The 57,671-nt window shown below is 44.3% G+C and carries 49 protein-coding genes and 1 pseudogene; 21 read left to right on the top strand and 29 right to left on the bottom strand.

The genetic code is table 11. The annotated features are described in order from the left end of the window. Positions 1-106: 106 nt before the first annotated feature. The 3 genes from A6D97_RS22050 (at position 107) to A6D97_RS13290 (ending at position 2,787) form a co-directional block, all read left to right on the top strand. Positions 107-259, top strand: a complete 153-nt coding sequence (locus A6D97_RS22050; RefSeq protein ID WP_017066574.1) for a hypothetical protein — start codon at positions 107-109, stop codon at positions 257-259. Positions 260-519: 260 nt separating this feature from the next. Then, on the top strand, positions 520-1,668 hold the full coding sequence (gene yiaY, locus A6D97_RS13295) for an L-threonine dehydrogenase (RefSeq protein ID WP_017069430.1): 1,149 nt from the start codon (positions 520-522) through the stop codon (positions 1,666-1,668). Positions 1,669-1,863: 195 nt separating this feature from the next. After that, entirely contained in the window at positions 1,864-2,787 is a 924-nt protein-coding gene (locus A6D97_RS13290; protein ID WP_029235256.1) for a hypothetical protein, read from the top strand. A gap of 104 nt (positions 2,788-2,891) precedes the next feature. Here A6D97_RS13290 and A6D97_RS13285 read toward each other — a convergent pair whose 3' ends face one another. Beyond that, positions 2,892-3,326: a YccF domain-containing protein gene (locus tag A6D97_RS13285; protein ID WP_004730224.1), complete on the bottom strand. Its 435-nt coding sequence runs from the start codon at positions 3,324-3,326 to the stop codon at positions 2,892-2,894. Between the two features lie 247 nt (positions 3,327-3,573). Here A6D97_RS13285 and A6D97_RS22315 point away from each other — a divergent pair, with 247 nt between their 5' ends. Continuing rightward, positions 3,574-3,699 (top strand): hypothetical protein, encoded by a 126-nt coding sequence (locus A6D97_RS22315; RefSeq protein ID WP_017060906.1) that lies wholly within the window; start codon positions 3,574-3,576, stop codon positions 3,697-3,699. Between the two features lie 102 nt (positions 3,700-3,801). Here the strand turns inward: A6D97_RS22315 and A6D97_RS13280 are convergent, their stop codons facing one another. Beyond that, positions 3,802-4,878 carry a beta-eliminating lyase-related protein gene (locus tag A6D97_RS13280; protein ID WP_065584584.1) on the bottom strand — a complete coding sequence of 359 codons (1,077 nt, stop codon included), beginning with the start codon at positions 4,876-4,878 and terminating at the stop codon, positions 3,802-3,804. Positions 4,879-5,184: 306 nt separating this feature from the next. On the opposite strand from A6D97_RS13280, the gene A6D97_RS13275 reads away from it, so the two are divergent. The 3 genes from A6D97_RS13275 (at position 5,185) to A6D97_RS13265 (ending at position 9,492) form a co-directional block, all read left to right on the top strand. Then, a complete protein-coding gene (locus tag A6D97_RS13275; RefSeq protein ID WP_010428887.1) occupies positions 5,185-5,802 on the top strand; it encodes an NAD(P)H-dependent oxidoreductase in 618 nt (205 codons plus the stop codon). After that, positions 5,802-7,724, top strand: a complete 1,923-nt coding sequence (locus tag A6D97_RS13270) for a monovalent cation:proton antiporter-2 (CPA2) family protein (protein ID WP_065584583.1) — start codon at positions 5,802-5,804, stop codon at positions 7,722-7,724. Before A6D97_RS13275 ends, A6D97_RS13270 begins: the two co-directional genes overlap by 1 nt. A 541-nt stretch (positions 7,725-8,265) precedes the next feature. Beyond that, a complete protein-coding gene (locus tag A6D97_RS13265) occupies positions 8,266-9,492 on the top strand; it encodes a DUF819 family protein (protein ID WP_017064792.1) in 1,227 nt (408 codons plus the stop codon). Positions 9,493-9,620: 128 nt separating this feature from the next. Here A6D97_RS13265 and tdh read toward each other — a convergent pair whose 3' ends face one another. Further along, positions 9,621-10,652: an L-threonine 3-dehydrogenase gene (gene tdh / locus A6D97_RS13260; RefSeq protein ID WP_017059546.1), complete on the bottom strand. Its 1,032-nt coding sequence runs from the start codon at positions 10,650-10,652 to the stop codon at positions 9,621-9,623. 110 nt (positions 10,653-10,762) lie between these two features. Then, positions 10,763-11,956, bottom strand: a complete 1,194-nt coding sequence (locus A6D97_RS13255; RefSeq protein ID WP_065584582.1) for a glycine C-acetyltransferase — start codon at positions 11,954-11,956, stop codon at positions 10,763-10,765. A 455-nt stretch (positions 11,957-12,411) separates the two neighbouring features. Here A6D97_RS13255 and A6D97_RS13250 point away from each other — a divergent pair, with 455 nt between their 5' ends. Both A6D97_RS13250 and A6D97_RS13245 read left to right on the top strand, forming a co-directional pair. After that, the gene (locus A6D97_RS13250) at positions 12,412-13,344 is read left to right on the top strand and encodes a LysR family transcriptional regulator (protein WP_065584581.1); all 933 of its coding nucleotides are present in this window, start codon (positions 12,412-12,414) and stop codon (positions 13,342-13,344) included. Next, positions 13,344-13,727: a VOC family protein gene (locus A6D97_RS13245; RefSeq protein ID WP_017069423.1), complete on the top strand. Its 384-nt coding sequence runs from the start codon at positions 13,344-13,346 to the stop codon at positions 13,725-13,727. The genes A6D97_RS13250 and A6D97_RS13245 overlap by 1 nt, the downstream gene beginning before the upstream one ends. A 111-nt stretch (positions 13,728-13,838) precedes the next feature. On the opposite strand, the pseudogene A6D97_RS13240 reads toward A6D97_RS13245, so the two are convergent. The 4 genes and pseudogenes from A6D97_RS13240 to A6D97_RS13225 all read right to left on the bottom strand — a co-directional run bounded on the left by A6D97_RS13240 (position 13,839) and on the right by A6D97_RS13225 (position 17,470). After that, positions 13,839-15,364 (bottom strand): annotated as a pseudogene (locus A6D97_RS13240) (PepSY domain-containing protein). 167 nt (positions 15,365-15,531) lie between these two features. After that, a complete protein-coding gene (locus tag A6D97_RS13235) occupies positions 15,532-15,882 on the bottom strand; it encodes a hypothetical protein (protein WP_017064798.1) in 351 nt (116 codons plus the stop codon). A 301-nt stretch (positions 15,883-16,183) separates the two neighbouring features. Next, positions 16,184-16,579: a cytochrome b562 gene (locus tag A6D97_RS13230; protein ID WP_017059534.1), complete on the bottom strand. Its 396-nt coding sequence runs from the start codon at positions 16,577-16,579 to the stop codon at positions 16,184-16,186. Between the two features lie 144 nt (positions 16,580-16,723). Further along, positions 16,724-17,470: a phosphatase gene (locus tag A6D97_RS13225; protein ID WP_065584580.1), complete on the bottom strand. Its 747-nt coding sequence runs from the start codon at positions 17,468-17,470 to the stop codon at positions 16,724-16,726. 321 nt (positions 17,471-17,791) lie between these two features. Here A6D97_RS13225 and A6D97_RS13220 point away from each other — a divergent pair, with 321 nt between their 5' ends. Then, on the top strand, positions 17,792-20,815 hold the full coding sequence (locus A6D97_RS13220) for an HD domain-containing phosphohydrolase (RefSeq protein ID WP_065584579.1): 3,024 nt from the start codon (positions 17,792-17,794) through the stop codon (positions 20,813-20,815). Positions 20,816-20,857: 42 nt separating this feature from the next. Here A6D97_RS13220 and A6D97_RS13215 read toward each other — a convergent pair whose 3' ends face one another. Then, positions 20,858-21,883: a DMT family transporter gene (locus tag A6D97_RS13215; protein ID WP_017059531.1), complete on the bottom strand. Its 1,026-nt coding sequence runs from the start codon at positions 21,881-21,883 to the stop codon at positions 20,858-20,860. 91 nt (positions 21,884-21,974) lie between these two features. Here A6D97_RS13215 and A6D97_RS13210 point away from each other — a divergent pair, with 91 nt between their 5' ends. Then, complete coding sequence (locus A6D97_RS13210) at positions 21,975-22,922, top strand: LysR substrate-binding domain-containing protein (RefSeq protein WP_065584578.1); 948 nt, start codon at positions 21,975-21,977, stop codon at positions 22,920-22,922. Between the two features lie 36 nt (positions 22,923-22,958). Then, a complete protein-coding gene (locus A6D97_RS13205) occupies positions 22,959-23,279 on the top strand; it encodes a heavy metal-binding domain-containing protein (protein ID WP_004730185.1) in 321 nt (106 codons plus the stop codon). 209 nt (positions 23,280-23,488) lie between these two features. Here A6D97_RS13205 and A6D97_RS13200 read toward each other — a convergent pair whose 3' ends face one another. Next, positions 23,489-24,754: a peptidoglycan DD-metalloendopeptidase family protein gene (locus A6D97_RS13200; RefSeq protein ID WP_065584577.1), complete on the bottom strand. Its 1,266-nt coding sequence runs from the start codon at positions 24,752-24,754 to the stop codon at positions 23,489-23,491. A 161-nt stretch (positions 24,755-24,915) separates the two neighbouring features. After that, positions 24,916-25,755, bottom strand: a complete 840-nt coding sequence (locus tag A6D97_RS13195) for an alkyl sulfatase dimerization domain-containing protein (RefSeq protein ID WP_017067625.1) — start codon at positions 25,753-25,755, stop codon at positions 24,916-24,918. Between the two features lie 276 nt (positions 25,756-26,031). Here A6D97_RS13195 and A6D97_RS13190 point away from each other — a divergent pair, with 276 nt between their 5' ends. Continuing rightward, positions 26,032-26,547, top strand: a complete 516-nt coding sequence (locus A6D97_RS13190) for a cytochrome b/b6 domain-containing protein (protein WP_082151303.1) — start codon at positions 26,032-26,034, stop codon at positions 26,545-26,547. Between the two features lie 80 nt (positions 26,548-26,627). Here the strand turns inward: A6D97_RS13190 and A6D97_RS13185 are convergent, their stop codons facing one another. The 5 genes from A6D97_RS13185 to A6D97_RS13165 form a co-directional block, all read right to left on the bottom strand. Beyond that, positions 26,628-27,062, bottom strand: a complete 435-nt coding sequence (locus A6D97_RS13185; RefSeq protein WP_017064806.1) for a hypothetical protein — start codon at positions 27,060-27,062, stop codon at positions 26,628-26,630. A 116-nt stretch (positions 27,063-27,178) separates the two neighbouring features. Beyond that, entirely contained in the window at positions 27,179-27,445 is a 267-nt protein-coding gene (locus A6D97_RS13180) for a hypothetical protein (protein ID WP_017067627.1), read from the bottom strand. Between the two features lie 235 nt (positions 27,446-27,680). After that, entirely contained in the window at positions 27,681-29,465 is a 1,785-nt protein-coding gene (locus A6D97_RS13175) for an ABC transporter ATP-binding protein (protein ID WP_065584576.1), read from the bottom strand. Beyond that, the gene (locus A6D97_RS13170; RefSeq protein ID WP_065584575.1) at positions 29,459-31,222 is read right to left on the bottom strand and encodes an ABC transporter ATP-binding protein; all 1,764 of its coding nucleotides are present in this window, start codon (positions 31,220-31,222) and stop codon (positions 29,459-29,461) included. The genes A6D97_RS13175 and A6D97_RS13170 overlap by 7 nt, the downstream gene beginning before the upstream one ends. Before the next feature lie 228 nt (positions 31,223-31,450). Continuing rightward, on the bottom strand, positions 31,451-31,969 hold the full coding sequence (locus A6D97_RS13165; RefSeq protein ID WP_017059522.1) for an NUDIX hydrolase: 519 nt from the start codon (positions 31,967-31,969) through the stop codon (positions 31,451-31,453). Positions 31,970-32,271: 302 nt separating this feature from the next. Here A6D97_RS13165 and A6D97_RS13160 point away from each other — a divergent pair, with 302 nt between their 5' ends. Next, positions 32,272-32,532: a DUF333 domain-containing protein gene (locus A6D97_RS13160; RefSeq protein ID WP_017059521.1), complete on the top strand. Its 261-nt coding sequence runs from the start codon at positions 32,272-32,274 to the stop codon at positions 32,530-32,532. 129 nt (positions 32,533-32,661) lie between these two features. Here A6D97_RS13160 and A6D97_RS13155 read toward each other — a convergent pair whose 3' ends face one another. Next, the gene (locus A6D97_RS13155; protein ID WP_065584574.1) at positions 32,662-33,540 is read right to left on the bottom strand and encodes a YdcF family protein; all 879 of its coding nucleotides are present in this window, start codon (positions 33,538-33,540) and stop codon (positions 32,662-32,664) included. A gap of 311 nt (positions 33,541-33,851) precedes the next feature. Here A6D97_RS13155 and A6D97_RS13150 point away from each other — a divergent pair, with 311 nt between their 5' ends. From A6D97_RS13150 to A6D97_RS13140, 3 genes are all read left to right on the top strand, one after another. After that, the gene (locus A6D97_RS13150) at positions 33,852-35,222 is read left to right on the top strand and encodes an L-serine ammonia-lyase (RefSeq protein ID WP_054542996.1); all 1,371 of its coding nucleotides are present in this window, start codon (positions 33,852-33,854) and stop codon (positions 35,220-35,222) included. A gap of 515 nt (positions 35,223-35,737) precedes the next feature. Continuing rightward, entirely contained in the window at positions 35,738-37,216 is a 1,479-nt protein-coding gene (locus A6D97_RS13145) for a peptide MFS transporter (protein ID WP_017079679.1), read from the top strand. A gap of 225 nt (positions 37,217-37,441) precedes the next feature. Further along, complete coding sequence (locus A6D97_RS13140) at positions 37,442-38,224, top strand: siderophore-interacting protein (RefSeq protein WP_065584573.1); 783 nt, start codon at positions 37,442-37,444, stop codon at positions 38,222-38,224. Positions 38,225-38,343: 119 nt separating this feature from the next. On the opposite strand, the gene gntR is transcribed toward A6D97_RS13140, so the two are convergent. From gntR to A6D97_RS13080, 12 genes are all read right to left on the bottom strand, one after another. Further along, on the bottom strand, positions 38,344-39,345 hold the full coding sequence (gntR, locus tag A6D97_RS13135) for a gluconate operon transcriptional repressor GntR (protein WP_017085451.1): 1,002 nt from the start codon (positions 39,343-39,345) through the stop codon (positions 38,344-38,346). 138 nt (positions 39,346-39,483) lie between these two features. After that, the gene (gene gndA / locus A6D97_RS13130; protein ID WP_065584572.1) at positions 39,484-40,992 is read right to left on the bottom strand and encodes an NADP-dependent phosphogluconate dehydrogenase; all 1,509 of its coding nucleotides are present in this window, start codon (positions 40,990-40,992) and stop codon (positions 39,484-39,486) included. A 3-nt stretch (positions 40,993-40,995) separates the two neighbouring features. After that, positions 40,996-41,493 (bottom strand): gluconokinase, encoded by a 498-nt coding sequence (locus A6D97_RS13125; protein ID WP_065584571.1) that lies wholly within the window; start codon positions 41,491-41,493, stop codon positions 40,996-40,998. Between the two features lie 118 nt (positions 41,494-41,611). Then, positions 41,612-42,934 (bottom strand): TRAP transporter large permease subunit, encoded by a 1,323-nt coding sequence (locus tag A6D97_RS13120; protein WP_065584570.1) that lies wholly within the window; start codon positions 42,932-42,934, stop codon positions 41,612-41,614. Beyond that, positions 42,927-43,484, bottom strand: a complete 558-nt coding sequence (locus tag A6D97_RS13115) for a TRAP transporter small permease subunit (protein WP_017079674.1) — start codon at positions 43,482-43,484, stop codon at positions 42,927-42,929. Before A6D97_RS13115 ends, A6D97_RS13120 begins: the two co-directional genes overlap by 8 nt. Before the next feature lie 65 nt (positions 43,485-43,549). Next, complete coding sequence (locus A6D97_RS13110; RefSeq protein WP_009845626.1) at positions 43,550-44,566, bottom strand: TRAP transporter substrate-binding protein; 1,017 nt, start codon at positions 44,564-44,566, stop codon at positions 43,550-43,552. 200 nt (positions 44,567-44,766) lie between these two features. Then, positions 44,767-45,669 (bottom strand): EamA family transporter, encoded by a 903-nt coding sequence (locus A6D97_RS13105; RefSeq protein WP_065584569.1) that lies wholly within the window; start codon positions 45,667-45,669, stop codon positions 44,767-44,769. 138 nt (positions 45,670-45,807) lie between these two features. Beyond that, entirely contained in the window at positions 45,808-46,512 is a 705-nt protein-coding gene (gene phnR, locus A6D97_RS13100) for a phosphonate utilization transcriptional regulator PhnR (RefSeq protein ID WP_061023284.1), read from the bottom strand. A gap of 68 nt (positions 46,513-46,580) precedes the next feature. Beyond that, on the bottom strand, positions 46,581-48,305 hold the full coding sequence (locus A6D97_RS13095; protein ID WP_065584568.1) for a putative 2-aminoethylphosphonate ABC transporter permease subunit: 1,725 nt from the start codon (positions 48,303-48,305) through the stop codon (positions 46,581-46,583). Between the two features lie 6 nt (positions 48,306-48,311). Further along, positions 48,312-49,421 carry a putative 2-aminoethylphosphonate ABC transporter ATP-binding protein gene (locus A6D97_RS13090; protein WP_065584567.1) on the bottom strand — a complete coding sequence of 370 codons (1,110 nt, stop codon included), beginning with the start codon at positions 49,419-49,421 and terminating at the stop codon, positions 48,312-48,314. A gap of 227 nt (positions 49,422-49,648) precedes the next feature. After that, on the bottom strand, positions 49,649-51,070 hold the full coding sequence (locus tag A6D97_RS13085; protein WP_065584566.1) for an FAD-dependent oxidoreductase: 1,422 nt from the start codon (positions 51,068-51,070) through the stop codon (positions 49,649-49,651). Between the two features lie 200 nt (positions 51,071-51,270). Then, complete coding sequence (locus A6D97_RS13080) at positions 51,271-52,281, bottom strand: putative 2-aminoethylphosphonate ABC transporter substrate-binding protein (protein ID WP_065584565.1); 1,011 nt, start codon at positions 52,279-52,281, stop codon at positions 51,271-51,273. A gap of 367 nt (positions 52,282-52,648) precedes the next feature. On the opposite strand from A6D97_RS13080, the gene phnW reads away from it, so the two are divergent. From phnW to A6D97_RS13060, 4 genes are all read left to right on the top strand, one after another. Then, positions 52,649-53,752 (top strand): 2-aminoethylphosphonate--pyruvate transaminase, encoded by a 1,104-nt coding sequence (gene phnW, locus A6D97_RS13075; protein ID WP_065584564.1) that lies wholly within the window; start codon positions 52,649-52,651, stop codon positions 53,750-53,752. Continuing rightward, on the top strand, positions 53,752-55,173 hold the full coding sequence (locus A6D97_RS13070) for an aspartate aminotransferase family protein (RefSeq protein ID WP_065584563.1): 1,422 nt from the start codon (positions 53,752-53,754) through the stop codon (positions 55,171-55,173). The genes phnW and A6D97_RS13070 overlap by 1 nt, the downstream gene beginning before the upstream one ends. Positions 55,174-55,287: 114 nt before the next feature. Further along, entirely contained in the window at positions 55,288-56,106 is an 819-nt protein-coding gene (gene phnX, locus A6D97_RS13065) for a phosphonoacetaldehyde hydrolase (protein ID WP_065584562.1), read from the top strand. Positions 56,107-56,546: 440 nt separating this feature from the next. Further along, positions 56,547-57,617, top strand: a complete 1,071-nt coding sequence (locus tag A6D97_RS13060; protein ID WP_065584561.1) for an OmpA family protein — start codon at positions 56,547-56,549, stop codon at positions 57,615-57,617. Positions 57,618-57,671 lie beyond the last annotated feature (54 nt).

The raw sequence follows: 57,671 nt of genomic DNA, 5'->3' as shown, positions 1-57,671 counted from the left end.
TCTAATAATTTATAGAAAACAAGCAGCAAGTCATGATGTATCGCAAATTTTGCCACATATTAAACCAATACCATACAAGAAATACATTTAAGTACCGAGAGGTATTATGAAGCACTTCTTACCGTCATCTGTCATGCTCACCCCATTTCTTGTCAAATACTATGACGAGGAGCCAGAAGACACCCTTGAGTCTGAAGAGTCGCAAGATCCTCAAATTGAGTGCAGTGATGACTCCGATAAAACGTCGACACCAGCCTAACTAGAAGAGTTTTCAATGAAAAACCTTATTTTTCATTGTTATAGAGCTCCATACTGTCTCTAATTTAGTCGATTTATCGCGATCTATTACTGACAATCAACACAGCCAAAAACCATGAAAACGATTGCTATATGAGCCCTATCACAACGACTAGCCACAAAGTGGTAGTTCGAATTCAAAGTTGTTCCAGATCAATGGTCGACCACTTGAATGCCGACAACATGTAGGAAATTAAAAATCATAATTAACGGAGTTTTCCAATGTCTACTGCATTTTACATCCCTACAATCAACTTCATGGGTACTGGCTGTCTGAAGGATGCTGCTGATAGTATTCAGTCTCAAGGCTTTAAAAAAGGTCTGATCGTAACTGATAAGATCTTGAATCAAATTGGTGTAGTTAAGCAGGTACAAGACCTTCTTAGCCAGCGAGGCGTAGACGCAGTTGTATTCGATGGCACTCAACCAAACCCAACCATCACGAACGTTAACGATGGTCTTGAATTGCTGACTGACAACGATTGTGATTTCGTTGTTTCTCTAGGTGGCGGTTCTCCACACGACTGTGCAAAAGGCATTGCTCTGGTTGCTTCTAACGGCGGCAAGATTGCAGACTACGAAGGCGTAGACCAATCTGAAAAGCCAATGATGCCTCTTATCGCTATCAACACTACGGCTGGTACAGCATCAGAAATGACACGCTTCTGCATCATCACTGATGAGGAACGTCACATTAAAATGGCGATCGTTGACAAGCACACAACACCGCTTATTTCAGTAAACGATCCTGAACTAATGCTTGCTAAGCCTGCATCACTGACTGCTGCAACAGGTATGGATGCGCTAACACACGCAATCGAAGCTTACGTTTCTATCGCAGCGACACCAATTACAGACGCTGTAGCGATTAAAGCCATTGAACTTGTACAAGCTCACCTAAGAACGGCAGTAGCGCACGGCGAAGACATTGAAGCACGTGAACAAATGGCTTACGCACAGTTCATGGCGGGTATGGCGTTCAACAACGCGTCACTAGGTTATGTTCATGCGATGGCGCATCAGCTAGGCGGCTTCTACGATCTTCCACACGGTGTGTGTAATGCTATCTTGCTACCACACGTTCAACGCTACAACGCGCAAGTTTGTCCTGAGCGTCTACGTGATGTTGCAAAAGCAATGGGCGTTAACGTTGAAGGTATGTCACCAGAGCAAGGTGCAGAAGCTGCGATCGAAGCAATTGTTCAACTAGCAAATGACGTGAACATCCCAACAGGTATCGCGCAACTTGGTGCGAAGCTAGAAGATATCCCTACTCTGTCTGACAACGCACTGAAAGACGCATGTGGTTTTACTAATCCTAAACAAGCGACCCACGAAGAAATCTCTGCGATTTTCGAAGCGGCAATGTAATCTGCCATTAAGTCACTTATAAACTTATCGACAAACGGGCTCACCTACTGAGCCCGTTTTCTTTACCTGCCATATGTTATTCAAGTCTCTGTTTTGAATAGCCACTGATTAAGATAAATCTCTTTAAAAGTCGCATTGTCATAACTGCTTAGTTATAGTCAAACTATTGATACATAGAATGACAAACAGGTTCCATTGAGTCGTTGGATAGTTAACTCCTCATTATTAGCATCGCTCGTTTCCCACTCTGCCTTCGCGGAGGAACAGGATGAGTGTCACAGCCAACCGTTAGAAGACACGCGCGTCGAAAAAGCTTACCACTACCTAAACAGCAAGTTTTGTCAGCCCGCAATATGGTTCGATAACTTCTTTGTGGATGACCGTATTACCGAGGACGCCAGAGCCGGAACCTCTGTACGTTGGTATAATGATTTCATCTATTCTGAGGGCGGTGACGTGGATTATTCCACCAAGCTCAACGCACGCCTGCATTTACCCTTTGTCAGCAAAAGGCTTAAGCTAATCTACGAGTCTGTTGGCGATGAAGAATTCTTAGACTTCTTCCCACAAGATTCTGAAGAGTTAGAAAATGCACTTGGCCTTCGTTATGACGCCTATGCCAAGGGTTACAGTAGTTTCAATATCAAAGCGACATTACGCCCAAGAATAGAGGCTCGCTATCGTTTTACCTACCCGCTCACCACAGATGCAGTATTCAGGCTGACCCAACGTGTATATCAAGAAAAACAAGAGACTGGTGAGATCACCGACATCGACTTTGATCTTTCTTTAAGTGATGATTTCTTGGCTCGATGGTCAAGCTTTGCAGGATATAACGACGACCTTAAAGGTTGGAACTATGGTACAGGGCTAACCTTGTATCACTACCTTGCCCAAGACCAAGCACTTCAATATAGCGCCACGATTAATGCAACGGATGAGCCTCATAATCATTACGAATACGCTCAGGTTTCGGTTACCTACCGACAAAACGTATGGAAAGAGTGGCTGTTCTACGAACTCATCCCTCGTTATCAATGGGAACGAGAACCTCATGAGAAACACACCGAAGAAGCCAACATCACCCTTAGGCTTGAAGTCTTGTTCAACAATGTCTAGTGAGTGTTTGTGAGATTGGGGCATCGTTAGATAGAAAACGAGGCACAAAAAAGCACATCATGTGATGTGCTTTTTCAGTTCTATATAAGGCTTAAACTGTAGTCTTAACCCTTGTAGTTTCTTACTCGTGCCGCTTCTGCTTCACGCTTGTCGACAACGGTTTTACCGATTGGCGCCAATGAGATAACCGCGAGCTTAAGGTGCTGAATCGCAAACGGAATACCTATAATAGTAATGAAACACGCTACTGCTGACATGATGTGACCAATCGCCAACCAGATCCCCGCAAATAAGAACCAAATAACGTTACCAATCACACCTAGCGGGCTCGTGCCGATGTCCATTTCATTGGTTAGCTCATCACGCGAAATCGCTTCCTGACCAAATGGGAAGAATGAGAAGTTACCCATAACAAAACATGCTCTACCCCATGGAATACCAACGATGGTTAGGAATGCGAGCAGTCCGAAGAACCACCAAGCTAGTCCCATAAATACGCCACCGAACAGAAACCAAATGATGTTTCCTATTGTTTTCATTCTGTATTCTCCAAATCTTTGAATGCTATTTATTTAATATGCCGAGTAAGGCAATGATTGTTGTAATAGGTTCATTATTGTTGAACCTTTATGAACCGTTTATGAATCACTTACATTTTATGTGATTGATATACACCACGGTTCTCTAAATCTACATAGGGCTAAACCCATTTATTTGATACCATACACTTAGATTTTTAGTACCAAAAAGCTAAACAGACTCAACAACGAATTTAAGGCCGAATTTATGAATAACACTGAGCAACCTAAAAAGAAAATGAAAAACTGGGTGCCAATCGTCTTCTTCGGACTTCTCAGCACTGTTCCAGTGTTCATGTTCTTAGTTGATGTGTACATCAACCAGTATATGTAACAGAGCCGGACATCCTAGCTATATAAATGGATATAAGAACCCTTTCCTGTATCCATTTCAGTTCCAATTAGATCAGTTCTTCTTCAGCCAGCTCTTCGTTAATCAAATCAGCTCTTCGCTAATAAAATCTAGAATGTCTATCAGCTCATGATCAGGCAAATTTAGTAGGTTATCCCCTACATACCATTCAATCTTACATTGGTTTGGCAACTCACTGATCGCTGGGTTTCCTATCCAAATCTTGTGTTTCTTCGCTATGTTATCTCTCACAATAATGCCGTCTTCATAGCTCACAGGTAAATATAGGTGAAGCATGTTGACCTGCGGTTGCTGCGGATTAACGGTGAACTGAGGGTAATCTTGTAATATTTGATAAACCTGTTTGGTGCGTTCATACAGAGCTGGCATCAGTTCTAATCGCTCATCAAACTGCATCGCAGCAGATACCACATAAGGCGTTCGGTGATACACGTTACCACCTTGGCGCTTCATCCACGCCGATGCCTTCGCTACAAAAGCTTTATCGCCTAACAGTAGCGAACCACCAAGGCCATTGAGACCTTTATACAGCGAGACATAGGCGCTATCGAACCCCTTAGCAATCTCGCTGTATGACTTTTGGTAATAGGCGCCACACTCCCACAAGCGGGCACCATCCATATGAAGGTGAATCGATTGCTCTTTGCAGTACTGTTTAATCGCCTCAAGCTCTTCCCATTCGGGTAACTGCCCACCAATTTCTCGCATCGGCAGTTCATATAATGCGGCTGCGATTTCATCAGGCCATGCCTTTAAGTCATCGACATTCCAAGTGCGGAATACGTTACCGACAGGAAGAACACTAAAACGATTTTGAAGCTGATACCCTTGGCGTTCATGGCGCATAATATGACTCGATTCATGCATCGCCACTACTGGGTTTCTTCTCTCTTGGCACGCAATTTCTAGTGCAGTCGGTTGATTCATGGTGCCCGTAATAACAAACACAGCCGCTTCATAACCGAGCAGATCTGCCACTTTCTTTTCAAAACTCTCAATAAACTCGCCATCACCGTAGCTATCGTGAGTAACATTATTTGTTTCACACCAGTGAGCCATCTGAGCGAATGTTTGTGCCGGAGTTGGTTCTAAGTGACCAGAAAGCAAAAAATCACATTGTTGACGCAGATCTGTACTCATACTCTTTCCTTTATTCGTTATCATTGTATGAAAAGTTGTCGAATGGTTTCGTTCTAACGTTAAGGTGACATAAAGTAAAAATGTTAGCTTTTATTATTAACGAATATTTAGTTTTACAAGCTCATATCCTTTCGAAGTATTGAATTGTATAAACAATACAGTGCCTTAAAACAAGGTAAACTATACGAAATGAGATAATGAAAAAACAATCACTATTAGCTAATTCGTTGTTCTTCAAGCATTCTTCTATTATTGTATATCTATAATCCCAATAGGTATTATTCGTTTATATACAAAGAGGGCTATATGTCGAAAAATCGAGTTTTAGTGCTATTCGCACACCCTTCTCAACATCGTTCTGAAGCAAACAAACCGTTATTTGAGCAAGCAAAACGCGTTGACGGTGTCACGTGCGTCGACCTCTATGCCGAATATCCAACGTTCAAGATCAGCATCGATCGTGAGCAAAAACGCCTATTGGACCATGACATCATCATTTTTCAGTTCCCCTTATATTGGTACTCCACACCGGCAATTCTCAAAGAGTGGCAAGATCTCGTTCTAGAGTATGGCTTCGCCTATGGAACCGATGGCAACGAGTTACAAGGTAAGAGCTTACTGTGTTGCATCACTGCTGGCGGTAAAAAGGATGCTTACCAAAGTGATGGCTACAACCACTTCACTATTCGAGAACTGCTTCACCCAATTGAACAAACCGCGTCTTTATGTGGGATGAACTATCTTGCGCCTTTTGCGCTTTTTGGATCTCGTACCGCTTTAGAAGAAAACCGTATTCAACAACATGTCGATAGCTACAGAACGCTTTTACAGGCCTTGGTTGCAGGTGATATCAACATCAAAAGAGCCAACAAGGCAGAAAAGTTGAACCATATTGTGGAAGAATTGATGGCAGAGGTTAAATAATGACGGGATACTTTCTACAAGCATTTATCTATTTAATTGCAGCCGTGATTGCGGTCCCTATTGCCAAAAGACTTGGACTTGGATCAGTTCTCGGCTACTTAATCGCTGGCGTTGTGATTGGTCCCATCATTGGATTGGTTGGCGAAGAGACAACAACCATCCAGCACTTTGCCGAGTTCGGTGTAGTGATGATGCTGTTCTTAGTCGGGCTTGAACTTGAACCTAAGATGCTATGGGCGATGAGAAACCGATTGATGGGGCTTGGTGGCCTTCAAGTTGGTGGTACGACCGCTATCGTGATGGGAATTGCACAGTTCTTTGGTCAACCTTGGACGATTGCTTTAACTATCGGTTTGATCTTTGCGCTTTCATCGACAGCCATTGTTCTACAAACGTTCAATGAGAAAGGCCTGTCTAAAACGGAAGGCGGTAAAAACGCTTTCTCGGTACTTTTGTTCCAAGATATTGCCGTTATCCCAATGCTGGCGTTCATCCCTTTGTTGGCTCTTCCTGAATTGGTTGCTTTGGCAGAAAGTGCCGCCCAAACCGCTGCACACCATGATGAACTCAGTTTAGTTGCAGGTTTGCCAAGTTGGGCATACGGACTTGTTATTACGGCTTCAATTGCGATTGTGGTCGTCGGTGGACATTATCTAAGTCGGCCACTGTTTCGTTTTGTTGCGAGCTCTGGCTTACGCGAGATCTTCACTGCAACTGCACTGATGTTGGTGATTGGTATTGCCGCGCTAATGAGCCTTGTTGGTTTGTCGCCTGCCCTAGGTACTTTCTTAGCAGGTGTGGTACTTGCCAACAGTGAGTTCAGGCACGAACTGGAATCTAACATCGACCCGTTTAAAGGGTTATTGCTTGGATTGTTCTTTATCACGGTAGGCGCAGGTATCAACTTTGGCGTTCTATTTAACGATTTCGCACTCATCATTGGCTTAACTCTTGGCGTGATGGCGCTGAAAGCCTTGGTGTTGTTTACACTGGCTTTAATCTTCAGAATCAAAAACAGCGACCGCTGGCTATTTACATTGAGCTTGGCTCAAGCGGGGGAATTTGGTTTTGTACTACTCAGCTTCTCAGCACAGAACCATGTATTACCTGCGGATATTGTTCAAACACTATCACTGGTTGTTGCCCTCTCTATGTTCTTAACTCCTGGTCTGTTCATTCTGTTTGATAAAGTCATTCTGCCCCGTTACGAGCAAAAATCGAACGATCGAGAAGAAGACAAAATAGAAGAGAAAGGTACCGTTATCATTGCAGGCATCGGCCGATTTGGTCAGATCGTAAACCGCTTGTTGGTGTCGAACGATGTCAATACGGTGGTTCTGGATCACCAAGCGAACCAAGTAGACTTGCTGCGCTCTATCAATATCAAATCTTACTTTGGTGATGCGACTCGTCACGACTTATTGCATACCGCCGGAATCGAAGAAGCCGCGATGCTAGTAGTGGCAATCGACAACCAAGACTCAAGCGTTGAATTAGTGAAATACGTTAAACACACCTACCCTAAAGTGAAAATCTTAGCCCGCGCATTCGACCGAGGTCATAGTTATCGCCTAAGAGAAGCGGGGGCAGACTTTGTTGAATCAGAGACCTACCATTCTGCTCTTGAAATGGGCGCTGAAGCCTTGCGTTCTTTGGGTCATCACCCATTCTTCGTCGAGCAGCAAAAATCGACTTATCAACGCGTTGAGAGCCGTAAGTCTGAAAAGCTTTACCAAGCTTGGTCTGAAGCGGAAGAGAACCCACGCTACGACAACAACTACCGACAAATCTTCATTCACCTTGAAGAAGCAATGAAAGAAGATATGAAAAAAGACCGTTCAGACAAACACTCTCGTTCTGAACGTGGTTGGACACCTCCACCGAAAGGTTATGCAGATGGCTTTGAGGAAGAAGAGTCTTAAGCAGAATCTAGACTACAGCTCTAGATAACCATGCTATTCAAGCATCAAAAGCGGCTATTTAAGCCGCTTTTTCTTTCATTTACCCCCCTACAAAGCGTCAAATGAGCATGAGTAGCGGGTGCTAGAACTCGTAATCCGAAAGATTTATGTGATCTAGCTAAAATTTTTAATTTCTGACCACATGGCAAAAGTGAATTCACTTTTTACATTATTGAAACATTCCAACCTCGCATAAACCACACCATAGACATGGCTATATATGCACTCATTTAAGTCATTCAATCATCGCCCCAATTCATAGCGACCACCCTCTAAGGCTTGAGTTACAATGCATATATCTAAATACGCCGCACAAGCCTCAGCCCAACCATTCACTGTGCAAATAAGTGGCGCACTGCATTCACAAATTCAAACCATCAAAATTAACACAAACATTTCAAAGTATGTCTAGCGTTACAATTTGTAACGAATGGCGGTTGTCGGTATAGTCCTGCAATTCAAAAAGTGAGACCTCTGCGCTCACCTTAAAGGAGATATAATAATGATTACTAATGATGCTGTAATAATGGGCATGTTAGCTGTTATTCTTGGCGGTGTTTTTATCACGGAAAGTAGCCAAAATAGCGCACTGAAAAAATTCTACTCGTTCGTTCCGGGTCTATTGCTTTGTTACTTTGTTCCCTCTTTATTAAACAGCTTCGGCATAATCGATGCTTCGAATTCTAAACTGTACTTTGTTGCAAGCCGTTACTTACTTCCGAGTGCACTCGTTCTACTGATCATCTCTGCAGATCTGCGCAAGATCTTTGGACTAGGTTCAAAAGCCGTCATCATGTTCCTAACCGGTACTGTCGGTATTATCATTGGCGGCCCATTGGCTATCTTGATCATCGACCAAATAAATCCTGGCCTTGTATCGGGTGATGTATGGCGTGGTCTAACAACGGTGGCAGGTTCTTGGATTGGCGGTGGTGCAAACCAAGCTGCAATGAAAGAAGTATTTGAAGTTGACGATCAGTTGTTCTCTGCGATGATTACTGTGGACGTAATCTGTGCCAATATTTGGATGGCAATATTGCTTATCATGGCAGGTCGTCAGAAGAAGATTGATGCATGGTTAAAAGCCGATACTTCATCTATCGAAGACCTAAAAGAAACCGTATCTAAGTACCAAGAAGAAAACGCGCGTCCGACGACGACAACGGATCTAATGAAGATCACTGCGATTGCGTTTGGCCTTACGGGCTTAGCACACTTCTTTAGCGACATTATCGCACCATGGATCTCAACTAATGCTCCTGAACTGGCGCAATACAGCCTGACTTCTGGATTCTTCTGGTTAATCGTAATGGTGACTACGTTTGCACTCATTGCTTCATGCTTCAAATCAACACGCAGCCTTGAGCACAGTGGCGCATCTAAAGTGGGCTCTGCATTCATCTACATCCTAGTTGCCACTATTGGTATGCAGATGGATATCACAGCTATCTTGGATAACCCAGGCTACTTCTTCATCGGTATCACTTGGTTAACCATCCACGCGATTATCATGATTGTGATGGCAAAGCTAATCCGTGCACCACTGTTCTTCATGGCAGTAGGTAGCCAAGCTAACGTCGGCGGTGCTGCATCGGCTCCTATCGTAGCGGCAGCGTTCCACCCAGCATTAGCTCCAGTAGGTATTCTAATGGCTGTACTTGGTTACGCACTCGGTACATACGGCGCTTACATCTGTGGCCTAATCATGCAGGCTGCTGCATTGGGTTAACAACTCATTGCTGTAAAAAATGGGCAACTGAACCTTGATCATATCGCCCATTTTCTTGAGTTCCGAGATGTAAAAAAGGCGACAGTAAAAACTGTCGCCTTTCTAATATCTTGTTACTCAGCTAAAGCTTATTCCCAATCAAGAATTACTTTACCTGACATACCAGAGCGCATCATGTCGAAGCCTTTCTGGAAATCGTCCACTTTGTAGTGGTGAGTAATGATTGGTGTTAGATCTAGGCCAGATTGGATCAATGAAGCCATCTTGTACCAAGTTTCGAACATCTCACGACCGTAGATACCTTTGATAACCAAGCCTTTAAAGATTACTTGGTTCCAGTCTACCGCCATGTCTGATGGTGGAATACCTAGTAGAGAGATCTTACCGCCGTGGTTCATGTTAGTTAGCATGCTATTGAACGCAGATGGGTTACCAGACATTTCTAGGCCTACATCGAAGCCTTCTGTCATGCCAAGATCAGACATTACGTCTTCAAGCTTCTCTTCCATCACGTTTACTGCGCGAGTCACACCCATTTTCTTAGCAAGATCTAGGCGGTATTCGTTTACGTCAGTGATTACAACGTGACGAGCACCAACGTGCTTAGCAACAGCTGCAGCCATGATACCGATTGGACCAGCACCAGTAATTAGCACGTCTTCGCCAACTAGGTCGAAAGAAAGTGCTGTGTGTACTGCGTTACCAAACGGGTCAAAGATTGAAGCTAGATCGTCAGAGATTTCTGCAGGGATCTTAAATGCGTTGAACGCAGGGATCACAAGGAACTCAGAGAACGCACCAGTGCGGTTAACACCAACACCTGTTGTGTTACGACAAAGGTGAGTACGGCCGCCACGACAGTTACGACAGTGACCACATGTGATGTGACCTTCGCCAGATACACGGTCGCCGATTTCAAAACCACGAACTTCTTGGCCAATGCCAACAACTTCACCCACGTATTCGTGACCTACTACCATAGGTACTGGGATTGTGTTTTGTGACCACTCATCCCAGTTGTAGATATGTACGTCAGTACCACAAATTGCGGTTTTCTTAATACGAATAAGAAGATCATTATGACCCATTTCAGGTTTTTCAACCTCGGTCATCCAAATGCCTTCTTCAGGCTTTAGCTTAGAAAGTGCTTTAATTTTCATAATGTTACCTAGTTCATCTCGCCTAACTGTAAGGCGAGAATCAAAAATCTATATGTTCTACTGGGTGTTGTTCTATCTAATTAAAGGATGCTCGTGGCACCCCTTTAAAATTAGATGATACCCATGTCTTTACCAACTTGGATGAACGCATCGATTGCGCGGTCTAGTTGCTCACGAGAGTGTGCAGCAGACATTTGCGTACGGATACGAGCTTGACCTTTTGGTACTACAGGGAAAGAGAAACCTACAACGTAGATGCCTTTCTCTAGTGCGCGCTCAGCGAACTCAGCCGCTACTTTTGCATCACCAAGCATGATTGGGATGATTGCGTGGTCTGCACCGCCCATAGTGAAGCCAGCTTCTTCCATGCGAGTACGGAAGTGAGCAGAGTTTTCCCATAGTTGAGTACGTAGGTCGCCAGATTCCGCAAGAAGATCTAGAACGCGGATAGACGCAGATACGATTGCAGGAGCAACAGAGTTAGAGAATAGGTATGGACGAGAACGCTGACGTAGCCAGTCGATCACTTCTTTCTTACCAGAAGTGTAACCGCCTGAAGCGCCACCCATTGCTTTACCAAGAGTACCAGTGATGATATCGATACGGTCTACAACGTTGTGGAACTCGTGAGTACCCGCTCCGTTTTCGCCCATGAAGCCCACTGCGTGAGAGTCATCAACCATTACTAGTGCATCGTACTTGTCTGCAAGGTCACAGATAGCAGGAAGGTTAGCCACTACGCCGTCCATTGAGAACACACCGTCAGTTACGATTAGTGTGTGACGAGCGCCAGCTTCTTTAGCAGCGATAAGTTGCTGCTCTAGCTCTTCCATGTTGTTGTTCGAGTAACGGAAACGCATTGCTTTACACAGACGAACGCCATCGATGATAGATGCGTGGTTTAGTGCGTCAGAGATGATTGCGTCTTCTTTACCTAGAATTGTTTCGAACAAACCAGCGTTTGCATCAAAACAAGATGTGTAAAGGATAGTGTCTTCTTTACCTAGGAACGTAGAAAGCTTTTGCTCTAGTTCTTTGTGAGAATCTTGAGTACCACAAATGAAACGTACTGAAGCCATACCAAAACCGTGCTGATCCATACCATCTTTAGCTGCTTCGATAAGAGCTGGGTGGTTAGCAAGACCTAAGTAGTTGTTTGCACAGAAGTTTAGTACTTCTTTACCAGTCGAGATAGAAACCGCTGCTTTTTGTGCAGAAGTAATAATGCGCTCAGACTTGTAAAGACCTTCTTCTTTAACTTCTTCGATTTGAGTTTGAATCTGTTGGTAAAATGCAGAAGACATTGTCTCATTCCTTCCTAGTTATAATTTAGCAGCATCGCGCGCCGCTTTATGTAGGGATGTAAACGATCTCAACACGATCATTTACACTGTAAAACTTATGCCTATATTCTAGTTGAACATCCCCGTTCCGATTATCCCTTTAGTTGGAAAAACATTAATGAATCACAGGCACTAATAATAGTTCATCCCAGTGACATAGGGCACATTAACGCCCTTCACCTGCTTTTTTAAACGCCAAATTAGCTATAATTTCCGTCTAATTTCGCTTTCATATCAAATCTCAATTTTTCATCTCAGAATGCGCAGCAGCAACGCCGCTATACAGATGAGCTTCAAACACAACAACCTATCAGAGCAATCACGTCAATCAATTAATGAAATTGATTCACAAATCAAAGTAAATCGCTCACAATGACCATTAAGTTCATCGTTGAAACTAGCTTAACTGGATACTTATGATTAACCCAAAACTCATCGCCCTGCTTCCGGATCTCGCCTCGTTCATTTTGGTGGTTAACGAAGGTAGTTTTACGGCTGCAGCAAAACAGTTAGGCGTGACACCATCAGCCTTGAGTAAGCTCATCACCCGCTTGGAAAAAGCGCTATCGGTGAAACTGTTTGAGCGTACCACTCGTACCCTTATCATTACGCAAGCGGGTCAATTGGTTTATGATCAGAGTGTGGTGATGATCAACGCAGCGCAACAAGCCGTTGAACTGTCTACCTCCGACCATACCGAACCTGCAGGCTCGATAACGGTAGCGGCGCCTGAAGCCTTCTTGAATTCGGTATTGCAGCCTTTCGTTGTTCCATTCTTAAATCAGTATCCAGAAATCCAACTTAAATTGAGAGCGGCTGACGGCGACATCGATATTTTACGTCAAGGCATCGACATTGCTTTCCGCCTGACTGATAAGCCCGACGAAAGCTTAGTATTGAAAGAGTTAGGAAAAACAAACCTCGTGTTGTGTGCAAGCCCTGACTATTTAGATGCCAAGGGGATTCCTCACCACCCTACCGAGCTGTCTGAACACGACTGTTTGTATCTTGCAGAGACAGACAAAGATCACATTTGGGATTTTCTTAAAGATGATGAATTTCACACAGTACCCGTCAGTGGACGTTACGCAGTTAACCACTCGCAGATGCGACTGAAAGGTGTGAAAGAAGGTCTAGGCGTCGGTATTTTCCATGACTTCGTGATTCAAGATGCGTTGGCTGAAGGCTCCGTGGTACAAGTGTTGGAAGATTGGACCATCAAGAGTAACTACCATGGTGCTATCGCGATGCAATTTGCTCAAACCAAGTATATGCCCGCACGACTGCGTGTATTCATTGATTACGCCATGAAGCACTTAGGTGACAAGTTGGCAGGAGAAATAAACTGATGCTGAAAGGAATACACCACGCGGCCATAATCTGTTCAAACTACGACGCGTCGAAACACTTTTACACTGAGATTTTGAAACTTGAGATAATTGCCGAAAACTATCGTGAGGCTCGCCAGTCGTACAAACTTGATTTAGCGCTACCTAATGGTGCTCAAATAGAACTATTCAGCTTCCCTAACGCGCCAGAAAGGCCTAGCTTTCCTGAAGCTCAAGGGCTAAGACACTTAGCTTTTTGTGTTGATGACGTTCAACAAATCAAAAGCTATTTGGAAGAACAAAGAATCGAAGTCGAACAGATCCGAATTGATGAATTTACAGGTAAAGCATTTACTTTTTTTGCCGATCCTGACGGGCTTCCGTTAGAGCTTTATGAAATCTAGAGCTTTATCAAATATAGAGCTGTACAAGTCTAACGTCTTCTTAATAAACAGAGCATGTCATCTGAATAATGAAACTGACCTCCTCAAAAAGGAGGTCAGTTTGTATATCAATTAACTCAATGCCGTCTTGAATTTCTCAACGCGTGAAAATAGTAACCAATCCAGCAGCATTGCTGTCACGATCGTCGCTCCCGCCAGTGGAAACAGTACTGAAATAACTATCACGATCACTAAACCTGTCTTCCAAAGCCCTGCATCGCCAAACTTCGGTGGCGTGCCAAGCTTTCTTTGACCTGAAGGTCTACGTATCCACCACATCACACCGCCAGTCACGGACACAACAATGAACGCCAAACAAAACAAAGCATTTAGAAGCTTGTTAATGATGCTGATGTCACCTTGATGCAATGAAATACCTACCGCTAACGTTTTGGCAATGAAGTTATAATCTTGCCATGTCACCTCACCCAGAATACGACCTGAGTATTGGTCGAGGTGCGTAGTACGATCCTGCGTTGGATCGATGATGTCACCGCCCATAGTGTTGGCTGTGACCGTGTAAACACCTGTTTCTGAACGCGGGAAATTCACCTTGTATTGAGTGAAACCAAGTGAGTGCGCTTTTTGGATAACATCATCAATCCCGAAACTGCTTGCTGACATCACATGTTGAGAGTGGTCTTCGCCCATCTTAGAGTGATCATGAGGTTCAGATGCCTCTTCCACGTGATGTACATGTTCTGCAGGCTTATCTTGAGACAACGGCAGCGGTGTTTGTTCTAGATTCCATGGAAGTTCTTCCTCTGAGCCATGGTTAAGCGATGTGTGCGTCTTATCAGACAGCGGAATATCGTCCCACATTTGAGCAGGGAAAGTGCTCCATGCTTGAACTAATTTACCGCCCCAGAAGCCTGTCCAAGCCAATCCAGACAGAATAAACAACAACAGAACGAGCGATAACACACCTCCAATGTTCGCATGCAGATCACGCATTAAAATACGCGTTCCTGAACCAAATCGAAGCTTAAGAAAACCAGCGCGGCTCGCGTTATCTCTAGGTAACCATAAGTAAATACCACTGATGAGCAACAGAATAGACAAGCTTATTGCGACTTCAATTAGATAATCACCCCAATCAACAAAGTGCCGTGAATGTCATTCGCGAGTTGGTACAGGCTGTCGCTACGCGGAATCTCTCCGACCACTTCGCCCGTATATTGATTTACCGTGGCGAAGACCGATGTGCCGTCTACAAGTGCTACCGAAAAGCGGTTAGCCAGATCAGGAGCTTTGCTCGGAACAAACTGGGTAACCGAACCTTGTGGGTATTGAAGTTGTACTGCAGCTAACTGTTGTGACACTTTAATCGGCTCGCCCGATGCAACAATCTCTAGGGCTTCGTGGTGGAAAGTCAATTCGATTTCATCATCAAACAGCATCACCAAACCTGTAATGCTCAGCATTAACATAAACGGGATAACAAATAGCCCAGCATAGAAGTGCCAGCGCCATGTGAGGAAATAGAGGGTTTTATTGCGGTCTTTGCTTTTTATATTGGTTTCCGAACCGGTTGTTGCACTGCTTTTAGACTGCGAAGTTGCTTGTGCTTTCGCAGGGGTTAAATGTGTACAAGAGATTGGATTGACCTGATCAGTTAATTTTCCGGATTGGTATGAGATTCATTTCTCAACATTATAATTTCCTTTGACACACGCAAACATACCTTCTGAAAAATCAGAAAGTAATCTGAGCATGTTTAACTTTACTTAATACTTTATTTTTTAATTATTTTAATGGGTTAGGTTTAAGCAATAACAAAGGGAGGGCCGCGCGGGGCTTGCCTCGTGTAGCGTTCGCTTAGAGCCAAAAAAGCGTAGCTGTCGGAGACAATAGAACTCAGTCGAGTTGTCAGTAGTGTAGTGGGAAGTTCATCTTGGTGAAACGTGGAAAAATGGCTAAACGGACACGGCTTTCCTTTATGAGTATTAGGTTCGCCTTCTTCGATTTGAACCAATTCAAAGCCATTGACCGTACATAACGACGCCCATACTCCCGCACTATTACCATGAGCATTGATAACAGGCATTAATGTCACTAGCGCCCAGCTTAATGCTGTTGCAAGTAACATGAAGAAGTTGAACGAGGTTCGGCGCATTATTCCAAGTCTTTATAAATTTCCCTTATTATGAGGGACTTGGAATATAGGTAAACGTAAAGATTAACAGCAAGTTAAAAAATTGAAGCTAACGCACACTCTTTTTCGTTAAATACTGGTTACAACACTAAAACTAAGAAAGTAATACTCATCTCTTTGCAGCAGGCTTTCGATAAAAGAGACAATAAAAACGCCGCCTTACACCTTCCTCGAAAGAGGGTAATGTAAGGCGGCGTTTTAGAAATCGAATCTTGAGGTTTGCTCTTTGTTACCTATCTAGCAAACGTTCATGATTAACGAATTAACCGAAGATCTTGCTCCAGATGCTTGGGTTACGCTTCTCATGGTACTCTTCACGAAGGCCATCAATAGTACGAAGTTCTTGCTGTGCCGACGCTAAGTCACCTTGGTCTAGCTTCTGCTCAATGCTATCCAGTGATGCACTGATCTTTTTGAAGCCTTCCATGAAGTTGTCTTCTTTCTCGACTGGGTAAACACCCGTTTTCAGCTCTGCCACTAGCGTATCTAAACGAACGATAGGCTTTTGCATCTCTTCAATGCTTTGAGCTTCTGCCGCTTGTTTGAACGCAAGCTTCATTTCTTGCATGTTTTTCTTAAGGTCTACATTAGCAAATGCGTTGCCAGACAATACTGAAGCAGCGATTAAGCCAGATAAAAGGATTGAGCGAGTTTTCATTGTTTCTCCAAGTGAAGCGGTGTCTTTGAAGTTAGAGCCGTCATTACTGTGGCACTTCGACTTTATTATTTTCGGCTAGTGTATACAAAAATCTTTCAGGCACAAAAATTGATTGTGTCGAAATGCAAACCCGCCGACATTCTCTTAAACAAGATCTGAATATTCTGGGATTTCATTACGACCGCGCAAGGCCAAAAAGGCTAGGAACTGCTTTGGCGAATGGGTAATCACTTTACTCGAATCTACGCCCACTTCATCTAACAATGCTGCGACTAAGTCTAAGCCACCGACATCTAAACAGAAATGCGCATCGCTGCCTGTTGTAATAAATGCACCCTTCGCTTTCGCTATTCTTGCAATCTCATAGCAGCGGTCAACACTGCCAACTCGGCTATTGCCTTTGAGTGTGGTGTTGTTGATCTCAATCGCCACGTTGTTCTCAACCGCACATTGAATAACGGCTTCGAAATCGAAATCAAAATTAGGATTGCCTAAGTGACCAAGCGCATCAATTCGACCGCCCTTAATCACATTCAACAATGCTTCTGTATGGGTAGCGACATCCGATGGGCGAAATACTGGCTCATGAAAACTCGCGATCACCCAATCCAAGTTCTTATCCACACTCGGATGAATGTCGATTTCACCCTGTGTGTTCATGATGTTTGACTCAACACCTCGAATAATTGCGATATCTTCAATAAAACGAGGGAGCACACGCTGATTGCTGAAGAACCAATAGTGTGGCGCGCCCGGCATTGATTCTGAATGATCAGTAGTACAAAACATGGCTAAACCATTTTGCTTTGCCGACTTGGCGTTTTCGATCAATGTGCTGTAAGCATGACCACTTGCGTATGTGTGGGTGTGAGTATCTACTTTGAGTTCCATGAATCAATGCCCTCTTCGCTCGGTCAAAATACGTTTTTCAGAAAGTAACTCTGAATCTCTTTCAGGAAAAGAATACTTCAGAAAATGAATGCCTAATGGCAACAATTCGGCCAGTTTATCAGCTGAAAGTGACAATTAGCACCCAAACATAAAGGTTTATTACTGGTTCATTTACACGACACGGGAATACGTGGCTAACCAGAGCCAGCCAGCGCTTGGTCTTATCTAAGTCGAACCGCACACACTCGGTAATTGCGCCAATTTTTTGCAACCTACCCAAGTTCGTCAATACTTAAACCAGCCTACAAACTGGAGTGTTAGATGAGAAGAAGACGATATCCGCTGAGTATCCACATCACTAGCCTTTTCCTAATTTTGACAACACTTGTCGGTGCGGTATTGATTTCGATTAGTTATCGGCACTCCCAAGAGCTGCTGCTAGGCACAGTGCGCGAGATCAGTAATGAGCACCGCGACAAACTGGAATCAGTATTTAAACAAGCCATTGCCCCTGTTATCACAACCTTAAATGTGATGGCGGTGAGCCCGTTTGTTGCTCATCAAGCTTCCGCTGTCGAAAAAGACTCTTGGCTTGCTTCGGTCGATATCATATTCAAGCAAAACACCAATTTGGTCGCTCTATTTTATGGTTCTGAAGATGGTGACTTCAGAATCTTTCGTCCATTAAGCACCAATAAACAGAGAGCCGAAAACAGCGCGCCCGCTAAAGCGACCATGATGGTCAGCAGCACCAATCTAGACGGTGAAAACTTTATTACCTATCTTGATGGCGCACATCAAGTGATCAGTACTCGACAAGCAGAGAGTAAGTTCAACCCCACCACTCGTCCTTGGTTTCGTAACGCAAAGCCTGATGGCTCAATACAACTCTCTGAGCCCTATCTATTCTATTTCCTGCAAACCAATGGCATTACACTCTCTAGGCGTTCTGCCGATGGCAAGCATGTGGTTGGTGCCGACTTTACGTTGAGTTCCCTCTCTTCTCAGATCAGTGAATTAGCTTATTCTCCGCAAACCCGACTCGCCTTGTTCGATCAACATTTTAATCTTCTCGGTCAGCATCAACTTGAGCTATCAGTACCCAAGCCTGACTCCCAATCTGATGACACAAGTAAAACTGAGCAAACGAACAACCAAACGACGGGGAATCTCTCTGGCAGTGAGCAAGACCAAAGCTTCTTTAATGTGCCCAAACGTGAACAGATGGAAGCATTGAAAGCGTCCGTTATTGCGCCGCTTATCTCTGATGAAGAGAAGTTTAACCTCAATCTAAAAAACGTTGAGTACAACTTAAACACTTGGGCACTAACGCTAACGCCGGTTCAACTGACTCAAAATGTCACCTTATACTTGGCAGAAGCGACGCCACACAATGAGCTGCTCGCTGATCTTATCTCGATGCGAGACAAGCAAGTTGCGGTCGCGATTGGGATGTTGTTCATCTGCTTCGCTATCGTATGGTTTGTTGCTAATCGACTGTCTCAGCCGCTCAATACGCTGATGCAACTCACCGACAACATCGCTCGGTTCGACTTCAGGCGTACTCATTATCCCAAAAGCATGATTCAAGAAGTGGCTAACCTCGCCCACTCGATTGAGCTAATGGAACACACGCTTCATGATCTGATTACCCTACTTCGAGACACCGCCGGGAATCAGGAGTTTTCGATCTTAGCCAAGAACATTGCTCATCAAAGCTATTTAATTACCAAAGCAGAAACCATTGTCCTTTTCACTCAATCCAAAGAGAAAGACGTGTTTGATACGGCAGCCAACCTTGCCATTCTTCCTTTTAAGGCCGACATCAATGACTTCATCAAACACACGCCTTGGTTGCTGTGTCAGCTTAAATCTGGTGAGACGATCCATTTGAACAGAGAAGACAATGTTCTCAACTATTACCAAGATTCGATCTTCAATTCAGACCTGTACCTATTTCCACTATTAAACCGAGAGAAACTGTTGGTAGGGATTGTGGCAATTGGCTATGAGAGACCAATTACCAAGATGCAGGCAGACAAGCACGCCTTTTTAAGAGAGTTGCTCAGCTTTGCGGAAATAGCGAAAGACAACATCGACCAAATGCAGCAACAAAAAGACATGCTTAATGCCTTTATTGAGCTGATTGCATCGGCGATTGATACCAAGTCACCTTATACGGGCGGGCATTGCCAACGAGTGCCTGAGCTCACCAAATGGCTAACTCAAGCAACCATAGATGATGACCGCTATTACCCGCAATTCTCATTGGACAGTAAACAGTGGGAAGAGTTGATGCTCGCCGCTTGGCTTCATGACTGCGGCAAGGTGACCACGCCTGAATATGTGGTAGATAAGGCAACAAAACTGGAAACCATTTACGACCGAATCCACGAAGTGCGAATGCGTTTTGAGTTGTTGAAACAGCAAGCGGAAACCGATTACTGGAAAGCGATGGCGAACGGTGCACTACAAGAAGAACAACTCAAAATACTCGAACAAAGCCTGTCTGAACTGGATGAGGAGTTTGCCTTCGTTGCTGAGTGTAATCTTGGCGGCGAATATATGACGGAAGAGCAGCTAGAACGCTTAGATCAAATAGCTAAACGCCAATGGAAACGTACACTGGATGATCAATTGGGTTTGTCTTGGTCTGAAAAAGAGAGATTTAACACCCAAAAAGAGTCGGTTGAGAAAGAGAGAACTGAGCCAACAAGTCAGGAAAAGGGTTTGCCTGTCATGGAGCCTCTGCTTGCAGACAAACCGGAGCATAAAATACCTTGGGACAATGGCTTTAACCCTGCCGATGTATGGCAAGAAGCGTTTGTACTTAAGCCCGGAGAAGTTAAATACAACCAAGGTGAACTGCACAATTTGAAAGTACGCCGTGGTACGCTAAACGATGAAGAACGTTTCATGATCAACGATCATATTATCCAAACCTTCACCATGCTCAACAAGTTGCCTTACCCGCCTTACCTTCAAAACATTCCGGATATCGCCAGCGGACACCACGAACGTATCGACGGTAAGGGATACCCAAGAGGCTTAAACGAAGACCAGTTACCTCTGCCGTCCAGAGCAATGGCAATTGCTGATGTCTTTGAAGCGCTCACCTCTAGTGATCGCCCTTATAAGAAAGGTAAACTCTTAAGCGAATCACTCAACATCATGACCGACATGGCCACCAGCGGTCATATCGATCCCAAGTTGTATTTACTGTTTTTGGAAAACAAAATCTACGATAAATACGCTGAGCGATTCCTAGAAATGAACCAACGCTGCGAGATTGACCCGCACGAACACATCGACCGAGTAAAAGAATACATACGCTCATTGTTCTAAGTTTTAAATTAACCATTCAGAGGATAAGCCATAACTCAATGGTTAGCTTTTAGCTGCCGAGTCCAATACCGCAACGTCCACTACAGTCGCTACAGCCACTGTGGTGTGCGGTTTTTGTTTGGCTTTCGCCTTGCTGTGTCTTTTTGCCAGCAATGTATTGGTGATGCTCGCCACGACAATCAGGTTAATGCCAATCATCTGCTGTGTAGAAAACACATCATCAAAGAACAAGCCCTGCCAAAGCGCGCTAAACAGCATGTTAGTAAAAATCAGAGGTGCCAACTGGGAGCCACTGTCTGCAAGCTTATACGCCTTGGAACGGAAGATTTGGGTATTGATGGTAAACAGTGCAAGACCAAGTGATCCGAGAACAATCCAGCGTAAATCGTCAAAAGACAGCAACGCCGACAAGGTTCCTTTCTCTGCACTTTCAAGTACATCAGGCACCGCAGAAACAGAAGTAAACACCACCATTGGTATCACAATAATTGCCGCAACTAAAAAGGTCCACGCGTTAAGCTCTGCCGGAGTCAGGCTGGTTTTAGACGCTCGGTACAAACTCACTTGCGAGCCAGAATTAAATACCCCCGCGAGAAGCCCAAGCAGAAGCGCAGGTCTAAAGAACTCCGAACCCAACTCAAACTGCGACCAATCCCCCGCCATCATCACTACGCCAACAAAGGTGACAGCTAAACACACTATCGTCGTTGTATGAATCTTGGTTCTAAATATTAACTTTTCTAACAATGGAATAAACAGAGGACCCGTACTGAATAACACAACCCCTTCAACCAGCGTTAAGGTTTGCAGTGAAGTAAGGAAACACCACTGACACGCCACCATAAAGATCGCTCGCATCACCAAAGGTTTCCACATTTCTCGTGTCGGCTTGCTGATTTTGTAAAAAGTCAGGAAAAGAAATAAAAACAGACTGGGTAACAAAAAACGCACAAAACTGAGTAACGAAGTGGGCATCACTTCAGATAGATACTTGGCCATCAAGCCACTTAAAGACAAACTGAACGTCGACAACAACATGAAAGTCGTCGCCTTGGTAATATCAGACATAATTATCACCTCCTATGACATCTATTTTAGAGGCGTGACGTAATGAAAAATAGCGAGTAATATTAACGATAACTGTAAGGAAAACTTACCAATGAAAAAACTCGTTCCGCTTAAATCCGTTTACGCTTTCATTGCTGTCGCTGAGACTGGCAGCATGACCGACGCCGCTCGGGTGCTGTACGTCAGTCACTCTGCGGTAAGCCAAGCGATAAAGTCGTTAGAACAACTGGTCAACAAGCCTTTGTTTCAACGAGTCGGTCGTCGTGTTGTTCTTAATGCCGCAGGTAAGCGATATTACCGCAAAGTCGCGCCCGCACTTGAGCAAGTGATAGAGGCGACCGAAGAGCTTGCCAGAACGCCTAACGACCACCGCATTACCCTCAACATGGTCAATTCGCTCGCGATGCACTGGTGGATCCCACGAGTTCCCGACTTCCAAGCTTTCGCTCCCTCACTTGATATCCGTATTTCGACGCTAACTGGCCCTTTCGATATTGAACAGGAAGGGGTCGATGTTGCGCTCGTACATGGCAAGCCCAATGAGTGGGAGCAATATTACAGCGAGAAACTGGGCGACGATGATCTGGTCTTGGTGTGCAGCCCTACTCTATTAAAAAACCAGACCGGATTGAGCGTCGAGCAACTCGTCAAACAAAACCCGACCATTGGCGTTTTTAACCTCAGGCGGCAACACGACTGGCAAGTGTGGTGCGACAATTACCAAATTCCACTGCCCACATTCCATAGCAATCTGACGTTCGATGTCTCCATTCAAGCGGTGCAAGCTTCAATTCGTTCGTTAGGCGTACTAGTAACGCATCGCTTGTTTGTGAAAGATGATATCAGCCATGGGATGCTTGTCGAATTGGGTAAACCGGTTGCTAACCCGCACCAAGATTTTTACTTTGTTTGCCCAAAAAACAAATTAAAACAAGAAAGTGTGCTAAAACTGAGAACATGGTTAAGACATGAATTCACACGCTCAGAGACAGCACTGAACGATGACATTCAAGAGCAAGACCAAACTATCAATCAATAAGCGAGTGACAGCTCAGCAAGCTTACAAGAGGCCATTATGATTATTACCACCACACAATCAGTCGAAGGCAAGCGCATTGTCGATTACAAAGGGGTTATTGCCGGAGAAGCCATTCTAGGGGTGAACGTTTTCAAAGATATGTTTTCAGGAATTCGTGACTTTGTGGGTGGACGTTCTGGCACCTACGAGAAAGAACTGGAAAAAGCACGTAACTACGCGTTCAAAGAGTTAGAACAGAAAGCGATTGAAGCGGGTGCCAACGCGGTGGTAGGCGTAGATATTGATTACGAAGTCTTGGGAACAGGTAATGGCATGTTGATGGTCTCTGCTAGTGGCACGGCAGTGGTCGTCGCTTAATCGCCTAGTCGCTCAATCGCTTGGTCACTTAGTCACTTAGTCACTTAGTCACTTAGTCACTTAAGATCTCAACACATGAGCACTTGGGCATATAAGATGTTGAGCACTTAATCTATTAAGCTATTGAGCAATCAGGCAGCCTAATGAAAACTCGTTCCAACCCTTTGATGACTAGCCACCAAAGGGTTAGAACAGTTATAAGCTGATACTTAGCTTGATGTTACTCGTGCAACCTTTTGCCCGGAGAGCATGTCATCAAACGAGGCAACTCTCGCCAAGAATGCACCTTTATTTTCAGGTAAGATAGAACTTGCTAAAGGTAAGTTCGCTTTCATCGAATCCACCGCTCTTCCACGCACCAGCACTTCAAAATGCAAATGCGGCCCGGTTACGCGACCAGTCGTGCCAGACAACGCAATTTTCTGCCCACGCTTAACCTGTTGCCCCTTCTTAACCAAGAATCGGCTCAAGTGCAGATAGCGAGTTTTGTAAACGCTGTTATGCTCAATCACTATGTATTTCCCCGCATACGGGTGGTTACGAATAGCAATAACTCGACCATCACCGGTTGAATAAACTGGCGACCCTACGGGTGTTGCGAAGTCAGTACCATTATGCGGAGATATACGTCCGGTCACTGGGTGCTTACGGTATGGGTTAAATGGCGAAGTAATTCTTCGGAATTGTTTGTCTATTGGGTAGCGATTGAACGCTTGCTCAAGGCTGTTACCCTCTCTGTCGTAGAAGCGTCCATCTGAAGCAAGAAACGCGGCCACTTCCTTACCTCGTAACCTAATCGATATGCCCTGGATCTCTGTTTTTCCTGTTAGATGGTCGCCTGTGTATTGCTCATTGACCAACACATTAAACTCATCGCCCGCTCTTAACTGCTTTGAGAAGTTAATCTTGTCTCTTAACGTTCGAGTAATATTGGCGATCTGGGCGGTTGTTAATCCCGCTTTGTATGCTGACGTTGAAAAACTGCCATGAACGGTGCCCGTATAGAGCTTTTCTTTCCATTCGCCAGGCATTTCATGGAATTGGTAATTAAAGCTTCCATCATCATTTCGAGTAAAGGCTGCTTGCTCAACCAAACTCTCGTGATAAATCAGCTCCACAAGCTGTTTTGAGTCACTATCCAAAAGCAACTCTAGATGGTCACCAGGTTTTATTGTGTCGAGTTTCAAAGACTCCAGATCCGCTTCCATCACCTTTTGAACGGTTCCATATGGCAGTTGCCATGACGAAAAGATGTTGCTTAGCGTATCGCCAACTTTCACAAAATAATGGACCTTAACCAAAGAGTTGGGAGTCGCTTGCGAGTCGATGACTTCCTTATCATTAGGTTGAGAACCTTGGTAAGGTGTTATTTTGATAGAGATTTCTGGTGCTGGTTTGGAGTGAAAAGAGAGCAAAGCAGCAAGGGAAAATGCGCTGATCGCAGTAACGATCAGACCAATACGGAGGAACTTCATAAAATACTTAGCGGTTATAACGAGGAACTTAGAAAGTGTTATAACATAACAATTAAATCAAAAAAATAAATGAAATGTAAGAAACCATAGCGCGATAGGTGTGAAAGTATGGTGAGCATGCAAAGCCCACCACCTTAGTTAACACGGATCTTTACCTCATATTACTCTTCACGAAGTACTTCGAAGCGTTCTAAGCCTCGCAGCATCTCAAAGTCCGGCTCTTCAGTTAGCAGCTCTCTCATGGACCCACTGGCTTCAATAGCGCGCTCTAAGTCATCGATAGCTTGACCTTCTGCCCCTAATCGAGCATAGGCGCAAGCACGTTGATACAAGGCATGAGCATTTTGGTCATCGACTTCTAATACACGGTTACAAAGACTCATTGCCCAGTGGTATTCCTGTATATCCATAGCAGCGTCAGCTTTGGCAGTAAGTGCTTCTAAATCTCCAGGACGAACCTTCAGTATTTCATCGTAGATTTCAATTTTTTGCTCTGCCGTTTGTGCGTTCTGTGCTCTCAACCATAGGTTATGAATCTCATTGATAATTTCAATTTCGCGGTTGTTGTCGGAAATGATTCTGGTCTTGCGCTTAAGATCCCGTTCAAGAACATTAAACTTCTTCTCATAGTCTTGAGCGATAGAATTAAGTCGCTTATCAGCCATGTCTTGAGTTGTGTGTTTAAGCTCTTTGATGGATTGCCAACCCACCAGCGCGATAAGAGAGGCCACACCAGCAATAATGTAGAAGAAGTAGGTTACGGTTACATTGGCGTAATTCAGAGACTTGTCTGCCACAGTCAGTTCCCGGTCAGTCATCTGAATGGTCAAGCGTCTTTCAAGATCCTGCTGTTCCATTCGAAGCTGCTTCAACTCATCCAAGATATAGCGTTCCATCAGCGGTCTATCCAAATACTCTTGTTCCGAGTACTTAACATCTTCGCTTGCAAAACTCATCGTGCTGAACACCGAGATAACTGCAACCAATAAGATTCGAAGCATTATACATTCCTTATATGTTTATATTTAGACTAACTGTATCTCGTAATAGGCATACAAGCTAGGAAGTCGACAAGTTTGCTATGTCCATATTGGAATTAACACTCTAAAACATCATTGATAATTATAAAACACCTGAAGCAACATCATTAATTTCTAAATTATAAAAATACCGCGTAATACTGTTCTATATGATTAATTCGCGATGCGAATATACCGAAAAATGGTTTATTGCATCGAGATGAATCTTATATTAATAACGATCAGAACGAGGTTAATTTGAATAATCCACGATACGATTTAGTAAGCCGTGTACTGCACTGGGTAATGGCTTCTGTAATCATCTATGCAACGATCGCAGGGTATGTGATGCACTATGTCACCAGTCATCCAGAGCTGTTTTCTTTTCTGTCAGTGCTCAACATGTCATTGGCGACCGTTGCGACGCCACTGCTTGTGGTTCGTTATATCTGGAGCCACTTTCGCTCGTCGCCAAGCATGCCAACCTCTGTGCCTGAAGGGCAAAAATGCGTTGCCAAGCTTGCACACTCTTTGATGTATCTTGTGATGTTTATGGTTTTCAGCACCGGCTACTTAATGCTAAAAGAACCGTACTCTTTATTTTGGTTAGTGAGCGTAAATAATCTAATTACCGACTCTGCAATCAACGGCTTCTTTTTCTATTTACATCGTGCCAGTTGTATTGCCCTAGCCTGTTTAATTGTGCTGCATATCAGTGCCGCACTTAAACATCACTTTGTCTCTAGGAACTATGTATTGAAGATGATGCTCTAGATTCAAAGAATTCAAGACAATTTGCACAAACAACAAAAAAGCCATAGCATGTTCGCTATGGCTTTCTTATTTCAATTTGATTACTTGGTTTGAGTATCAATCATCACTTGCCAGTATTCACATTTAGCCAAGAACTCTTTTAAATAAAGCTCTGGGTTAGCAAGTTTCTCACCGCCTTTAACATCAGCACCAGTCACACGCCAAAAGCCACGAGTGACCAAGTTTCGATGATAAATAAAATCGTTGAGTTCATTAGCCTTCAAAGGAAGTTGTTCACCAAACGTATTTTCGTAGCGGCTCAGAGTCGAGGCTTGTTCACTTGGCTTCTCCCTTAAAAAGGTATCCAAATCCAAACCTAATGACTGTTGCTGCTCTTTTGATAGGGCTTTAGCTAATTTAGAGATCACACTGAACAGAGCCAACTCAACTTTTTGAGACGCTAATAACGATGCGCCTAAAAGCGCATGTTCGTTGGAAATATGTTGTTCTGTTGATGAAACGGTTGCTGTTGTCACTGTGTTAACCTCAAATAATCATAACGGGTGTTACTGAACTGGATAGAGTCTTTTCACTAAGCTGAATCTTATTCTTGTCATTAAGAAGAATCTTGCAGCTAAGCAGAGCCTTTCAACTAAGCAGAATCTTTTAGCAGAACGCGGTCAGCATCAATAATGGTGAAGCCCGATGCATCTTCATTCTTTTCGACTTGCACTAAACCTTTAAAACCAATCTGCGACAGCTTCTTCGCAAGTTGATCTGGTGCTGTTTCAAAAACAACATTCATAAAAGGTAAAGACTCAGTATCAACAAAACCATGCTCGTTAAACAGTTCCATTGCTTGAGATAAATGGTCTGAGTCGGTTAATTCGATAATTTCTACAACTTCTTCCAACAACATTTTCGATTCCATATTCGCCAGAAAGTGACTGACACAAGCCGGTTCTTTTTGCTTGCATACATCCCGATGCCCTAAGACACCCCTTTAGTAGTAGGGAGATCATAACATATTAATAATCGTAAAATATGTTTTATTTTCCCTAAGCTACTGGGAATACTAGAAAAGAATAGAAATTGGTGAAACATAAGCAACACCAATTCATAGTATCGATAACGGTAAACCTGATTTGAAGTGATCAGGCAACCGTTACTTGAGAATCGCCCGTTTCTACAATCGATTCTTGTAACAAGCCAGCATAAATACCATTGTGTGCCACCAGCTGTTGATGATTACCTTGCTCAACAATTTCACCCTTTTCCAACACCAAAATCGTATCTGAGTGACGAACGGTACTCAAACGGTGTGCAATCGCAATCACAGTTTTTTCCTTGAAAAGGCGCTGCATTGCTTTTTGAATCAGGTCTTCGGTGATTGAATCTACCGAACTGGTCGCCTCGTCAAGCATCATCAATTGACCACCCTGTGCAACCGCTCTAGCGAACGAGATAAGCTGCGTTTGCCCTACAGACAAGTTAGAGCCGTTCTTTTCCAAGTGGAAGTCATAACCTTGTGGCAATTGTTCAATAAACTTATCGGCATAAACATAGCGCGCCGCCTGTTCAACCTCAGTTCTAGATAGATGCGTTTTGCCCAGCGCGATATTGAATTGGATGGTCTCTTCAAATAAGTGCACGTCTTGCATCATCATTGAGAACAAATGAGCAGAGTCTTCACTTGAGATCTGTGACAGCTCTATTCCATTCAACAAAATGCTGCCTTCATAGTCTTGGTAGGCTTTAGAGATCAGACGCAGAATCGTCGACTTGCCCGAGCCCGTCGAACCCACAAGCGCGATTTGATGCCCTTTCTCCAATACAAACGAGACATTCTTTAGAACGTAGGGAGAGTCGTCTTTGTAGCGGAAGCTTACGTTCTTTAACTCTAGGCTCACAAACTGTTCAAGCTGCTTCTCAACCTTGTTAGATGACAACAGGTTGCGCCCTTCTTCTTCAGTCGGCTCAACAAACAGCTCTTCAATATGGTCAAACGCTGCAAATGAACTCTGAATCGAAGCGATCTGCGAAGTAAAGTCACGAATCGGAACAAACACTTTCTCTAAGGTGTTGATGAACGCAATCAGCACACCCAAGGTGAGCGCCCCTTCTAACACTTGCTCAGAGCCATACCAGATCATAATCGCGATAGTGATGGAGGTGATGCCAGAGATAAACGAGAACAAAATCGCATCGTATTTATTGATCTTCTTCTGCGCTCTTAAAAACTCATCGGTATAGCCTTGGTAGCGTTGCTCGACTTGCTCTTCCGCTCGGTACATCTGAACGGTTTTCATGCCAAATAAGACTTCTTGTAAAAAGCCAATACCGCGAGCCAACGAAGAACGAGTCACCTTATAGAGTGCACGAAGTCGGTTTCGTACATAAACCGTCAAATACATCACTGGTGGCATAATGATCAATACAATCATCGTTAACTGCCAATCAATAAAGAACATCATCACTAACAGAGCAATGGTATTGATGCTGTCTTTAACTAGCCCGACAACCGACTGAACAAACGTCTCGCCGATGGTTTCCAAATCACTGGTTAATCGTGAAAGCGTTACGCCAATCGGTGTGTTATCAAAATAGCTGCGTGGCAGTTTGAGCACGCGAGCAAACAACACTGAGCGCATGTCAGTTATCGTGTATTGCCCGGTTTTACGTAGGTTGTACGAATAGGTGGTATCCACCACATAGCTCGCCACCAGCACGGCAACGAGATAGAAGACGTACTCGAGCAGTCCATCCATATCCCCGTGACTCAGGTGAACATCGATCACTTGAATGATCAGCCAAGGGAACAACAAGCTCGTGATGACAGAAAGAGGAAGCATAGCGATGCCCAGAATCGCAGAGCCTTTGTATTTCTTAGCAAACTTAAAAAAGTGCTTGAGGTACTTGAGATCAACACGTTTTAACATGCTGCTGCCTCCGTTTCATTCTGCTGTAGTTGCCATGTATCGTAATAGTAATCACAGATTTTCAATAACGTGGCGTGGTCGCCCTTCGCGATCACTTTACCTTCGTTCAACACGATGACTTCATCCATATATTCAAGGGCATTAACGCGGTGTGAAACCACAAGAACCGATTGATTTTCCAAACGTTTAAACAAACCTTCCAAGATCTTACGTTCTGTTTCATAGTCGACAGCCGATAGAACGTTATCCATGATGATCAGGTCGGTGGGTTGCAATAAAGCACGCGCAATACTTAAGCGCTGCTTCTGACCACCTGACAACATGATCCCTTTCTCACCGACTAAGGTTTGATCGCCGTGTTCAAAACGTGTCACATCACTAGCCAACTGGCTGAGCTCTAGCACTTCATCAACCTGACTCTTTGCCAAATCGGTATCTAGGCTACCAAAGCGGATATTGTCTTCGACGGTTGCTGAAAACAGGTAAGGGTCTTGAGTCACGGTTTTCACGTAACGGCGTAAGTCACTGCGTGAGAAGCTAGTGACATCTCTTTCACCAAGGAAAACAGAACCTTGTGGTACATCCAAGTGGTGGTTTAAGCAGTCCACTAATGTCGTTTTACCCGCTCCGATCCCGCCTAACACACCCACTTTCTTACCTGTTGGAATATCAAAGCTGATGTCATCGAGAATCACGCGTTCTTCACCTGAATAGCTGAAGCTGAGATTGCGAACGGAAAACGTTTTTCCCTTCAGCGATTCAACATCTAATTCAGTAAGCTTATCTTCATCTAGCTCTGGGACTTTGGCATTAAGAATGGTTTGTGCACTTTGGATACCGACCATGCCTCGCTGATAAATGGTCGCGATTCTGCCAAGTTGCATCAATGGCATAGCGAGCAAAACTGAGTAAGTCAGAAAGGCGGTAATCTCACCAAGTGTGAGTTCCTGTCTCATTAACATGTAGCCACCAAGCCCAAGAATGATGATTTTCATCAGGTCATTGGCGTAGTCGAGTACCGGCATAAAGAAGACTTGAATGCGTGTAATTTTAAGGCGGCATTCAAGCAATAACTGGTTCAGTTTTTCAGTTTCAGCTTTCACCCAAGGTGACATCTGCTGGCTCTTAATGAGATCAATCCCAGACAGGTAACTCATTAGCTGAGCAGACAGATTTTGTAGGCGCTTCATGTGCTCTAAATGCAGCGCTTTCATACGCTTGAAGCCCACACGGAAAATCACAAAAGCGATTGAGATAGGAATGATCGAATACAGTGTGAGTTCTGGCGATATGCGCCACATGTAAAGAGGCGTCAACGACAACGCAAGCAAGGCATTGAAGAACTGCAAGAAGCCGACACCAAACAGCAGTCGAATGCCACTAAGGTCATTGTTGATAATCGAGATCAGTCGACCCGAAGCAAAGCGTTCGTGAAAGCTGCTCGGTAAGCGATTCAACTTTTGTAGAAGTGTACTTTTAAGTGCGGCCTCTGTAATTCGCCCCGGATTAAGCGCATAGATACGAGACAGAATTCTCACCACCACCATGGCAACCGACATCCCGACCACAATCCAAACATAGGTTTGAAGCTGTTGGTGGCCAGTTGAAGAGGCATCATCAATCAAATCTATCGCCAATTGGATATAGCGAGGGATCTCTACTTGTAACCAGTTGACGAGAAAGATGAACACAATCGCCAATAAGTACGAGGTGCGATTCATGCGCAGATAATGGGCAATAAACTGTCTTTTATTCATAGTATTCTTTGTTTAGGGCAGGCTCACAGCGAGATTTAACGATATAACCGGGCAGTTAAGCTAGATAGGTTCATCGCTGAGGTAAAGATACATCAAAAACACTTAGTTGACAATATCAACCATATTCAATAATTAGTTTCGGGTATTAAGTTTTAGCATTGCTAGAAACAACTTTGCCGCCAAAAGTGGCGGCAAATAAATAGCTTAGCAGGCTAGTATTGATAACGGCTAAAGCATCTCTTTGGCAATCAAATGCAGCAAAAAGGTTTCACGTTCAATACTCATGCCCTTCTTAGGGCTCTCTGCCATGGTCTTTTCGTTATGAGCGATCGCTTCATGGATATTCATCCACACCGGTTTCATCCCGTTTTTCACTTCATAATCTTCGTAAGCCGTTTCACCAAGCTCACGATCGATCTTGCATGAGTAGCAGTAAGAAATCATGTGCATCATGTCTGCATCATCTTTGTACCAAGGACGAAACTCTTCAAAAATGCCGAACGGCTTGATGCTATGGATATTCTTCGCGCCAGTCTCTTCTTCGAGTTCACGAACCATACCTGCGATCACATCTTCCCCTTCATCCAAACCACCACCAGGAATGGTGTAGTCGTGATAACGCTCTGTATACAGCATCAGAATGTCTTCACCATCTAACACAATGGCACGGGCAGCGTTGCGCTTATAGACCGTTTTATTGTCTAGATGGTCGATATCAGGATGGATGGTTGTTTTTAGGTGTCTCATGATTCTGACTGCTCTACTGAATTTGGCGGCATCATATCATAATCATCAATAGATTCGAGGTTCACAACCGCTAACCAGAACGGATCGGACGGGGATATTCCTACGGTAACTTGAATCCACTTAGCTTGATCTAACACTCAAAAAGTCGTTAAACATGAAGAAATATCAACCTATTTCAATATCTTGACCAAATTAGGACAACCTTTTCTGAAATCTAAAATATACTAATTTCATAGAGCTTCTCATTTGGTTCTGTAGAACTTAACGCATTCGATTATAGAGTTATCACGTAGGAGATAGACATGAAGAAAATTGGTTTGATGGCTGTATGTGCCGTTGTATTAGGCGGTTGTGCAAACGACTATGCAGAATATAGCGAGGGCCAACGTGTTTCAGTCGCTAACCCAGCAGCGGTTTATTGTGTTCAACAAGACGGTGAATTAGACACGGTTACTGAAAACAATCAGCGTACAACTTACTGTGTATTCGATGACGGCGAGCGCATTGAACAGTGGGAGTACTACCGCAATAACCATGAGCAAGATTCAGAAAACCAAAGTTAATCACTGTAAAAAACACATGAGCCTTCTGGCACAATGTTATGGGCGATGATTACGTTCGAGCGGTTAAAAACATCGCTGAAGAAGGCACTGAACTTCTAGCTTTTGGCATCACGAGAAAGAAATAATCACCTATCGCCACCAGCGATGTGTGTGATCCGATTCCGGATCTAAATAACGATTCAATAAAGTCAGGTTAGTATCTAGTAGAGCTAGGTATTCCCTGACTTTTTTTACATCGGTACCCACTGAAGTCTGCTGGATACAGCGCTCCAATGCTGGGAGTAAACTCTCCACAATGTCAAAGTCAGATGAACGTCCAACGAGCTCTTTGGCAGTGATCAATGCTTCCAAAGACAGTCTTTCTGGCTCTCGTCTAACCAACTCTAAATCTCGCTTAAATGCGCCCGCACAAACACCTTCAAGATAAACTCGGTAGGTCGTCAGTACGTCCATCAACAGAAACAATTGCCCCTGAGCACTTTGATGTGGGTATGGCACCGCAACATGAGCCTCCAACCTGCGATCTATTTGCTGCTCTACCCCAAGTGCGGAACACTTCTCGATGAGAACTTTAAGCAAACCTTGCTCGCCCATGAGCGATTGAATCTCGAAAATACGTTGTAAATGGTAGTCATTCGAAACGAACGTCACCTTCACACTCTGCCCGCGGGTAAACAGTCCACTTTCAATCATCTCTGAAGCTAAGTTCTGAATGTTCTCAACCGTATTTGTCGAATTCTGCTCAAGCAAAATCGCCCCCAAGGAAAACGGATATTCTCGCTGGCTTTCCAGACTTCGAAAATACTGGTGCATTGCATCCGCTTCAGAGGTGGTTTGACCTTTTGTCACCCCACCACAAAATGCAACACCCGTTTTCTGAATAGACTCTTCTGCCAAAGGCCCCGCCAGATACTCCACCAAAGCATCAACTCGACTGATGCCTTCATCAGTCAATTTATTCCCATTAAGTCGCTTACCTAGCACAATAAGGAGGTGATTAATGCTCATTTTATGTTCAAGTCTCGTTTTAGTGATTAGATGGAGTGAATTATGTATACAATAGTTCTTAACAAAAGTATTTTTAAATTCCTAAATGTAGCTCGCAATAATGCTCACTATTGATAGCAACATCTTAAGGTACACAAGAATCAACGTGCAGCTATATAAAGCAAAAATAGCACGGTCTTGTATTTCATCGAACTACACGCTTGTTAACATTAATCTCATTGAAAGAATACGCTCACTCAAAGAAGTGAGGTTAACAAAAGATATACTTTAACCAGAGTTCGTTCATCGAACCGTCTTCACAGGAAGTTACTATGCTGTCTATTTTTGATATCTACAAAATTGGGGTTGGCCCGTCCAGCTCCCACACAAATGGACCAATGATCGCTGGGTTTAACTTTACCCAAAAAATTGATGCTCAGCTTAAGCAAGTGAAGCGTATTCAAATCGACTTATATGGCTCGTTATCATTGACGGGTATTGGTCACCACACAGACAGAGCAACTTTGTTAGGTTTGCTCGGTAATCGCCCCGACACTATTAAGATTACCAGTGCTAACCAAGCAATGCGTAAAGCGATTGAAGATAAATCTCTACTGGTTAGCGGTAACCATGAAATTCATTTCGATGTAGAAAGCGACCTACTTTTCCACAAGACTAACCTTCCGTTGCATGAAAATGGCATGACTATCTCTGCCTTTGACGCAAGCGGTAGTCTTCTAGATATGGAAACGTACTACTCGATTGGTGGTGGCTTTATCGCAACCGCTGATGAGCTACAAAACGGCAAGCAAGAAGCAGAAACACAAGTTGAGTTCCCTTTTTCTTCTGCCGACCAATTACTTGAATTGTCAGAGCAGCAAGGGCTTAGCCTTGGTGGCTTAATCCTGCGCAATGAAGTGTCTTTTCAAGGCATGGACGTGATTGACCAAAAAGCTGACCAAATTTGGAAGGTGATGTCTCTGTGTATGCAGCGTGGCTTTGATACTGAAGGTATTCTTGATGGCGGACTAGAAGTCACCCGTCGAGCGCCAGCTCTTTTAAAAAAGCTTGAGGCGAATGCTTCGATTGAAAACGATCCAATGGAGATCATGGATTGGATTAACCTATTTGCCTTTGCTGTAAGTGAAGAAAACGCAGCGGGTGGCCAAGTGGTAACATCTCCAACCAATGGTGCGGCTGGCGTTATTCCTGCGGTATTAATGTACTACCATCGTTTCATTAAAGAGCTAGACACCAAGCAGTTGAAAGACTTCTTGGCAGTCTCTGGCGCTATCGGCATCCTATACAAAACCAATGCTTCAATTTCTGGAGCAGAGGTAGGTTGTCAGGGCGAAGTTGGCGTATCTTCATCAATGGCTGCAGCAGGCCTAACTGCCCTGCGTGGCGGTAGCAACGAGCAAATCTGTATTGCGGCTGAAATCGCGATGGAACACTCACTGGGCATGACATGCGATCCGATCGGCGGGCTTGTTCAAGTACCATGTATCGAACGTAACGCAATGGGTGCAATGAAAGCCATCAACGCATCACGTATGGCTCTAAAACGCACCAGCAAGTGTCTTATCTCGTTAGACAAGGTTATCGCAACCATGTACCAAACAGGTAAAGACATGAACAAGAAGTACCGTGAAACGTCTTTAGGTGGTTTAGCGGTGATCCACATGGCGCCACCGTGTGAATAGCTAGTTGCGGTGACCAATTAGATACGGTTACCAGTTAGATGCGGTGACTAGCTAGATGCGATGAATAGTCGAGATACAGAGAATAGTTGAAACGCAATACATCGTTGGCACGCACTATGAGAAATCGCCTCACTCAGAACCGTTATTGTAAACTTAGTTTTCGATATCCAAACAAAAGCCAGCCACCAAGCTGGCTTTTTTATTGGCTAAAATCCAACAGCCAATTGAAAGTGATACTCACTTGAACATTTTACAAGACGACCAATGTTAACTTTTCCTTTATCCGTTCATTACTTAGCCACAAATGAAGGTAGTTAAATTTCTCACAGTTATGCATCCATTATCAAAATCTAACATTGCAAATTTCATTCATGAGAAATATCAATGCACTCATAAGAAAAGGTATATCGAGTAAAGTTCTGTTTGGGATGCATGTTTCATTTTATGTATTGCTAGTGATGGTATTATAATTAGGTTATTACACTACATCTTAATACTAATGTGAGAATAAAATAATGTGGAATAGATTAAACAAATCAATGATGTTCTGCCAAATGATGTTTGGACTTTCGTTCTATGGCGTCATGGTGATCTTGACTCGTTTCTTCCTTGAAGATCTTAACTACAATGAAGCCGACACAATGATGGTTGTTGGTGCTTTCTCTGCAATCGGACCGCTATTTGCTATTGCAGGTGGCTTCATCGCCGACAAATTCTTAGGCGCATACCGATCGTTGACCATTGCCTTTCTAGGATTCGCAAGTGGTTATGCTCTACTGGTACTCGGTGCCGCGGCGACCAATGTTCCAATGGCATTATGTGGTATTGCTTTAGCGAGTTATGCGCGTGGTTTGATGTCCCCTTCTTACCCAAGTCTTTACAAACGCACGTTCAAAACTCAGGAAGATTTCGAAAACTGCTACCCTATCAACTACTCAGTCAACAATATTGGTGCGCTTTTAGGCCAGTACTTGTTCCCGATGCTAGTGCTTGTTGTTGGTTTCCACGGTGGCTTCCTTCTTTCAGCTGCTCTAGCAGGTGCCGCACTTCTGATGATGCTCTTTGTTCGCAAAGGCCTTGTTGAAGCAAGTGCTGAAATCGACCAAAAACCAGTAAGCACTAAACACTGGGCTGCATTCCTTGGCCTTTCTGCTGCAATGATTGGTTTGGTATTCTTCATGTTTTCTAACATGGATATCGGCCAGAACATCGTGTACGCAATTGGTGGTGCAGCGATCATCTACTTTGTCTCTTTGATGATGAAATCGAAGAAGTCAGACATGCTGAAGATGGGTACGATCTTAATCATCACATTCCTGACGACATGTTTCTTCGTGTACTACGGTCAAATGATGACATCGATGACAATGGTTGCAATCAACACAATGCGTGGCGATCTATTCGGTTTCATCCCTGTAGCCCCTGAAGCGTCGATGGCAATGAACCCACTTTGGTGTATGGTTGCAGGTCCTATCATTACGGGCATCTTCTCTAAACTAGAAAAGAAAAACATTCATTTCTCTACCGCAACCAAAGTAGGTTTCTCTTTCATTCTGACGGCGATCGCTTTCGGTATCTTAACGATGGCAGTAACGACCGTTGGTGAAGATATTCTGATTCGCCCAGAAGTGTTCCTAGCAATCCACTTCTTCCTAGCATTTGGTGAGGTTATTGTTGGTTCTATGGTTGTAGCATTCATTCTGTCTGTTGCACCTAAGCACATCGAGAACTTCTCAGTAAGCTTATTCTCTGTCGCAATCGCACTATCAGGCATTGTTGGTGCTGTATTCTCAACGTCTATTGCACTTGAGAAAGGCCAAGAGATCACACAAGAGATCGTTCAAACGGTTTACGGTGATTACTTCCAACTATTAACTATCCTAGCGGTAGTAATGGTTGGTATCGCAATGGCAGCATCGTTCATTATTCGTAAGATGCTAGACGCTGCGAAAGCCGCTGATGAAACGATTGAACTAGAGCAAGCAAACAGCTAATAACACTCTTATTCAACAAGCTCGTTCATCAAGCCCTTTAGTTTTCTAAAGGGCTTTTTTGTCGATATGGATATCAAGATAAATAGATGTCAGGATTGGTAGGTAACTAGATGGAGGTTCAGGTTACGTTGCGCTGTGTAAATAAAAGTAAATGATAACCATTAGTATTGAGTGTTTTCCTGTTCAGGATTATGATGTGAAAATCAAAATCTAAGAGAGCCTTATATGAGCAAGCCTAGCCCTATCACATTAACCGTTACTCAAACCTCAACCATTACACCGAATATGCAGCGTATAACGCTTAGCGGTGAAGGATTAAGTAAGTACCCAACCGAATGTGCCGGCGGCTACATCAAGCTTTTGTTCTCGCCACTCGGCACCACAGATTTAAGTCAACTGAACGAAGGTGAGCGCCCAACCATGCGCACTTACACCATTCGTCAGTACAACCCTGTCGAAAAGTGGATTGAGGTTGATTTCGTACGCCACATCACCACAGATCTGCAATGTGGCTTTGCTGCAAGATGGGCAATGAACGCAGAAGTAGGTGACACGGTTTCAGTGGCAGGTCCTGGATTAATTCAAGGGCTGAATCTAGAATCGGATTGGTTCTTCTTGGTGGCAGATATGACGTCGCTACCTGCGCTCTCTGCCAAAGTAAAAACGCTTCCGGAACACGCAGCAGGCCACGCTGTCATTCAGATCAATTCAGTAGCAGACAAGCAAACACTTGAAGTACCTCAAGGTATAAAAGTCACTTGGTTAATTGAAGATGAAACTGAAGAAACACTTTCACAAACAGTTCGCAACACAGAATGGTTAGAGGGGCAGGTTTCGATTTGGACGGCGTGTGAATTTGAAAGCATGCGCGAACTAAGACAGTACTTCCGCAACGAAAAAGAAGTCGCGAAAGAGAACATCTACATCAGTAGTTATTGGAAGCGTGGCGTCACTGAGGATGGTCACAAAGTATTAAAGCAACAAGATGCTCAAGCTTTAGCAGGTTAAACCTGTTACTACATACATCTTTTTGCTAGATAAATAGAAAACACCCTTAGCGAAGTTCATTCATATCGTTAAGGGCGTTTTAGTTTGAATCCGATGAAGATCAAAGCCGAAGTGTAAGATTAGATACTCTCACCTACTTCAATCTCATAACCAAGATCCAGCTTCGCCACCCATTCATTGTTGCCTTGTAAACGCGCTACAACTTGCTCTGCAGCGACTTTACCGATCTGCTCCCTAGGTGTTACGACAGTTGCTAAACGAGGCGTCATCGCCACGGTGATGTCGTGTCCGTGGAAGCCTGCAATCGCCATCTGCTCTGGTACTTGAATACCACGTCGTACACACTCGTAAAAAGCACCAATGGCCAAATCATCGTTAGTACAGAAAATGCCATTCACTTCAGGGTGCTTCTCAAGTAACTCACCAATCAGTTTTGCACCAAGAGTAAACGAGGAAGCGTCTTCCGTTTGCAGCGTTACTGGCGTTTTGTCGGCTTCTTGCATCGCATGCTCATAGCCTGCCATTTTCAAGCGAGTACGCTCATCCATTCGAGCCGCTAAGTAAGCAATATTAGTGCGCCCTCTATCGAGCATGGTTTTAGTCATCGCTCTTGCCGCTTCGAAGTTATCAAAGCCAACCGCTTGTTCAATACGGGGAGACACCGAATCCATAATTTCAATCACTGGGATAGAAACAGTCTGCAGCATTTTACGCGCTCTATCAGTGTGCACGTTTTCTGAAAGGATAATCGCATCAACGTTGTAAGAAAGCAGCGAAGCGATGCTCTGCTCTTCCAGTTCTGGGCTATAGCCATAGTGGGCAATCATGGTTTGGTAACCCGCAGGCGCGGTGACTTGCTCAATACCACGAATAACTTCAGCAAAAACTTGGTTGGTTAACGAGGGGACCAAAACACCAATCGCATTGCTTTTTGCGTTGGAAAGAATGTCTGGTGCGCGGTTAGGGATATAACCTAGCTCGTCTACTGCAGCGCTGATCTTATCTCGCAGTGCTTCTGATACTTGAGAAGAGTCTCTCAGGCAGCGACTGACGGTCATTTTGGTGACACCAACTAAGTTGGCAACATCTTGTAATGTTGGACGTTTTTTCTTATTCGACATAATTAGTAATTATTATTTTTGAGTTATGTTACTGGTAACAGTGTATCCGACTGACGTGGAATTTGAAGCCTAATTTAGTAAAATGTTGATACAGCGTCAAAATTACAAACGCCCTCTTGTTGAGGCGTTATTGATTGTTTAAGCGTTTACTTTTACTTCAGATCTCGGAGACTGACTCCAAGTGACATGGTATTTTTCGGCTTGATCTCTATCGACTCGTGAATAGGTATGAGAACCAAAATAGTCACGTTGCGCTTGCAATAGATTCGCTGGTAACACTTCACAGCGCAGAGAATCAAAGTAGCTTAATGCTGAACTAATTCCCGGCATCGGCACACCATACAAAGCTGAGTTAGCAACGGCGATACGCCAAGCAAGCTCACGCTCTTCCACTTGTTTGATGAAAACCTCGTCAAACAACAGGTTCGCCAGCTCACCATTTTGTTGATAAGCCGATGTAATACCTTGTAAGAATGCTGCACGGATAATACAACCTGCTCGCCAGATCTTAGCTATTTGAGTGAAATCGAGATTCCAACCCTCTTTGTCTGACGCTGTCTTTAATAAATCAAAACCTTGCGCATAAACAGACAGTTTGGCGCAATACAAAGCATCATGAAGCTCAGAAATAACCTCTGTTTGATCCAACTGACTCGCATTGGCAACATTGCCTTTTAGCAGTTTGCTCCCTTGAATACGTTGTGATTTTTGACCGCTCATCGCACGTGCATAAACCGCCTGTGCAATGGTTGGAGTTGGGCACCCTTCCTGAAGACTGTTAACTGCTGTCCATAAGCCTGTGCCTTTTTGGCCAGCCTTATCAAGCACAACATCAACAAATGGCTTACCCGTCGCCAAATCTTCTTGTTGAAGAATATCGGCACTGATTTCCATTAAGTAACTATTAAGTACACCGTTGTTCCACTGTTCGAAAACTTGGCCAATCTCTTGAGCTGGCATTTCAAGTACATCACGCATGAAATGGTACACTTCGCAGATAAGCTGCATGTCGGCGTATTCAATGCCATTGTGAACCATCTTAACGTAATGCCCAGTGCCCGAAGGTCCAACATACGCCGCGCACGCTTCACCCGCTTCAAACTGAGCAACCGGTAGCCCATTAGCATCCACTTTTGCAGCAATCGCTTCCCACATCGGTTTCACATATTGCCAAGCTGATTGGTCGCCACTCGCCATCAGCGCAGGGCCAACACGAGCGCCTTCTTCACCACCAGAAACGGCGGTGCTGAAGAAACGAAGCTTGCCTTTGTAGCTCACTTCGCGTGCTTCGGTATCTGTCCAAAGGCTGTTGCCTGTATCGATAACAATATCGTCGCTCTCTAAACCGGCTTCTAGCAAATTACTCACTACGATATCGACAGGTTTTCCTGCAGGAACGGACAAAGCGATTACACGCGGCTTCGCTAGCCCTTGCAGCACATGCTTAAGGCTAGTCCCTTGTGTGAACTGACCTTTACCAGTAAACAATTCATTAAGCAGCTTTGCTTCTGAACTAGCGCGCTCAATGTTGTCTGTATTCAAATCAAAGCCAGCAACGTTAAAGCCGTTATCCAGTAAGTTGAGTGCAAGGCTTTTGCCCATAACGCCTAAACCAATCATCGCAATGTCGTTTTTTAACTGAGTCATGGTTTAGCCTATCTGCTTAATTTGTTTGAGTGCACTTTCTACTACCTGTTCGACATCTTGTGAGATATCAACAAACAACGCATCGGCTTCATTCGGTTCAACCAAGGTTGCGAACTGGCTTTTCAACATTTCTTGACCATTGAAGTAATGGTTCTCGCGCGCTTTATGGCGGTTCCAAATGGTGTCGAAGCTACCTTGTAGGTGCACGATAACTAAGCCTTCATTGTTCTTTCGTAGAATGTCGCGATATTGAGGTTTCAATGCTGAGCATGCAATCACAGCACTTGGCTGCTCAATGTATTGCTTGTTGAGTGTTTCTAGCCATCCTTGACGATCTTCGTCAGTCAGCGGAATACCTTGACGCATTTTTTCTACATTACTTTGCGGATGGAAGTCATCGCCATCAAAGAATTGAAGCTCTAAAGCCTGTGCGATACGGCTACCAATCAGGCTTTTTCCGCATCCAGATACGCCCATCACGAGTATTTTTTTGCTTTTCATAAGGCAAGCCTTCCCTAAGCCCCAACCAAAACAGGGGCTGACAATCGAATCTAATAGTTAAACTTGTGTTGCTGATGATCGGTTCCTGAACATTAGATTCGCTCTGGAACCTTTGCTGTTATTGCCACCAAAGCGCGAGCTGAGGGAAGATAATAACCAGTGCCAGAACCAATACTTGGAGTGCAATGAACGGCAGTAGTGAAGAGAAAATCTCACCTAAGCTGATGTCTTTTGGTGCTACCGATTTCAGGTAGAAGGCCGCGGGACCAAACGGTGGTGACAAGAACGACACCTGCATGTTTAGACAGAACACAACGCCGAACCATACTGGGTCGAACCCAAGGCCAGTGATGATTGGTACGAAGATTGGCATTGTTAGAAGTGCCACACCTACCCAATCAAGGAACATGCCTAGAACCAATAAGATAGCCATCATGATTAATAGCGTTACTGTCGCGTTACCGCCACTGAGCGCAAGGATGGTTTCTTCAACAAAATCAATACCGCCCATCAGGTTGTAAATACCAACCAATGCACTAGCACCGATACCAATCCACATGATCATGCCGCAGGTACGCATGGTTGCGATGGCACTCTCTTTCAACATGCTGAAATTCAACTCACCACGGATAAGCGCACTGATCATGATGCCAACCACACCCAAAGCAGACGCTTCTGTTACTGAAGCGATACCCGTGTAGATACTGCCTAGAACTGTTGCTACAGAAAGCAGTGGGAAGAACAGAGCCTTGAAGTAGCTTGGCTGATTTGCGATATCTTCTTCTGTCTCATCATCACTCGGAAGAGGAGCCAGAGAAGGATTCAGCTTACAGCGAATCAACACGTAGCCGATGTAACAGCCAGCAAGAATAAACGCAGGTAAGAAAGAAGCTTTGAACAGGTCGCCAATCGATACGCTGGCTGTCATACCGTAGATGATCAGTACGATACTTGGCGGAAGCATGGTACCAAGTGCGCCACCTGCACAGGTTGTACCGATAGCAAGCTTGCGGTCATAACCTAAACGAAGCATTTGTGGCAGTGCGAGAATACCCAGTAGTACCGTTTCACCCCCGATAACACCGGACATGGAAGCCAATAGAACCGCGACTAATAAGGTTTGTACTGCCACACCACCACGAACTTTACGGCCGACAGATTTCATTGCATCAAACAAATCGCGAGCAATGCCCGAACGGTCTAATAAAGCCGCCATCAAAACGAACATCGGTACTGCTAAGAACACATAACCAGAAGCAAAACTGTAGGTACGGCTAGCGATCAAAGGTAAGGCATCAGAGCCAAACCAGCATAGAGTGAAGAAAATCGCGACAAAGCCTGTTACGAACGCTAGCTGCATACCGGTCAGTAGCAAGCCAATCATCATAACCAGCATGAGCAAACTGCCCCATGCGATACCAATAGAAGATAAATCAAACATCGTCATTCTTCCTTAGACCCATCAACTCTTGGATTAGGTGCAATACAAACTGGACAACAAGAACACACAAAACGACAAAGATCAGGCCTTTCAGCAGCGCAGGATAAGGCGCGTTTAACACTGAACCTGATGTTTCAAGGCGGAATTCACCCCATGGTGCAAACCATGCTTCCTCTGCGGTGAAGTAAGCCGCATAAGCGAGCATGCCAGCAAAGGCCAAACCAACAATGTGGTGAACAAGATTAAGATATTTGCGTGCTTGGTTAGAGACTGAGTCGTAAATAAGAACCACACGTACATGCTTATTCGCAGCAAACGCGTAGATGCCACCAATAATGAATAAAGAACCACCGATGAAAGAAGCTGTTTCATGTACCCATGTAGTCGGGGCATCGAATGCGTAACGCATCACAACTTCATAAAATGAAATCAATACAGTAAAGATAAAAAACCAGCTCACGAGATTACTGAACTTTATAACAAAACGATCAAGCGCATTTCTTGGTTGCTCGTCGTTTTCAGCTGGGGCATGGGGAGTTTTGTCTGTCATGGGCCAAATATCCTGGGAGAATACGGGAGAGCAATGCCCTCCCCCGTCAGTAAACTAAGTTTAAATTACAGTAAGCCGTTTTCTTCTAGGAACACAGTCACTGAGGTGTAAACTTTTCCTGCGTTATCAGAACGCTCTGCAAATACTTTCCATTGACCTTTCGCGATTTCACGGAACTTTTTACGTTCTTCTTGAGACCAATCATGGATAGTGATTTCTGGGTTCGCTTGAGCTTCTTTCAATGCCGCTTGGTCAGCCATTTTCAGTTGAGTTGTCATGTCGTAAGAGAAGTCACGCACTGATGTTTGCAGCATTGTTTGTAGATCAGCTGGCATCTTGTCCCATTTCTTCTGAGAAATAGAGATATCGATAAGCGGTAGTGAATGGAAACCCGGTTGAACTGGGTGTGTTGCAATGTCGTTCATGCCCGCTTTTTGGTTGGTAGAGAATACCGTGTAGTCCGCTGCATCAATTACGCCTTTGCTTAGGCCAGTAAATACTTCAGAACCTGGCAGGTTTACTGGAGTCGCACCCGCGGCTGCAAATACTTGTTGTACTAGGCCTTCAGGCGCACGCAGTTTAAGACCTTTAAGATCCGCTACACCGTCGATTGGCTTTTTAGAAATGAATGATTCAACGCCGGTTGTTGAAGCACCAACGAACTGAACACCGTAAGGCTTGTACAGTTCAGTCATTAGCTCATTACCACCACCGTAGTTCATGTACTGAAGCAGCTGTGTTGTGTCTGACCATGCACCAACCATGTTACCGATAAGACCAAAAGCTGGATCTTTACCAGAGAAGTAACCTGTTGCTGTGATGTGGCCATCTAGGATGCCCATTTTGATCGCACCAAGCGTTTCTGTGTGCTTAACCACAGCGCCAACAGGAAGTAGATCGATATCAATACGTCCGTTAGACATCGTCTCTACTCGCTCAGCCCACTTTTGCTGAACCTTGAAGTTCAAATCGCCAGATGGATCTGAAGATTGGATCTTAAGTTTAAAGTCTGCAGCCATTGCTGAAGTAGCAAATAGACCAGTGAGGGAAGCGGCAATCAGCGTTTTAGTCAGAGCTTTCATTTGGGTATCCTTATGAGTTTCACAGAGTCCGGCTTGTTATTATATGTTACCGGTAACGTTGGAGTGGATGTTACCGGTAACTTTACAGCTTTGTCTATGAGAAGGATCACATCTTTAACATTAGTAAAACGTTTGCTATCAATAAGAAAAATGTGACTAAAAAGTCACATTATAGGTTGGAGGTAGGATTTAATCTCTTTTTAAGTCAGTGAGATAACTAAACCTGCAATGATAAAAACGACGCCTACACCACGAGTGGCGTGCCACTTTTCCTTTAAAAAGTAGATCCCCATCACTACGCCGAAGATGATGCTTACTTGCCTTAGAGCTACAACCAAGCTGACATTTTCAGTCATGGTCATCGCAAACAGCACCAAGCCATAAGTCGAAGCCATCATGATGCCAGCAAGTGTTGCTCTTTTACGCAATAACCAAGCATTATGAAATTCGATTTTTTGATTCGACACGAGCAGCCACAGGCTCAGTGGAATCACAATCGCCCAAAACTGAATGCCTAGATAGAAAATCGCGGTGTGCTTGTTAGTTATAACTGGTGTGCTCAAAGGATCGAGTAACAAAAGCGCTTCTTTATCAATGATGGAATAGCCCGTGGTACCAATGGCCGCGATCAACGCCCACAGTACGCCAAGGTTGAGATACGCTTTTAACCTAAGATCTGAAAACTGCTTAAGTGGTACAAACAAGCAGCCTAATGTTATTAAAGTGAACCCAATCCATTGATTCGCCGACAATTCATAGCCTATCAACACCGTGCCTAAACCCACCATCAACACGGGCAGCGCTCGTGCCATCGGGTAAATCACCCCAATATCGGCCTGCTTGTAGGCTACACCTAAGCCGATTAAATAGATGATTTGGCAAATACCACTTAAAAGAAGTAGCTTCCAGAATAAAAGCGTGATATCCACAAAGCCGACACTGTAAATGAACCAAATCAAATAGGGAGTCAATATCGCAGCAGCGGCAAAGCCAGAGGCTAAGAAGAAAGACGAGCCCGATCCTTGATTCGATTTACCTAGAACGTTCCAACCCGCGTGAAGCAAAGCCGAAATAGTCACGATGACGATGGCAGAGAATTCCATTTCATTCCTAAATTATAGATGAATTAGCACAACGGCTGACAACAGGTGATAAAAAAAGGCCTCCGAATAAGAGACCTTTGAACTTTTCAATTGGGCAATCCTGCATAATTGCAGATATGCTAACGTTCTAACGTATGACTAGCGCTCTAGCTGCGCGATTGACTCAATACTGATCGCGTCATGACGCCAATATTCAATATCGCAATCAATCAAATCACCGTCTTGATTGTAATTAACACGCTCAACCACCATAGCCGGAGAACCTGAAGTCGCACGCAGAGCTTGCGCGGTTTCGCCAAGCAAAGACGTTGTGCTCACTCGGTAACGGATCTTCTGATACACCACGCCAAAGTGCTCACGGTAGATGTCCGTCAACGATTTAGACAAGTCATAATCAAGCAAATTAGGGAACAACTCTGGTCGAATGTAGTTGGTCACATACACAACGGGCCTGTCTTCAAGATAACGAACTCTGTCTACTCGATAAACATCCGAAAAAGGTTGCAGCTCAAGAAGCCTAGTTGCTTCCTTGGTCGCTAACATGCCTTTCGCCGCCACCAACTCTGTTTTTGGCTTACGATTCTGCGACAAAGCCATATTCGTGAAGTTCAGCGTTTGTGTTGGATCGTAGCGCAGTGGCGCTGGAGAGATAAACCAACCACGTCGGTCTTCTCGATAAATTCGTCCTTCCGCTTCAAGTGAAGACAAGGCTTCACGTAACGTAACTCGTGTTGTATCAAACGATTCAGCCAGTTTTCGCTCCGCAGGCAGCTTCTGTCGTGGTGTTAACATCCCCGACTCTATCTGCTCTACGACGACGTCTTTGATTTTTACGTACTGCACTTCATTTCCTTCTATTCTTGTTCTTGTCGTCAGCCACTCCTTGGCCAACTGCAATATAAAATGGTTCGCTAGCGTTTACGCCAAGCTTGGGTGCGCTTCTCGAATAACTTGTTGATTAACATATGAATCAACTTCGCGCTCGCTGCCGATATCATGATCATCACCGCCATGGCAGCAGCTGCACCCGTTTGTCCCGCATCATCCATATTCAGTACTGAAACTGACGCAGGTATCGTATCGGTAGAATACAAGAATACTACCGCAGATGTCGTGGTAAGTGCATTAATAAACAGGTATGTCGCAATATCTAAAATCGCAGGCAGACATACGGGTACCGTCACCTTAAAGAACAGCTTGTATTGCGGTAGGTTAACCGAAGCCGCCGTCGCTTCTATTTCCTCAGGCAGCTGTTTTAATGCGGTTAACGCTGTCATGTGGCCGACTGTGTAGTAGTGAACCACCGTATTAATCACCAAGAACGCCATCGTGCCATATAAGAAGTTGAGTGGGTTACTCAAATCATTAAAGCAGAAGATATACCCCAAACCCAACACCATACCCGGAACGGCCATCGGTACCACACTGAGCATCTGCATTGCTTGACGAACAGGACCAAATGCTCTGCCCTTCTCAATGCAGTACGCGCCTAAGAAAATCAATACGGTACCGATAATCGCAGTCCAAGAGCCGAGGGTTAAAGAGTTGAAAAATGGCGTCCAACCATAAGTACTCATCTCTGCGAAGTTATAGTTATTTAGCGTTAGCGTTTTATTCCAAGGCCAGAAAGTGACCATAGATCCGTATATCGCCATGCCTAGCACGATAACAACAGCCACTGAAATTACGGTGCAATAGAGCAAACACACGCCATCACGTAGAGTGTTTGGCTCTGGTTGGTAAGCGACGGAGCGAGTATCAAACAAGCTCTTTTGTTTCTTTTGAACCCAGCGGTCAACGGTAAACGCAAGCAACGCAGGCAATAGCAATAGGATGCTAGTCACCGCGCCCATAGAGAAATTCTGTTGCCCTACTACCTGCTTAAAGATATCGGTAGACAGAACGTTGTAGCTACCACCGATCACTTTTGGCACACCAAAATCACAAACCACCAGCGTAAACACAACGATCAAGGTACTTATCAAACCGTATTTTGCCGCAGGTAACGTCACCATGAAGAAGGTTTTTAGCGATGAAGTATTGAGTGCACGTGCCGCCTCATAAAGGCGAGCGTCAGAGGTTCTCAATGAAGTAGTTAAAATCATTAAGGCGTGTGGAAACGTCCAGAATATCAGGCCCAGTGAGATACCAATCAAGCCGTACACCGAGTTACCACCTAAGACTTCTTTAGCGATACCTTGATTACCAAATAAGAAGATCAAACTGATCGCTGGAAGCAATGAAGGAGCCAGAATAGGCGCTGAACCTAGCACTTGAAAAAGCCCCTTAAAAGGCATGCATGAACGAGTCAAAGCATAGGCATAACCAAACGCTAGTACCCCCACGACAACGGTCACTAACAACCCAAGCGTGAACGTATTGCCTACCGACTGCCACAGGCTTTGAGAAGCAAAATACGTTGCGAAATTCTGTAATCCTACAAATTCTCCGTCTGCGTTCTGAACACTCTTTTTCAACATTGCCCACAGTGGCATCAGGATAAACAACGTCATGACCACAGACAAAAAGGCCAACAGCCCAAATAGAATTACGTTGTCTTTGCTTAACCGAGCCAGAAAAGGTTGTACTCGTCGTTGAATTAGCAGCTTAGATTGCATCATTTGAGTCGATTCCATGATTGATTACGCCGCCTCGTCTTTCATCACTTGCAGGCTTTTCGATGAGTAAGCTCTAAGGCCTTCTTGATCAAACGCCACGTAACGAATATCACTGCGACGCAGCTTCAATCGGTTGAACTCTTTGACGGGTACATCAACGATGATCTCTTTCGCCGTTGAGTCATGTTGCAATTGACACTCAACACGATAAAACGCCCCTAAGAATTCGCTTGATACGATTCTCACTGGCAAGGATTCACTAAAACGATTAACAAACTGGATTTGCTCTGGACGAACGGCAATATCAAAAACATCACCCAGATTTGGCGTGAGATTATCTAAGCCAGGTAACGGCAGCATTGACTCAGCAATACGCATCTTGCCTTGAGCCGCAACAGAAGCTTGAATAAAGTTCATGCTACCAACAAACTCAGCCACAAAACGACTGACAGGTTTTTGGTAGATCTCTTGAGGAGCACCGACCTGCTCGATAACACCATGATTCATCACGACAATACGGTCTGCCATCGTTAACGCTTCATCTTGGTCGTGCGTCACCATAATAGTGGTGATACCCAATTTGCGTTGCAGTTGGCAGATCTCATCACGTAGGTGTGTTCTTACCTTCGCATCCAACGCAGAAAGCGGTTCATCGAGTAACAACAAGCCTGGAGACAACGCTAATGCGCGAGCCAGAGCAACACGCTGCTGTTGTCCACCAGATAGCTGATTTGGAAATTTCTGACCAGACGTTGGTAAGCCGATGGTCTCTAACCAAGACTCAACCGTCTCAAGGGCTTCTTTGGTCGACATGCCTTGGTTTTTCAGACCAATCGCAATGTTTTCTTCTACAGTGAGATTTGGAAACAAAGCGTAAGATTGGAACACGATGCCAAAGTCGCGCTTTTCTGGTGGCAAGAAGGTCGTATCATTACCGTTCTGCTCAATGGAACCTGAAGTTGGCAAGTCTAGACCTGCAATCGCACGTAATAAGGTGGTTTTTCCACAGCCGGACGGGCCAAGAAAACAGACGAACTCGCCTTTATCTATCGATAGGGAGATGTCTTTTAACGCTGTAAATTGGCCAAATTGCTTTACAACGTTTTCAATATTCAAATAAGTTTGGTTGCTCATACTACAGCACTCTCTATATGGTATATACCAAATTTAAACTGAGAATATTGCAGTTGAGTGACAAATTTATAGTAGCTAAATGACAGTTATATTGCAGATATAATAAGCATTATAGATTGCTATTTGTTCAGCATTAAAAGTTAGTTCAACGTTGAAAGCCCTCAGTGACTTACCCATAAATCACTGAGAGCCTAAATGTAAACTTCTAATTTAAACGCTAGATTAATCTATGATTCAACCTTGTCGGCTTTGCCCGCCGCACCTGCGAGTTTGGATAACTGTTTATCTAGCCACAATGGCGTGTCACCCGAATCTTCCGCGTTCTCTTTTCTTCGTACCGCATCACGCACCATCATCGCACCTACCCAACGAAATGGCTCTGGCGGGAAGTGTCCTAACGGACCTTTGGTTAAACCACTTCGTGTCCAAGCATTGTCGATATCGAGTACCATTGCTGACAAAATTTTTCCGCCCATACGGGTTTGAGCCACACCATTACCTGAATAACCAAGCCCATAATAGATATTGCTTTGGCCTTTTAGATTACCGAAATATGGCAGACCGGTGACCGAACGATCTGAGCCTCCTGACCAATTGTAATCGAATTCACTTTGCTCCAACTTAGGAAACAGTTTTTGGAAGGATTGATTGAGAATCGGCAGGTAGTTGGTCGTTTGGTTAAACATGCTTTCGACTTGATTGGCAAACGAGAACTTATTACCGCCTTTGCCCAACATGAGTCGTCCGTCCTGGGTATCTCGGTAATAGTGGACAAAGATACGCGAATCTACCACCGCTGCCCCTTTCTCTGGACCAAACTGCTTGAGCTTTTCAGGAATAGGCTTGGTCACCACCATATCTGAAGAGACAACCACTATGCTGCGTTTGAACTCTTTAAAGTGATCGAGCATCCATGCATTGAGCGCTAAGATCACTTTATCCGCAAATACTGACCCGCCTTTGGTTTGAATTCGAGCGGGAGAGCCATAGTCGAGTGATGTCATCTCTGTGTTTTCGTGAATTTCGACACCCAGTTCAAGCGCGACTCGGCGCAAACCTCTAGCCAATAACGCTGGCTGCACACTACCCGCAGCTTCTGAGTAGTAACCCTCAATATGGCGTTCAGATCCCGCTTTATCAGCCAAAGAATTGTCGCACTTCTTCCAGCTATTGATACCCTGCTTAACCAGCTCATTAACGACAGGCTCCATTCCACCCTTTTGAGCTTCATTGGTCGCCGTGTAGTAAGTACCGCTTCGATATAGATGCGCGTCAATCTTGTGTTCGTTACAGAAGGCTTCGATCTCGTATATAACCTTTTCCGATTCCTTAACCAACCATTTCGCTTGTTCTTTTCCATAGAGCTTTTTCAACGTCGGATACTTAGTTGACCACGTCAGCATGCAACCGCCGTTCGCACCAGAAGCACCGCTCCCACATAGGCCTTTTTCAATCACGACAACATGTTTTTCGGGTTGCTGTTGTTTGATTAAAATCGCCGTCCATAAACCCGTATAGCCACCGCCAACAATGGCGATATCACAGTTGACGTCTTTTTGGAGCGGCTTAGCCGAATCTAACCCCGCATTGATGTTGCCAAACTCTTGTTCCAACGCTTGCTTGAACCAATATGAGTAGTGCTTTGTCATTTGTTGTACCTTACTTAAAACCTAAAGGCGTAAAACTAAAAAAGGAAGACCGAAGCCTTCCTTTACTGATCTCTAACTTCTAATGAGCTGCATATCTAATGGACTACGTGTCTAATAAGCCATATATCTAATAAACCATGTGTCTAATAAGCTCGGTAGATAATTAACCAAGGAGCTCATGAACTAAAAAGCTCAGCAGATTAAGATTTTGGCTCTGATTTAGCGTCAAACTTGTCAGACCATGTTTTAAGAACGTCTGCACGTTCACTGCCCATGCGAGCGAAGTCCATTTTTGCCATGTTCTTTTCTACATTAGGGAAGTTCTCTGCTTTGCCTGTCACATCTTGGTGACCAACAACTGGGTACATTTCGATGTAAAGCTCGTTTGCCGCTTTAGAAATAGACCAATCGATAACACGTTGTGCTGCATCAGAAGGCTTAACAAGGCCTACCGCTTCCGATTCCCAACCGATGCCTTCAGGCGTAATAACTGAAAGTGGAGCGCCTTGAGTTTTCAGCTTAGCGCCACGGCTCGCCATAGAAATACCGATAGCGACTTCACCCATGCCCGCTTGAACACATGGCTTAGAACCAGAGTGTGTGTAGTGAGCAATGTTTTGATCTAGCTTCTGCATGTAGTTCCAACCTTGGTCTTCACCCATGTTTTGTAACCAAGCCGAAACCTGCATGTAGCCCGTACCAGAAGATGCTGGGTTTGGCATAGCAATGTGGCCCTTGTAGATAGGCTTCGTTAGGTCATCCCAAGACTTAGGTGCCGGTAGGTTCAATTGCTTAGCCACCACTTCGTTAAAGCAAACTGCATTGAAGAATGCGTCATTGCCATACCAAGCTTGAGTAGATTGTGGATCGTTGAGGTTTGAACGCAGAGCTTCTACACCTTGAGGAGTGTAAGGCTTGAGAATGCCCTCTTCTTTAAGCAGTGCCATTGAAGAACCAGCAAGACCCCACACCACTTCTGCACGAGGGTTGTTTTTCTCGGCCAATAATTTTGCCGTCATGATCCCAGTTGAATCACGAACCCATTTGATGTTGATGTCTGGGTTTTCACTTTCAAAAGCATTTTTGTACTTCGCTAAGATGTCAGTTTCAAAAGCGGTATAAACCGTCACTTCCTGTGCCGCATAAGCGTTACCAGCTAATAGTGTGACTAATGCTGCAAGTGATCCTTTCATAAAACGGTTTTTCATCATTTTCTCCAGTCAGGCCCAACTCTAGAGTGAGAAGTTGCCAAAATTAAAAATTGCCAAAGTTAAAGTTGTTAAAGCTAGAAGCCCTATCGAGAGGCACCTATATTCAAAAATTCATTCCAGTTGTTGGCACACACCCCTCCCACTGGTATGTACCAGATTTCGATTATTAAGCTAACTGGCTTTTGTGACGATTAAATGAACGAAAAATGGCAATTTAAAGATCGAAAACTTTCTCAAGACAAGTGACCATTTTTAATATGAAGCTTTTGTGAAAATGATGTTTGGGCTATTTACGACCGTTTAAATTGGTTGTTAAAGTAACCGCAAATATTGGTATAGTCCAAATTACAAATCACGAGAATTGAACATGAGAAACGAATACTTACTGCTGACACCGGGCCCTTTATCTACTTCTGAAACCGTTCGCCAAGCGATGTTAAAAGATTGGTGTACTTGGGATGATGAATACAACAAAGACGTTGTTGAAGTGATTCGTAGCAAGCTAGTGACTTTAGCGACTAAGCAAGCGGGATATACAAGCGTATTAATGCAAGGTAGCGGCACCGCTTCGGTAGAAGCAACAATCGGTAGCGTTATCTCTAACAACGGTAAGCTTCTTGTTGTTGATAACGGTGCGTACGGCGCTCGTATTGCTCAAATCGCAGAATACTTAAACATTCCATGCCATGTCGTTTCCCCAGGTGAAACATCACAGCCTGACTTGAACGAAATGGAAACGGCATTGGCCATGGATTCAGACATTACTCACGTTGCGATTGTGCACTGTGAAACCACGACAGGCATGCTGAATCCAATTGAAGACATTGCCAAATTGGCAAAACAGCACAACAAAACCGTCATTCTCGATGCAATGTCGAGCTTTGGTGGCATCCCTATGGATATCGCTGACTTAGGTATTGATTACATGATCAGCTCTGCAAACAAGTGCGTCCAAGGTGTACCGGGCTTCGGCTTTGTTATTGCTAAGCAATCGGAACTGGCAAAGTGCAAAGGCCAAGCTCGTTCATTAAGCCTTGATCTGTTTGACCAATGGCACTGCATGGAAAGCAACCTCGGTAAATGGCGTTTTACCTCTCCGACGCATACAGTGCGTGCTTTCTATCAAGCTCTACTTGAATTGGAACAGGAAGGTGGTATCGAAGCTCGTCATAATCGCTACCAAACAAACCAAACCACACTGGTTGCAGGTATGCGCTCTCTTGGTTTTGAACCACTGCTTAATGATGACCTTCATTCACCGATTATCACCTCTTTCTATTCTCCAACTCATAGCGATTACCAATTCAAGGAATTCTATGACCGTTTGAAAGAACAAGGTTTTGTGATTTACCCGGGCAAGGTTTCAAACGCCGACTGCTTCCGAATCGGTAACATCGGTGAAGTGTATCCGTCAGACATTGAAGCTCTAATTGGCGCAGTTAAGAATGCTATGTACTGGGACATCAAATAATGACGATGGCCAATCAAGATTCTGTTCTAAAGGCGACACACTTTCGAAGCGAAGGCGATGTGAACACCACGCCAGCGCGTGAGAAATGGAACGAGTCGCTAAACGATGATGCGACTCAAGCGATGTTAAAACGTGACTCTGACGTATTTCTTCATCAAGCGATGTCAACGCCTTGTCTAGACACACTTGAAGCAGCTGAAGGCATCTACATTCAAGATGCGACGGGCAAGAAGTACATGGACTTTCACGGTAACAATGTTCATCAATTGGGTTATGGCCATCCACATATCATTAATAAAGTGACTCAACAAATGGCTTCATTGCCGTTTTCACCACGTCGCTTTACCAATGAAACAGCCGTTCAATGCGCTGAAAATCTGACACAGATCTGCGGTGGTGAGTTGAACCGCGTGTTGTTTGCACCGGGTGGTACTTCGGTTATCGGCATGGCACTCAAACTGGCTCGACATGTCACCAACAACTTCAAGGTCGTTTCACTGTGGGACTCATTCCATGGCGCGTCACTGGACGCAATTTCAGTGGGTGGTGAAGCTTGTTTCCGCGAAGGCATGGGCCCGTTAATGGCTGGCGTAGAACGCATTCCACCAGCCGTCTCTTATCGTGGCGCTTTCCCGTTTAACGAGAATAGCGCAGTCAATGCAAACGAAACTGCATGCGACGTTCACTATGCCGACTATTTAGAGTATGTGATTGAAAAAGAAGGTGGCATTGGAGCCTTCATTGCCGAAGCAGTGCGTAACACAGACGTTCAGGTTCCAAGCAAAGCTTACTGGAAGCGCATCCGTGAGATCTGCGATAAGCATAACGTCATGTTGATCATCGACGACATTCCAAACGGTATGGGTCGTAGTGGCGAATGGTTCACTCACCAGGCCTTTGATATCGAACCTGACATTCTTTGTATCGGTAAAGGTTTTGGCGGAGGCTTAGTACCAATCGCAGCCATGATCACTAAAGACAAATACAACACGGCAGCGCAAGTATCTCTTGGTCACTACACCCACGAAAAAAACCCAATCGGTTGCGCGGCAGCACTCGCCACCATGGAAGTAATTGAACAAGAAAACCTACTTGAAAAAGTACAAGCGGACAGCGCATTCGTGCGTGAACAGCTGCTTCAAATGAAAGAGAAGTACCCAGTCATTGGTGACGTTCGCGGCATCGGTCTACTCTGGGGGGTGGAATTGGTCACCGATCATATCACCAAAACCCGAGCTTTCGATGAAGCGGAAGCAGTACTTTACCAATGTTTAAACGATGGCCTGAGCTTTAAGGTGTCACAAGGTAATGTGATTCAGTTGAGCCCACCATTAATCATCAGCCGCAGCGAACTACAAGTCGCTCTGTCTGTATTCGAAAAAGCGATAGCAAAAATCTGCAAAGACTTTGAATACCTTTAAACCACCTTTAAAAGCATGCCTTGAAGCAATAATTTCAAGTAACCAATAACCTAAAACAATCATTCATCTCCCAGAACAACCTGAGTTGGGAGAGAACAGAAATAGGACACGACTATGAATACAACATCACCTATCCAAGCGGTTATCTTTGACTGGGCCGGCACTATCGTTGATTTTGGGTCATTTGCTCCAACCAGTATTTTCGTTGAAGCATTCAGACAAGGTTTCGACTTTGATATCGATTTAGCAGAAGCGCGTGAACCTATGGGGATCGGCAAATGGGACCACATCCAAGCAGTGGGTCGAATTCCTGCTGTTGACGCTCGTTGGAAAGCTCAGTTCGGACGCTCAATGACAAGTGAAGACGTTGACGCGATCTACGCGGCATTCATGCCTCTTCAAAAAGCGAAAGTAGCCGATCACGCAGCACCTATTTTGAATGCGATAGAAGTGGTCAATAACCTAAAAGAGAAGAACGTGAAGATCGGATCTTGTTCAGGTTACCCACGTGAAGTGATGGATGTTTTAATTCCTGCTGCTGCAGATTACGGTTACCACCCAGACAACATCGTAGCAACCGATGACCTACCTCAAGGCGGTCGCCCTGCTCCATTTATGGCACTTAAAAACGTAATCGACCTTGGCGTAACCAGCGTTTCAGCATGTGTGAAAGTGGATGATGCAGCACCTGGGATCGATGAAGGTCACAACGCAGGTATGTGGACAGTAGGCCTTGTACTATCAGGTAACGAAGCAGGCTTAACGTATCAAGAATATTTAGATGCAGACGAGACAACACTTACAGCTGCACGTGAAAAAGCAAGCGTTAGGCTAAACGAATCAAACCCGCACTACTTGATCGATACCATTGCAGACCTACCAGGCGTCATTGCAGATATTGAACAGCGTTTACTGGCAGGAGAGCGCCCATAAGCAAAAGCGAGATGTTCACGTGACGTAAAGTACGTGAAAAACATCTCTAATCGCTTTAATTCAAATCCCTATCCAATCATGTACTCATTCGAGTTATACATATTGGGTGGGGATTTTTGTTTTATAAGCATGATAAAGCGCAAGTTTTTTACTTATTACCCGTAGCGCCACTGGTAAATAGACGAGGCTAGGCTATAGCTTAAACATAAACATTCCAACAAATGATAAATTCAACAATAAAGGCATCTTAAATATATAATATTTAACAATTTCATTGACTCCAATACGCAATCAGATTAACAATATAAGTACTGAGAAAGAAACAGGTTCACCTGAACCAACACCTTGATTTACTTATTATAAGCAGTGTCGTAACCCAATAAGTGATCGTTTTACTGGTAAGTTCAGATAAAAATAAGAGTTAATCCAAGGAAAAAATTATGAAAAAACTGTCAAAAATCATGTGTGCTGTTGTAGCCGCTTCAGGCCTAGCAGCAGCGCCTTCTATTGCTGCAACGACTTACGTGGGTGCAAAAGTGGGCGTGGGCTGGCTAGACAGCGCATGCGTAAGCGGTGAAAAGTGTGATGATGATGCAATTGGTGCAGGCATCTACTCTGGCTACAATTTTAATGACAAGTTTGGTATTGAGCTAAGCTCAGACTTCCTTGGCGACTACAAGACAAGCTTTTCAAAGAACGGCACAACAGCTGCGTTCAGCGATCCACTGATCGCAATCTCGCTAACTCCAATGTACCGCCTAGCAGTACAACAAGAGTTTGACGTATTCTTTAAAGCAGGTCCTGCTTACATTTCACACGGTGGCGAGGATGACGTCGTTCTTTCTGCTGGTATCGGTGTAGAGAAGCAACTATCTTCTGATTGGGCATTACGTGTTGAATACCAATACTTTGATGATTTCGACGACAACTACGTTCAAGACCTGAACTCGAACCTACTATCAGTTGGTGTTAGCTACAACTTCGGTACTGGCAACACAACAGCATCAGCGGCGGCTGCAACAGCTTCTGCAGTAGCAGTGACTCAAGCGCCATCTGAGCCAATCACAGAACCAGCAGTTGTTGTTGAAGAGAAGACAACCGTGGTTGTTACTAAAGCGCAAACTGAGAGCTTCTCTCAAGGTATGTTTGAGACAAACAGTACTGAACTGTCTACAGATGGTAAAATTGCATTAATGCCATTAGTTGAAGTACTTAAAGCTCACCCTCAATCATCAGTTGATGTTGTTGGTCACACCGACTCAACAGGTGCAGCTGAGTATAATCTAATGATCTCTAAGAAACGTGCTGCTGCTGTAGCCGCATACATCGAAGAGCAAGGCATTGAAGCAGACCGTATTACAGCGTCAGGTGAAGGCGAAGAGAATCCAATTGCATCAAACGCTACAGCTGAAGGTCGTGCTCAAAACCGTCGTGTTGACGCAACGATCCCTGGTTTCGAATACCAAGAAGAAGTACAAGTTGAAGAAGTTATCGTAGAAACTGCTGAATAACAGCACTCTACCTTAGCCGAAATAATAAGGGCGGAGCACTCAAAGTGCTCCGCC

It is taken from the genome of Vibrio sp. ZF57, from assembly GCF_001691235.1.
Classification (GTDB): domain Bacteria; phylum Pseudomonadota; class Gammaproteobacteria; order Enterobacterales; family Vibrionaceae; genus Vibrio; species Vibrio crassostreae_C.
Note: the sequence above shows the minus strand (reverse complement) of the source record. Positions and strands in the feature narration are given on the sequence as shown.

Coding starts and splice junctions, on each gene's coding strand:
- A6D97_RS22050 (WP_017066574.1), top strand. CDS start 107: ATGAAGCACTTCTTACCGTCATCTGTCATGCTCACCCCATTTCTTGTC.
- yiaY (WP_017069430.1), top strand. CDS start 520: ATGTCTACTGCATTTTACATCCCTACAATCAACTTCATGGGTACTGGC.
- A6D97_RS13285 (WP_004730224.1), bottom strand. CDS start 3,326: ATGAAAACAATAGGAAACATCATTTGGTTTCTGTTCGGTGGCGTATTT.
- A6D97_RS22315 (WP_017060906.1), top strand. CDS start 3,574: ATGAATAACACTGAGCAACCTAAAAAGAAAATGAAAAACTGGGTGCCA.
- A6D97_RS13280 (WP_065584584.1), bottom strand. CDS start 4,878: ATGAGTACAGATCTGCGTCAACAATGTGATTTTTTGCTTTCTGGTCAC.
- A6D97_RS13275 (WP_010428887.1), top strand. CDS start 5,185: ATGTCGAAAAATCGAGTTTTAGTGCTATTCGCACACCCTTCTCAACAT.
- A6D97_RS13270 (WP_065584583.1), top strand. CDS start 5,802: ATGACGGGATACTTTCTACAAGCATTTATCTATTTAATTGCAGCCGTG.
- A6D97_RS13265 (WP_017064792.1), top strand. CDS start 8,266: ATGATTACTAATGATGCTGTAATAATGGGCATGTTAGCTGTTATTCTT.
- tdh (WP_017059546.1), bottom strand. CDS start 10,652: ATGAAAATTAAAGCACTTTCTAAGCTAAAGCCTGAAGAAGGCATTTGG.
- A6D97_RS13255 (WP_065584582.1), bottom strand. CDS start 11,956: ATGTCTTCTGCATTTTACCAACAGATTCAAACTCAAATCGAAGAAGTT.
- A6D97_RS13250 (WP_065584581.1), top strand. CDS start 12,412: ATGATTAACCCAAAACTCATCGCCCTGCTTCCGGATCTCGCCTCGTTC.
- A6D97_RS13245 (WP_017069423.1), top strand. CDS start 13,344: ATGCTGAAAGGAATACACCACGCGGCCATAATCTGTTCAAACTACGAC.
- A6D97_RS13235 (WP_017064798.1), bottom strand. CDS start 15,882: ATGCGCCGAACCTCGTTCAACTTCTTCATGTTACTTGCAACAGCATTA.
- A6D97_RS13230 (WP_017059534.1), bottom strand. CDS start 16,579: ATGAAAACTCGCTCAATCCTTTTATCTGGCTTAATCGCTGCTTCAGTA.
- A6D97_RS13225 (WP_065584580.1), bottom strand. CDS start 17,470: ATGGAACTCAAAGTAGATACTCACACCCACACATACGCAAGTGGTCAT.
- A6D97_RS13220 (WP_065584579.1), top strand. CDS start 17,792: ATGAGAAGAAGACGATATCCGCTGAGTATCCACATCACTAGCCTTTTC.
- A6D97_RS13215 (WP_017059531.1), bottom strand. CDS start 21,883: ATGTCTGATATTACCAAGGCGACGACTTTCATGTTGTTGTCGACGTTC.
- A6D97_RS13210 (WP_065584578.1), top strand. CDS start 21,975: ATGAAAAAACTCGTTCCGCTTAAATCCGTTTACGCTTTCATTGCTGTC.
- A6D97_RS13205 (WP_004730185.1), top strand. CDS start 22,959: ATGATTATTACCACCACACAATCAGTCGAAGGCAAGCGCATTGTCGAT.
- A6D97_RS13200 (WP_065584577.1), bottom strand. CDS start 24,754: ATGAAGTTCCTCCGTATTGGTCTGATCGTTACTGCGATCAGCGCATTT.
- A6D97_RS13195 (WP_017067625.1), bottom strand. CDS start 25,755: ATGCTTCGAATCTTATTGGTTGCAGTTATCTCGGTGTTCAGCACGATG.
- A6D97_RS13180 (WP_017067627.1), bottom strand. CDS start 27,445: ATGTTGTTGGAAGAAGTTGTAGAAATTATCGAATTAACCGACTCAGAC.
- A6D97_RS13175 (WP_065584576.1), bottom strand. CDS start 29,465: ATGTTAAAACGTGTTGATCTCAAGTACCTCAAGCACTTTTTTAAGTTT.
- A6D97_RS13170 (WP_065584575.1), bottom strand. CDS start 31,222: ATGAATAAAAGACAGTTTATTGCCCATTATCTGCGCATGAATCGCACC.
- A6D97_RS13165 (WP_017059522.1), bottom strand. CDS start 31,969: ATGAGACACCTAAAAACAACCATCCATCCTGATATCGACCATCTAGAC.
- A6D97_RS13160 (WP_017059521.1), top strand. CDS start 32,272: ATGAAGAAAATTGGTTTGATGGCTGTATGTGCCGTTGTATTAGGCGGT.
- A6D97_RS13155 (WP_065584574.1), bottom strand. CDS start 33,540: ATGAGCATTAATCACCTCCTTATTGTGCTAGGTAAGCGACTTAATGGG.
- A6D97_RS13150 (WP_054542996.1), top strand. CDS start 33,852: ATGCTGTCTATTTTTGATATCTACAAAATTGGGGTTGGCCCGTCCAGC.
- A6D97_RS13145 (WP_017079679.1), top strand. CDS start 35,738: ATGTGGAATAGATTAAACAAATCAATGATGTTCTGCCAAATGATGTTT.
- A6D97_RS13140 (WP_065584573.1), top strand. CDS start 37,442: ATGAGCAAGCCTAGCCCTATCACATTAACCGTTACTCAAACCTCAACC.
- gntR (WP_017085451.1), bottom strand. CDS start 39,345: ATGTCGAATAAGAAAAAACGTCCAACATTACAAGATGTTGCCAACTTA.
- gndA (WP_065584572.1), bottom strand. CDS start 40,992: ATGACTCAGTTAAAAAACGACATTGCGATGATTGGTTTAGGCGTTATG.
- A6D97_RS13125 (WP_065584571.1), bottom strand. CDS start 41,493: ATGAAAAGCAAAAAAATACTCGTGATGGGCGTATCTGGATGCGGAAAA.
- A6D97_RS13120 (WP_065584570.1), bottom strand. CDS start 42,934: ATGTTTGATTTATCTTCTATTGGTATCGCATGGGGCAGTTTGCTCATG.
- A6D97_RS13115 (WP_017079674.1), bottom strand. CDS start 43,484: ATGACAGACAAAACTCCCCATGCCCCAGCTGAAAACGACGAGCAACCA.
- A6D97_RS13110 (WP_009845626.1), bottom strand. CDS start 44,566: ATGAAAGCTCTGACTAAAACGCTGATTGCCGCTTCCCTCACTGGTCTA.
- A6D97_RS13105 (WP_065584569.1), bottom strand. CDS start 45,669: ATGGAATTCTCTGCCATCGTCATCGTGACTATTTCGGCTTTGCTTCAC.
- A6D97_RS13095 (WP_065584568.1), bottom strand. CDS start 48,305: ATGGAATCGACTCAAATGATGCAATCTAAGCTGCTAATTCAACGACGA.
- A6D97_RS13090 (WP_065584567.1), bottom strand. CDS start 49,421: ATGAGCAACCAAACTTATTTGAATATTGAAAACGTTGTAAAGCAATTT.
- A6D97_RS13085 (WP_065584566.1), bottom strand. CDS start 51,070: ATGACAAAGCACTACTCATATTGGTTCAAGCAAGCGTTGGAACAAGAG.
- A6D97_RS13080 (WP_065584565.1), bottom strand. CDS start 52,281: ATGATGAAAAACCGTTTTATGAAAGGATCACTTGCAGCATTAGTCACA.
- phnW (WP_065584564.1), top strand. CDS start 52,649: ATGAGAAACGAATACTTACTGCTGACACCGGGCCCTTTATCTACTTCT.
- A6D97_RS13070 (WP_065584563.1), top strand. CDS start 53,752: ATGACGATGGCCAATCAAGATTCTGTTCTAAAGGCGACACACTTTCGA.
- phnX (WP_065584562.1), top strand. CDS start 55,288: ATGAATACAACATCACCTATCCAAGCGGTTATCTTTGACTGGGCCGGC.
- A6D97_RS13060 (WP_065584561.1), top strand. CDS start 56,547: ATGAAAAAACTGTCAAAAATCATGTGTGCTGTTGTAGCCGCTTCAGGC.